The 42,023-nt window shown below is 57.1% G+C and carries 38 protein-coding genes and 2 pseudogenes (1 of these 40 cut by a window edge); 30 read left to right on the top strand and 10 right to left on the bottom strand.

Annotated elements, in window-relative coordinates:
* Positions 1 to 144: 144 nt before the first annotated feature.
* A pseudogene (locus tag EDF70_RS27535) lies at positions 145 to 294 on the bottom strand (transposase); the annotation flags it as partial.
* Between EDF70_RS27535 and EDF70_RS30770 the strand changes: the two are divergent.
* A pseudogene (locus tag EDF70_RS30770) lies at positions 294 to 392 on the top strand (hypothetical protein); the annotation flags it as partial. The pseudogenes EDF70_RS27535 and EDF70_RS30770 sit on opposite strands and share 1 nt — an antisense overlap.
* 84 nt (positions 393 to 476) lie before the next feature.
* Positions 477 to 923 carry a GNAT family N-acetyltransferase gene (locus EDF70_RS27525; protein WP_132280739.1) on the top strand — a complete coding sequence of 149 codons (447 nt, stop codon included), beginning with the start codon at positions 477 to 479 and terminating at the stop codon, positions 921 to 923.
* Positions 924 to 1,103: 180 nt separating this feature from the next.
* Here EDF70_RS27525 and fghA read toward each other — a convergent pair whose 3' ends face one another.
* The 4 genes from fghA to EDF70_RS27505 all read right to left on the bottom strand — a co-directional run bounded on the left by fghA (position 1,104) and on the right by EDF70_RS27505 (position 4,084).
* Positions 1,104 to 1,943, bottom strand: a complete 840-nt coding sequence (gene fghA, locus EDF70_RS27520; protein WP_132280736.1) for an S-formylglutathione hydrolase — start codon at positions 1,941 to 1,943, stop codon at positions 1,104 to 1,106.
* A gap of 59 nt (positions 1,944 to 2,002) precedes the next feature.
* Entirely contained in the window at positions 2,003 to 2,572 is a 570-nt protein-coding gene (gene gfa / locus EDF70_RS27515; protein ID WP_132280733.1) for an S-(hydroxymethyl)glutathione synthase, read from the bottom strand.
* 92 nt (positions 2,573 to 2,664) lie between these two features.
* The gene (locus tag EDF70_RS27510; protein ID WP_132280730.1) at positions 2,665 to 3,777 is read right to left on the bottom strand and encodes an S-(hydroxymethyl)glutathione dehydrogenase/class III alcohol dehydrogenase; all 1,113 of its coding nucleotides are present in this window, start codon (positions 3,775 to 3,777) and stop codon (positions 2,665 to 2,667) included.
* Between the two features lie 25 nt (positions 3,778 to 3,802).
* Positions 3,803 to 4,084 (bottom strand): metal/formaldehyde-sensitive transcriptional repressor, encoded by a 282-nt coding sequence (locus EDF70_RS27505; protein ID WP_132280727.1) that lies wholly within the window; start codon positions 4,082 to 4,084, stop codon positions 3,803 to 3,805.
* A gap of 419 nt (positions 4,085 to 4,503) precedes the next feature.
* Here EDF70_RS27505 and EDF70_RS27500 point away from each other — a divergent pair, with 419 nt between their 5' ends.
* A complete protein-coding gene (locus tag EDF70_RS27500) occupies positions 4,504 to 6,903 on the top strand; it encodes a membrane-bound PQQ-dependent dehydrogenase, glucose/quinate/shikimate family (protein WP_245519399.1) in 2,400 nt (799 codons plus the stop codon).
* Between the two features lie 89 nt (positions 6,904 to 6,992).
* Here EDF70_RS27500 and EDF70_RS27495 read toward each other — a convergent pair whose 3' ends face one another.
* Positions 6,993 to 7,874 (bottom strand): LysR family transcriptional regulator, encoded by an 882-nt coding sequence (locus tag EDF70_RS27495; protein ID WP_132280724.1) that lies wholly within the window; start codon positions 7,872 to 7,874, stop codon positions 6,993 to 6,995.
* 98 nt (positions 7,875 to 7,972) lie between these two features.
* Here EDF70_RS27495 and EDF70_RS27490 point away from each other — a divergent pair, with 98 nt between their 5' ends.
* The 6 genes from EDF70_RS27490 (at position 7,973) to EDF70_RS27465 (ending at position 13,769) form a co-directional block, all read left to right on the top strand.
* The gene (locus EDF70_RS27490) at positions 7,973 to 8,602 is read left to right on the top strand and encodes an NADPH-dependent F420 reductase (protein WP_132280721.1); all 630 of its coding nucleotides are present in this window, start codon (positions 7,973 to 7,975) and stop codon (positions 8,600 to 8,602) included.
* 50 nt (positions 8,603 to 8,652) lie between these two features.
* Positions 8,653 to 9,648 (top strand): alpha/beta hydrolase, encoded by a 996-nt coding sequence (locus tag EDF70_RS27485; protein WP_132280718.1) that lies wholly within the window; start codon positions 8,653 to 8,655, stop codon positions 9,646 to 9,648.
* Positions 9,649 to 9,748: 100 nt separating this feature from the next.
* Positions 9,749 to 10,447, top strand: coding sequence for a hypothetical protein (locus tag EDF70_RS27480; protein WP_207908343.1), 699 nt, complete (start codon positions 9,749 to 9,751; stop codon positions 10,445 to 10,447).
* Between the two features lie 331 nt (positions 10,448 to 10,778).
* A complete protein-coding gene (locus EDF70_RS27475) occupies positions 10,779 to 11,450 on the top strand; it encodes a response regulator transcription factor (protein ID WP_132280715.1) in 672 nt (223 codons plus the stop codon).
* Positions 11,450 to 12,787, top strand: a complete 1,338-nt coding sequence (locus EDF70_RS27470) for a HAMP domain-containing sensor histidine kinase (RefSeq protein ID WP_132280712.1) — start codon at positions 11,450 to 11,452, stop codon at positions 12,785 to 12,787. Before EDF70_RS27475 ends, EDF70_RS27470 begins: the two co-directional genes overlap by 1 nt.
* Before the next feature lie 178 nt (positions 12,788 to 12,965).
* On the top strand, positions 12,966 to 13,769 hold the full coding sequence (locus EDF70_RS27465; RefSeq protein ID WP_132280777.1) for a DUF3313 domain-containing protein: 804 nt from the start codon (positions 12,966 to 12,968) through the stop codon (positions 13,767 to 13,769).
* A gap of 262 nt (positions 13,770 to 14,031) precedes the next feature.
* Here the strand turns inward: EDF70_RS27465 and EDF70_RS27460 are convergent, their stop codons facing one another.
* Positions 14,032 to 14,952 (bottom strand): LysR family transcriptional regulator, encoded by a 921-nt coding sequence (locus tag EDF70_RS27460; RefSeq protein ID WP_132280709.1) that lies wholly within the window; start codon positions 14,950 to 14,952, stop codon positions 14,032 to 14,034.
* A 124-nt stretch (positions 14,953 to 15,076) separates the two neighbouring features.
* On the opposite strand from EDF70_RS27460, the gene EDF70_RS27455 reads away from it, so the two are divergent.
* The 4 genes from EDF70_RS27455 (at position 15,077) to EDF70_RS27440 (ending at position 20,710) form a co-directional block, all read left to right on the top strand.
* On the top strand, positions 15,077 to 16,042 hold the full coding sequence (locus EDF70_RS27455) for a glutathione S-transferase family protein (protein WP_132280706.1): 966 nt from the start codon (positions 15,077 to 15,079) through the stop codon (positions 16,040 to 16,042).
* Positions 16,043 to 16,127: 85 nt separating this feature from the next.
* Positions 16,128 to 16,994, top strand: a complete 867-nt coding sequence (locus tag EDF70_RS27450) for a hypothetical protein (protein WP_132280703.1) — start codon at positions 16,128 to 16,130, stop codon at positions 16,992 to 16,994.
* A gap of 62 nt (positions 16,995 to 17,056) precedes the next feature.
* Positions 17,057 to 17,638: a YceI family protein gene (locus EDF70_RS27445; RefSeq protein ID WP_132280700.1), complete on the top strand. Its 582-nt coding sequence runs from the start codon at positions 17,057 to 17,059 to the stop codon at positions 17,636 to 17,638.
* 807 nt (positions 17,639 to 18,445) lie between these two features.
* Positions 18,446 to 20,710, top strand: a complete 2,265-nt coding sequence (locus EDF70_RS27440) for a methyl-accepting chemotaxis protein (protein WP_245519398.1) — start codon at positions 18,446 to 18,448, stop codon at positions 20,708 to 20,710.
* Between the two features lie 64 nt (positions 20,711 to 20,774).
* Here the strand turns inward: EDF70_RS27440 and EDF70_RS27435 are convergent, their stop codons facing one another.
* The gene (locus tag EDF70_RS27435) at positions 20,775 to 21,689 is read right to left on the bottom strand and encodes a LysR substrate-binding domain-containing protein (protein WP_132280697.1); all 915 of its coding nucleotides are present in this window, start codon (positions 21,687 to 21,689) and stop codon (positions 20,775 to 20,777) included.
* Between the two features lie 146 nt (positions 21,690 to 21,835).
* Here EDF70_RS27435 and EDF70_RS27430 point away from each other — a divergent pair, with 146 nt between their 5' ends.
* The 11 genes from EDF70_RS27430 (at position 21,836) to EDF70_RS27380 (ending at position 32,974) form a co-directional block, all read left to right on the top strand.
* Positions 21,836 to 22,033, top strand: a complete 198-nt coding sequence (locus EDF70_RS27430; RefSeq protein ID WP_132280694.1) for a tautomerase family protein — start codon at positions 21,836 to 21,838, stop codon at positions 22,031 to 22,033.
* Between the two features lie 157 nt (positions 22,034 to 22,190).
* Positions 22,191 to 22,556, top strand: a complete 366-nt coding sequence (locus EDF70_RS27425; protein WP_132280691.1) for an antibiotic biosynthesis monooxygenase — start codon at positions 22,191 to 22,193, stop codon at positions 22,554 to 22,556.
* 130 nt (positions 22,557 to 22,686) lie between these two features.
* The gene (locus tag EDF70_RS27420) at positions 22,687 to 23,643 is read left to right on the top strand and encodes a zinc-binding alcohol dehydrogenase family protein (protein ID WP_132280688.1); all 957 of its coding nucleotides are present in this window, start codon (positions 22,687 to 22,689) and stop codon (positions 23,641 to 23,643) included.
* A gap of 2 nt (positions 23,644 to 23,645) precedes the next feature.
* Positions 23,646 to 24,266 (top strand): alpha-ketoglutarate-dependent dioxygenase AlkB, encoded by a 621-nt coding sequence (locus tag EDF70_RS27415; RefSeq protein WP_132280685.1) that lies wholly within the window; start codon positions 23,646 to 23,648, stop codon positions 24,264 to 24,266.
* 236 nt (positions 24,267 to 24,502) lie between these two features.
* A protein-coding gene (locus EDF70_RS27410) for an IS3 family transposase (protein ID WP_132280682.1) occupies positions 24,503 to 25,692 on the top strand; the annotation gives its coding sequence in 2 pieces (ribosomal slippage) (positions 24,503 to 24,755 and positions 24,755 to 25,692; 1,191 coding nt in all).
* Between the two features lie 215 nt (positions 25,693 to 25,907).
* Positions 25,908 to 26,516, top strand: coding sequence for a TetR/AcrR family transcriptional regulator (locus tag EDF70_RS27405; protein ID WP_132280679.1), 609 nt, complete (start codon positions 25,908 to 25,910; stop codon positions 26,514 to 26,516).
* Positions 26,517 to 26,639: 123 nt separating this feature from the next.
* A complete protein-coding gene (locus EDF70_RS27400; protein WP_132280676.1) occupies positions 26,640 to 27,941 on the top strand; it encodes an MFS transporter in 1,302 nt (433 codons plus the stop codon).
* Positions 27,938 to 30,202, top strand: a complete 2,265-nt coding sequence (locus tag EDF70_RS27395) for a glycoside hydrolase family 3 C-terminal domain-containing protein (protein ID WP_132280673.1) — start codon at positions 27,938 to 27,940, stop codon at positions 30,200 to 30,202. Before EDF70_RS27400 ends, EDF70_RS27395 begins: the two co-directional genes overlap by 4 nt.
* Position 30,203: 1 nt before the next feature.
* Positions 30,204 to 30,737, top strand: a complete 534-nt coding sequence (locus tag EDF70_RS27390) for a heme-binding protein (protein WP_245519397.1) — start codon at positions 30,204 to 30,206, stop codon at positions 30,735 to 30,737.
* A 65-nt stretch (positions 30,738 to 30,802) separates the two neighbouring features.
* Positions 30,803 to 31,948 (top strand): Gfo/Idh/MocA family oxidoreductase, encoded by a 1,146-nt coding sequence (locus EDF70_RS27385; protein ID WP_132280669.1) that lies wholly within the window; start codon positions 30,803 to 30,805, stop codon positions 31,946 to 31,948.
* Between the two features lie 102 nt (positions 31,949 to 32,050).
* On the top strand, positions 32,051 to 32,974 hold the full coding sequence (locus tag EDF70_RS27380) for a PD40 domain-containing protein (RefSeq protein WP_132280666.1): 924 nt from the start codon (positions 32,051 to 32,053) through the stop codon (positions 32,972 to 32,974).
* A 51-nt stretch (positions 32,975 to 33,025) separates the two neighbouring features.
* Here the strand turns inward: EDF70_RS27380 and pcaF are convergent, their stop codons facing one another.
* Together pcaF and EDF70_RS27370 are read right to left on the bottom strand one after the other, a co-directional pair.
* A complete protein-coding gene (gene pcaF / locus EDF70_RS27375) occupies positions 33,026 to 34,231 on the bottom strand; it encodes a 3-oxoadipyl-CoA thiolase (protein ID WP_132280663.1) in 1,206 nt (401 codons plus the stop codon).
* A 33-nt stretch (positions 34,232 to 34,264) separates the two neighbouring features.
* The gene (locus EDF70_RS27370; RefSeq protein ID WP_132280660.1) at positions 34,265 to 35,467 is read right to left on the bottom strand and encodes a CoA transferase; all 1,203 of its coding nucleotides are present in this window, start codon (positions 35,465 to 35,467) and stop codon (positions 34,265 to 34,267) included.
* Between the two features lie 45 nt (positions 35,468 to 35,512).
* Here EDF70_RS27370 and EDF70_RS27365 point away from each other — a divergent pair, with 45 nt between their 5' ends.
* The 6 genes from EDF70_RS27365 to EDF70_RS27340 form a co-directional block, all read left to right on the top strand.
* Positions 35,513 to 36,484 carry an SDR family oxidoreductase gene (locus EDF70_RS27365; protein ID WP_207908342.1) on the top strand — a complete coding sequence of 324 codons (972 nt, stop codon included), beginning with the start codon at positions 35,513 to 35,515 and terminating at the stop codon, positions 36,482 to 36,484.
* A gap of 70 nt (positions 36,485 to 36,554) precedes the next feature.
* Positions 36,555 to 36,995: a VOC family protein gene (locus EDF70_RS27360; protein WP_132280657.1), complete on the top strand. Its 441-nt coding sequence runs from the start codon at positions 36,555 to 36,557 to the stop codon at positions 36,993 to 36,995.
* 158 nt (positions 36,996 to 37,153) lie between these two features.
* The gene (locus EDF70_RS27355) at positions 37,154 to 39,247 is read left to right on the top strand and encodes an FAD-dependent oxidoreductase (RefSeq protein WP_132280654.1); all 2,094 of its coding nucleotides are present in this window, start codon (positions 37,154 to 37,156) and stop codon (positions 39,245 to 39,247) included.
* A gap of 66 nt (positions 39,248 to 39,313) precedes the next feature.
* Positions 39,314 to 40,666, top strand: a complete 1,353-nt coding sequence (locus EDF70_RS27350; protein ID WP_207908341.1) for an MFS transporter — start codon at positions 39,314 to 39,316, stop codon at positions 40,664 to 40,666.
* 131 nt (positions 40,667 to 40,797) lie between these two features.
* The gene (locus tag EDF70_RS27345) at positions 40,798 to 41,634 is read left to right on the top strand and encodes a MaoC family dehydratase N-terminal domain-containing protein (protein WP_132280651.1); all 837 of its coding nucleotides are present in this window, start codon (positions 40,798 to 40,800) and stop codon (positions 41,632 to 41,634) included.
* Between the two features lie 49 nt (positions 41,635 to 41,683).
* On the top strand, positions 41,684 to 42,023 hold the start of the coding sequence (locus EDF70_RS27340; protein ID WP_132280648.1) for an IclR family transcriptional regulator. 485 nt of this gene lie beyond the right edge of the window; the window shows 340 of its 825 coding nt (coding positions 1-340); its start codon is at positions 41,684 to 41,686; its stop codon lies off the right edge, out of view.

Here is a 42,023-nt window from a genome sequence, read left to right as displayed (position 1 = left end):
TGGCCGCCTTCAAATCGGAACGGCGGCCGGAATGAGATCGGAATGACTGGCCGGCTTGATTTCGGAATCAGTGGCCGGCTTCATTGGAATACGCAACACTTGGTCCTACGGGGGAGCTAGCCAATCGCGTTGGTGGCTTCAGGGGTAGCCGTCTCCGCGCTTGCTAATTCCGCCAAGGTTCTCTTTATCTCCCGTGGAATGCTGCCTCGGGACCAGCCCAAGCCAAGCCGCAAAATGCCGACCCCATTTGAAGTCGGACGGCTCTCTCATGGATGACACCAAGGCCGTTGCCGTACCTGTCCGCAACGCTCACCGCCATCGTCAATGGCCATAGGCAGAACCGTATCGAGGAACTGATGCCGTGGAATTATTCGCGGCGGCCAAACGGCTAAAGTCTGCTATCGGGCCCAAACCGGACGTTGCGAATCAGGGTTAGGAATAGCAAGCTTTTCCCGCATTGATTTTAGGAGCACAGCATGATCCGGCTAGCCACCAAAACCGACGAACCTTCTATCAAAGAATGCGCGGAACAGGCTTATGCTCGATACGTCCCGCTAATCGGGCGAAAGCCTACCCCGATGGTGGCCGATTTTGCGGCTCAGATCGATGCAGGGGAGGTCTTCGTAGCCACGGACGATCAGGATCAGCTTCAGGGGTTCATCGTCTTCATCGTTGAAGAAGAACATGTTCTTCTTGAAAACGTAGCAGTCGTCCCTAGCGCAGCAGGGCAAGGTATAGGGAAGGCACTCATCAGTTTCTGCGAGGCTTTCGCTCGGACGAAAAACCTTGGGTCGGTCCAACTCTACACGAACGAGAAGATGATCGAGAACCTGTCGATCTACGCGAAGCTGGGTTACACAGAGCTGGATCGGCGTTCAGAAGATGGCTTCAACCGTGTCTACTTCGAGAAGGCGCTGAACTAGCAACGGCTGCAGAGTCCCAGCTGACCATTGAGGTCGCGGCATTTTCTCATGACCGCTTTTGGCGCTTTGTTGCCGTCAATTCGGCAGCGGTCGTTCGGAGCGGCCACCGCGCCTGGTCAATGTGCGAGTGGAAAACCGCTTACTGTGCGGTGACAACGTGCACTGGTTCAATATACGAATCTAGTCATGCAAGCGATCGGCATGCCATCGAATATGATCGGCCATAAAGGTGGAAATGAAGAGATACGAATGATCGTAGCCCTCCCGCATATTGAGGGTGAGTGGGATGCTCGCCTTTTGGCAGGCCGCCTGCAGAAGGTGCGGCCGGAGACCCGTTTGAAGAAACGGATCAGCGGTTCCTTGGTCGACAAGAATTTCCCTCACGCGAAAGCCGTCCTCGATCAGCAGCGTGCTATCATAAGCGCGCCACGCGGCCTGATCCGTTCCGAGATATTTTTCCAGCGCCGGGCGAGACCAGTCGGCTGTTGACGGCTGGGCGATCGGGGCAAAGGCCGACACCGAGGCAAAACCCTCCGGGTTTTTCAGTGCCAAAGTGATTGCGCCATGGCCGCCCATCGAATGGCCGAAAATGCTCTGCCGGCCGAAATCGAGTGCGAGGTCGCTATCGTCGAGAAGTCGCGGAAGTTCCTCTAGCAGATAGGTCTGCATGTTGTAGTGCGCCGAGAAGGGATCCTGCGTGGCATCGAGATAGAAGCCCGCGCCCTTGCCGAACTGCCAGTTGTCTGGCTCGTCTGGAACGTCTTCTCCGCGCGGGCTGGTGTCCGGGCAGATGAATGCGATGCCCAGTTCTGAGGCGATCTGGCGGTATTCCCCCTTGTCCATCACGTTCTGATGCGTACACGTGAGGCCCGAGAGATACCACAGCACCGGCACCTTGGCGGTTTTGGCCTGGGGCGGCATGAAGACGGCAAAGGTCATGTCGCCTCGACATGCTTCAGACACATGCGAGAAAACGTATTGCGTGCCGCCGAACGATTTGCTGGCAGAGATTTGTTTCATCACGGGCCTCGGGATTGGCATGAGTGGGGGCGGGCCACAGAGGCGGCCCGCCCTATCGATCAGGCGGCGAGAACGCCGGCCTTCTTTGCGGTCCAGGTGGCCAGGAAGTCCATTAGCGCTGGCGACAGGCAATCGTAGGGCTCAAGTCCGACGTCCTTAAGCTTGGCGCGGATGCCATGCATTTCGGAAGGATCGACGCCGCCTTCGATGACCGACGAGACGAAAGCGGCAAAGCCGGGAGCCGGCCAGCCATTGGTCTCGAACAGTTCCGGATGGATGAAGGACAGGCCCTTGAAGGCGTGATCGCGTTCTACCGGACCATGCATGTGGGTGCCGCATTCGGTGCAGGCATGTCGCTGGATCAGTGCCGAGGCGTCGACCACGGCCAGCTTGTCGCCGTTTTCGAGGACTGTCACGTTTTCGCTCGGAGCAACGGCCACGACCGAGAAGGCCGCGTCTTCCGGCTTCCAGCACTTTGTGCAGCCGCAGGCGTGGTTGTGGGCGATACCACCGGAAACCTGCACCTTGACTGGACGATCACGGCATTTGCAGGTCAGAACGCCGCCGGCAAAGGCATCGCTGCCCTGCGGCAGGCCGCTCTGTATGGATGGATGAAGAAGTCTTGTCATGGATCTTCCTTTCTTGAGACGAGTTCAGGCGCCCGCAGCCGCTTTCGCAACTACAGCTGCGGGCGTCCTTGTTTTGCGCTCTGTCCGGGAGATCAGAACTCGATGACGGAGCGGATCGATTTGCCTTCGTGCATCAGGTCGAAAGCCGTGTTGATTTCTTCAAGCGGCATCTTGTGCGTGATCAGGTCGTCGATGTTGATCTTGCCGTCCATGTACCAGTCGACGATCTTCGGCACGTCGGTACGGCCGCGTGCGCCACCGAATGCCGAACCCTTCCAGACGCGGCCGGTGACCAGCTGAAACGGACGCGTGGAGATTTCCTTGCCGGCTTCGGCGACACCGATGATGATCGATTCACCCCAACCGCGATGGGCGGCTTCCAGCGCTTGGCGCATGACGTTGACGTTGCCGGTGGCATCGAATGTGTAGTCTGCACCGCCGTCAGTGAGGTCCTGGATCGCCTGCACGACCTTGTCGTTGCCAACTTCGGTCGGGTTGATGAAGTCGGTCATGCCGAACTTCTTGGCCATCGGAACCTTGGCCGAATTGAGGTCGACACCGATGATCTTGTCGGCGCCGACCATGCGGGCACCCTGGATGACGTTAAGCCCAATGCCGCCGAGACCAAAGACAACGACCGTCGAGCCGGGGCGAACCTTGGCGGTGTAGATCACCGCGCCGATGCCGGTGGTGACACCGCAACCGATATAGCAGATCTTGTCGAATGGCGCATCTTTACGAATTTTCGCAAGCGCGATTTCTGGCAGGACGGTGAAGTTCGAAAAGGTCGAGCAGCCCATATAGTGGAAGATTTCGCCGGCATCGCAGGAAAAGCGCGAGGTATTATCCGGCATCAGGCCCTGGCCCTGGGTCGAGCGGATCGATGTGCAGAGGTTGGATCGCTGCGACAGGCAGGTTTTGCACTGGCGGCATTCCGGCGTGTAAAGAGGGATGACGTGATCCCCAACCTTCAGCGAGGTGACACCCGCGCCGACTTCCCGCACGATGCCGGCACCCTCATGGCCAAGGATAGCCGGGAACTTGCCTTCGGAATCGAGACCGGAAAGCGTATAGGCGTCGGTGTGGCAGACACCCGTGGCCATCACCTCGACCAGCACTTCTCCGGCCCTTGGACCGCCGATCTCGATGGTCTCGATCGTAAGGGGCTTGTTGGCCTCCCAGGCGACTGCGGCTCTGCTCTTCATTTCGCATATCCTCGTTGGCTGCTGCCTATTTGAGGTAGGCTCGCAGGATTTTCACTATGTCGTCCATCTGGTCGTCGGAGACCGATGTTCGGTGCGCTTGTTCGGGAGAGCCCATCGTCTCGCGCAGGTGGATCTCCAGGACCTCAGCCATCAGTCCGCCGGCAGCACCCCGCATCGCGGCGATCTGCTGGAGGAGAAGCCGGCACTCCGTCCCTGCATCGACGGCGCGTTCCAGTGCTTCGACTTGGCCTTTGATCCGCCGAAGGCGCATCGTCGCCTTCTTTTTGTCTTCCAATGAGTACGGCATGCGCTCTCCTTAAACAAAAATCACATACTGGGGTGAGTATGTCAACATACTGCCGGCAGTATGCCTTTGGTGGTGACCTTACATCGGGTCATTCATGAATGCAGGCAATAATAGGAAAAAACATCGAAAGAACAGGCACCTAAGCTTGGTAATTTTAACAAAACTACGTCAATTGTAGATTTATAGGAAACACTGCGTAGCCACAGGGCCGATTTATCCTGCGACATTTTGGCTTTAGCTCAACCTCGGCCGCGGGCACTGTGCACGTACGTGCACGGCACGCGTCTGCGCGAATGGGCAGCCTGCCTAACCTTTCACGCCCACACCTATGGCAATGCACGAAAGCATCGACTGGCGCCCCCCGCTTGATCGGATGCTCCCTCGTGCTTGTTTTTCGTAGCTGCTCAAAGGAGGGTAACTTGTCGCCCGCATCAAGCATCACCAGCACGCAAGTGTCTCTAGGGGCGAGGTTATTCGCTCTTCTCATCGGTCTCGTCCTGCTCGCGCTAGGAGCGTATTTCCTTTACGGCGGCTATCAACTCATGGTTTTGGGTGGGTCGTTATATTATCTCGTGGCCGGCATTGTGCTGATCGCGACCGCATATCTCCTGGCGCGTGCGGATGTCCGCGCGGGCTACCTATACGCAGCTTTCTTCGTCGCGACATTGGTCTGGGCGCTTTGGGAAAGCGGCCTGCAATTCTGGCCACTTGCGGCACGGCTCGGCATGTTTGCGGTCATTGGACTCCTGATCGGTCTTTGCCTCCCCAGTCTGCGCGGTGCTTCTGGGATCAATCGCATCCGGCCGATATCTTATGGAATTTCGGCTGTGCTGGCTGTCGGCGTCATTGCTGCCTTCATCAGTGCTTTCAGCCCGATCTGGCTGGTCAAGCCATCGTCGACGCCTGCTCTTGCAGCGGACTACAAGCCTGAAAGCGAACCCGATCAGTGGGTGGGTTTCGGTCGCACGCCGTCCGGCGAGCAGTTTGCGCCTTACAGCCAGATCAATCGGAACAACGTGAAGGACCTTGAAGTCGCCTGGACGTTTCATACCGGTGACATCACAGGAAACGGAAGCGAGAACCAGAACACGCCACTGCAGATCGGCAATATTCTCTACCCGTGCACACCGACCAACCAGGTGTTCGCCGTGCGCGGCGATACCGGTGAACAGCTCTGGCATTTCGATCCGGGTGTGAAGCCGGATGCTACCGCACACTGGATGCGCTGCCGTTCTCTCGCCTATTACGACGTTCCAGGCCTTGCCGAGGATGCTCCGGGCAAGAAGCGTCTTTATGTAACGACGGGTGACATGCGCCTGATCGCCCTTGATGCTGCCACCGGCAAGCCGGTCGAATCCTTCGGGGACAAGGGCACCGTATTCCTCGCCACCGGCATGGGCGCCGTCATCCCGGGCTTCTATAATCCAACATCCGGTCCGCTTCTCGCTGGCGAAAACCTGATAATCGGCGGCTGGGTGATGGACAACCAGTCTGCCGATGAGCCCTCCGGCGTGGTGCGCGCCTTCAATGCAACGACTGGAGCGTTCGTCTGGGCGTGGGATGTCGGCCGTCCTGGCCAGCCCAATCCCCCACCTGAGGGCCAGAGCTATACGCGCAGCACCCCGAACATGTGGGCCACGCCGAGCTATGATCCGAAGCTGAACATGGTGTATCTTCCAACCGGGAATGGTACTCCAGACCTGTTCGGCGGGCAGCGCTCGCCGGAGACCGATCGTGTCGGCTCTTCCGTCGTCGCCGTCGATGCGACGACGGGCGAAGAACGCTGGACATTCCAGCTTGTTCACCACGACGTCTGGGACCTCGACCTCCCATCCAAACCGGTGCTTTACGAAATGCCCGATGGGAAGGGCGGACGGACCCCGGCGCTTATTCAGGCAGGCAAGAACGGCGAGATCTACGTACTCGATCGTCGCAACGGAAAGCCGCTTACGGCAGTCGAGGAACGCCCAGTTCCGACAAACGGTGTACCTGGCGAGCGATTGTCTCCTACGCAACCCTATTCGGTCGGTATGCCCTCCTTCCGCGACGACGTCCTAACCGAACAGACGATGTGGGGCATCACGCCGATCGACCAGTTGAACTGCCGTATCCAGTTCAAGGGGCTATACTATGTTGGCGACTATACGCCGCCACAGATGCAGTGGTATCTTCAGAACCCATCTTGGTACGGCACGACCAACTGGGGTGGCCAGGCGATCGACAAGAGCCGCGACATCATGATCGTCAATGACATGCGCGTCGCGATGAAGGGTCGTCTCCTTAGCCGCGAAGAGGAAATCGCTCGCACAAAGGCCTCTGGCAAAGCGTCTCACAGCACAGGCGGTGTGGTTCCGATGAAAGAAACCCCCTACGGTGCCGAGCGCGGAATGGTCCAATCATTCCTCGGCGTTCCCTGCACTACGCCGCCGTTCGGCACTATGGCGGCGGTCGACATGAAGACCCAAAAGGTCCTGTGGCATCGCTCGATGGGTACGCCTGAACAGTTCGGCCCGCTCGGAATGAAGACACATCTGCCGATTGAGCTAGGCATGCCGACCCTGGGCGGGGCAACGCCTACAGCGTCAGGTCTTGTATTCTTTTCCGCGACCTCGGATTATTACCTGCGTGCTGTCGATGTTGCGACCGGCGAGGTCGTCTGGAAAAGCCCGCTCCCCGTTGGCGCCGGATCGACTCCCCTTGTCTTCATGTCACCTGAAGACGGCCGGCAGTACATTGTTGTTACCGCCAACGGTGCGCGTGCAGCACCAGACTTTGGCGATTACATCATCGCCTTCGCCCTCCCCAAGACAGGCAGATGAAACGACCTTCACGTAACGACTGAAGGACGCAATCAAGACGGCCGGCAGCTCTAAGCTGCCGGCCGTTTGCGTGACGCGGCTGAGTGCCATTATGCAAAGCGTGCAACGGCGAAGTCCAGGAAACTGCGAAGCTTCGGGGTCAGGCGGCGATCAGGTGCGTATAGGATATGGAGCGGGCGCGTCGGAGCGGGGTAATCTGGCAGCAGCGCCAGAAGGCGCCCATCGTCTATGTGATCACGAACCAATTCCATCGGCTGCAGCATGATGCCCAGGCCCTGCAGTGCCGCATGAAGCAGTGGTTCGCCGTGATCGACCATCAACCGGCCTGAAACTGGGACAACGACCCGTCCGTCGGGGCCGTCGAAGGTCCAGTGGGTTCGCAGTGCCGTGTGGGAAAATCCAAGGCACTCGTGTTTTTGCAGGTCCCACGGATTGGCAAGTTTATCATGGGCTTCAAGATAAGCCGGCGATGCGCACAGGATCAGCCGGTAGGGCGCAAGCCGGCGTGCAATCAAGCCGGTATCGGACAGCTCACCGACCCGGAATACGGCGTCATATCCTTCATCGATCAGATCCACGGCTCGGTTGCCGAGTGTTAACTCGACCGATACGTCCGTGTAGATTTTCATATAATCCGGGAGGCAGGGAGACAAGCTCCGCATCCCGAAGCTGACAGGGGCATTGATGCGCAGGCGACCGCTCGGCACGGCGCGTGTCTCCGCCGCCATGCTTTCAGCGGTTTCCACTTCCGACAGAATGATCTTCGCTCTCTCGTAAAAGCTGCGGCCGAAATCTGTCAGGCTCTGGCGACGGGTCGAGCGGTGAAGCAATTGAACGCCGAGATGATGCTCGAGTTTCTGGACATGCTTTCCCACCAATTGCGACGACATCTGAAGGGTCTCACCGGCAGCACTGAACGAGCCGCTTTCAACAGCGCGTACAAAGACCTCCATAGCTGTCAGACGATCCATTTGAAACTCTCCGTTTCAGGTGATGCGATATTATCGCGATTTATCTTGTTTCATTTCAACGTCAATATCACCTCACCTGAACAAAAAAGGACAAGACAATGAAAATCGCCGTTATCGGAACAGGCAATATGGGCTCTGGATTCGCACGCGCATTTGCTGCTTGCGAAGGTACCGAGGTTGTCGTCGGTCATCGCGATCCGGCCAAAGCAGCAGCGCTTGCCGCCGAGATCGGAAATGGCATCGAAGGTGGGGGGATCGCTGCCGCGGTAAAGCATGCCGATGTCGCATTGCTTGCCCTTCCTTATGAAGCCATCGCCGCGGCTCTGGATTCAGCCGGAGATCTTTCCGGCAAGATCCTGATCGACATCAGCAACCCGATCACCGCCGACTTCAAGGAACTGCTTCTGGGCCACACGACCTCGGCCGCCGAGGAAATCCAGAAGGCGTTTCCCGCCGCAACCGTGGTCAAGGCTTTCAACACGATTTTTGCGGGCCTGATCGGTCCAGAAGCGCGTGCCGACACGACCCTGCAGGTCTTTGTCGCCGGTGATGATGAGACCGCAACCGCCAAGGTGCGGGCGCTGGCTGAAAAGCTGTCCTTCGAGGCCGTCAATGCCGGCCCGCTCAGCAACAGCCGTTTCCTCGAGCCGATCGGGGAGATGAACATTCATTTCGGCTTCTTCCTCGGAATGGGTCCGACGGTCGCCCCGTCCTGGGTCCGCGTATAAGCCAGAAAAGGGGGTGGCCTGGTGCCGCCCCTTACGACGGAGAAAGATGCATGAGAAAGAATATCGTCCTCACAACTCTCGTGGGTGTGATGATGTCGATGACCAGCCAGGCGTTTGCCGCACCGGCAATCGATGTTCTCGGTCGCGATTTCACGTTTCCGAACACGGTCGAAGGGCTTCCGGCAAAGCTTTCCGATTTCAAGGGGCTACAGATTAACAGCTTCAAGACCAATGACGGCGTAAAGCTGACCTATTGGGAGGCGGGCGAAGGCAAGCCGATCATCTTCGTTCCCGGATGGGGCGCAAACGGCGCTGAATATGTCAATGTGATGTTCCTGCTTGCCAAGAAATACCGGGTCCTCGTTCTCGATCCGCGCAATCAGGGCCTATCGCAGAACGTTCCGTACGGCACGCGTCTTGCGCGCTATGGCATGGACCTCAAGGAGTTCGTCGATCATCTGGGCGTGGAACAGGCGGACTTTTGCGGCTGGTCCATGGGGGCCTCGGTCATCTGGAGCTACATCGACCTGTTCGGCACCAAGTCGATCCGCAAGGCGGCATTCATCGACGAGCCGATCTCGATCTACACGCATGCGGACTGGACGGAAGAAGAACGGCTGAACGCCGGCGGCATGACCACGTCGGCCGAGCGGATGATCGCCGCCTTCGGTGGCGCCCCGACCAACGAGCAGGTCGTCGACATGAACGTCATGCGCCGGGCCATGGAAGAGGGAACAGCGCATTTCCAGAACTCGGAAGCGTTCGCGCGCGAATTCGTCAAGAATGATCCCAAGTTCACGAGCCTTGTTCTGTTCGATCATGCAACCAATGACTGGCGCGACGTCATCAGCCACAAGATCGACGTTCCAACCGCCATTTTCACCGGCGATCACAGCAACAACGTGCCGAGCCAAAGGTGGATGCAGTCGCAGATCAAGGGATCGAAACTATTCGTCTATTCGGCAGAGGAAAATGGCGATCATTTTCTCGCCTTCAAGAATCCGGTCAAGTTCACGACGGACCTCAGCTCCTTCCTAGAGCGATAGTTCGCGGCGCAATGCAAACGATCCGGCCGGCACCATACAGACATCACCACACAGGCGATCTCGGTGCCGGCTTATTCCTCAAGCCAAAGGAGACAGAATAATGAGCGTGATCAAGGCGTTTCCCCTGACGCTGGGGATATTGCTGGCAGCTGAAGGCCATTCATTCGGTGCGTCTCAAGGTACCGCAACCACCGACTTCCGCCTCTCGGGTGTCTCGCTGGAAGAGACCCGTTATCAGGGGCAAGCGGCATTAAAGATGACGATGCCTTCCGACAAGATACAGGACCCCGTCAAAGAGGCGCTTGCCGACCGTGATTTCATGGCTTGGCTGCCAGTGGATTTCACGGACGGTACGATCGAAGTGGACGTCGCAAGCGAACTCGTTGCCGGCGCTCCGGCCTATGCCCGAGGCTTCATTGGCCTAACGTTCAGGATCGACGATAAAGGCAGGTTCGAAAGCATCTATCTGCGGCCGACCAACAGCACCGCGGATGATCAGGTCAGGCGCAATCACAGCGTCCAGTACGTTGCCTACCCGGACTTCAAGTTCGACAGGCTCCGCCGAGAATATCCCGAAGCCTATGAAACGTACGCAGATCTCGACCTCGCACGCTGGACGCACATGAAGATCGTGGTCGCCGGTAACAAGGCAAGACTTTATCTTGACGGCAAGCCGCAACCCGCCCTCATCGTCAACGACCTCAAACTCGGTGCAAGCCAACGCGGTGGCGTGGGCATCTGGCTGGAATCCGGCACAATCGCCTATTTCAGGAACCTTGTTGTCATACCGGCGCGATGAGCGAGCTCTCCTGGGGCACGGCCCGACCGTTTCCGTCAGCAGCATCGCTGTTTGGACGGGCACCATCAACCGTGGTCGAGCGCGGTAATGCTACCGCAATTCTGGACGCTCATTGTTATCCAGTTCCTATATTGGGTGACATTCCAATGCGCCGTCGTCATGAAATTCTCCGCCTCCTGCTCTCTTGCCTTCACCCCGTACTTGTTCTCGCTTTTCTGCTCGCTGGGCCGCTCTTTATCTTACTGCTGCGTTGATACTGCTGCGGTCTTGTAGATCGCAATGCTGCCGCAACCTTGGGAGTAGAGAAGGAGAGCGAAAAGGGGCGCGATTCATGAGACTTCTGCTGATCGAGGATGAAAAGGAGCTGGCGGATGCCTTGACGGCGGCGCTGAGCAAGCAGGGCATTGTTATCGACCACACGATGCGGCTCGCAGACGCCCATGAGCTGACACGCCAGAATATCTATGACGTCATTCTCCTCGACCGGCGGCTGCCGGATGGAGAAGGATTGACCTTCATCCCCAAGCTCCGGCGCGCAGGGGTCGCCACCCCGATCATCGTGCTGACAGCGCTCAACGAGCCGATGGAGCGTATCGAGGGACTTGACGGCGGAGCCGATGACTATCTTGGAAAGCCGTTCCTGATTGCAGAGCTTTTGGCGCGGCTGCGTGCCGTGCTTCGGCGGCCGGCCAATATTGTCCAACCTTGCATCGCGGTCGGGCGTATCGTCATCGATCCGCTCCACCTGAGCGTGACGATCGGCGCCACGCCATTCGATCTTCCCCGACGCGAGCTCCTGGTCCTGGTGGCGCTTGCCAAGCGCAAGGATAAGACCATTCTACGTTCAACCCTTGAAGCCGCAGTCTACAATTACGAGGAAGAGATCCAGTCGAACGCCCTTGACGCGCATATTTCCCGGCTGCGCAAGCGACTGGCTGATGCGTCGGCCGGCGTGGCGGTTCACAACATCCGAGGTGTCGGCTATCTCCTGAGGGAAGAATAATGAGTGCTCGAAACCATGCTGCCCCATCCCTGTGGTGGAAGTTAACCTGGCAGCTGAGCCTCGTTCTTCTCGCCGCCGTGGCGACGGTAACCCTGGGACTATGCATTTATGGTGCCTTTATTCTTTCTCCAAATGTAGGGCTGAAGGATCGGGTTGCACATGCCCTCGACGATTCACTCATGCGTGACCAGCACGGGCGGCTTGTCGTCGTGGAAGGCCCAAATCTGAGGCAGTTCCAGGCCGAAAACGGTGGGCTCTGGTTCATCGCCGCAGCACAGGACGGACAGGTAGTGGTCTATGGTGATATCCCCGTATACTACGCCGGCATGGGGCCCTTTGTCCGTTTGATAAGGGACGCAGACATTCGTGGAGCCAGCGGCACCGAAGATGAGGCCTCGATCGACGCCATTGAAACTCGGCTCGGCGAGATAAGAGTGATGTATGGTGGCAATACCAGCACCACAAACAATATCCTGACGATGATGACCAATCTGGCGCCCATCTACGTTCCGCTGTTGGGCATTGCAGTGCCGGCATTGTTCTTGACCATTCCTCGGATCGTCGGGCGCAGCCTGGCGGGGCTCAACGAGGCGGTAAGGATGGCGCCAGAAATCGACGCCCGGCGTGGCGGGTCAAGGCTTCCGGTAAATAACGTCCCAAAAGAGGTCGCGCCACTCATCATGGCGTTTAACAGCATCCTCGAGAGGCTCGAACTGCAATTCCAGACAAAGCAGCGTTTCCTGATCGACGCGGCGCACGAACTCAGGACGCCGATTGCCATCATGCAGACGAGAATAGAAGGCTTGTCCGAGGATAGCGAGCGGCGTCGCCTCATGGCCGATGTTGCTCGGCTGGCCGAGACGGCAGAGCAGCTTCTCGATTTCGAACGCAATGAGCAGTCGACGGATGTGCATCGACCAGTCAATCTGGTCGATATTGCGCGGTCTGTTGTGGCAGACCTTGCGCCGCTGGCCATTGCTGCAGGTTACGAAATCTCTTTCGATAGCGACACCTTGCAGGTGTTGCGAGACGGAAGCCACGCCGCCTTGGAGCGTGCCATTAGCAATCTCGTCCGTAACGCCATCGATCATGGAGGAAACGCCGGGACAATCTTGGTTACGGTTTCGCGACATGGTGAGATTGCCGTCTGCGACGATGGGCCGGGTATCCCTTTGGATCATCGCGACTTGGTTTTTGAACCGTTCTATCGTCTGGCGCCACGCAGCACTGGCGCCGGTCTCGGATTAAGCCTTGTGAAACAGATTGTTGCCGACCACCACGGCAAGGTGAGCATCGAAAGTGCGACCTCCGGCACGTTATTCAAAATTCGGCTCTGACCGTGAGACATTTTCGATTGAGCCTTATCCTGTAATGTTGCGGCAATATTTTGCCCCCAGTGAATATAGGAACGATCCTCCGAGGACAGGTTAAGTGACCAAAGACCAAAATCCGAAACGAACTGAGTGTGGTTTCAGACTTCGTCGCGCGCATATCCCGCCGCTGGCAGCAATAACAATGCCGCTAGTATTGATCATGGTTTCTGGATGCACATCGGTTGGACTGAAAGAGGGTGGGACATTGACCACGTACAGCCAGCTCGGTGCTGTCAAGGGAAAGTTCACCAAATCGCGCACCTTTATCGATGCACACGCACTCTCTAGCGTGCGTACGGTGGCGGTCCTGCCGTCGACGTTCTCGTTCAGTGCAGCTTCGCGCATCAAGGCGCCTCAGGACCGTGCTCTTGTGGTGAACGCGCTCGACCGTGCCATCTGCGTGTCGCTGAGCGACAAATATCAAATGGTTCCGGTGGGGCAGTCTGCCGATCTGACTGTCAGAACCGTCGTTACGGATATAGTTCCGACCAACAAGACGATGGCTGGCGTTTCGACCGCCGTGTCTCTGGGCAGCAGCCTTGCGCTGCCGGTCGGGATCCCACGACTTCCCGCCGGTTTAGGCGGGCTGGCTGTCGAAGCAGAGGCTATTGATGGAACTGGTGCTCAAAGAGCCGCGGTCGTGTGGTCGAAAGGCGCCAATTCCATTACCAACAACGCGCGCGTCTCCGAGGTGGGCGACGCCTACAGTCTCGCTTCCAACTTTGGTAAATATTTCGCTCGAATACTGGTTACGGGCAAGGAGCCGAAGGGTCTTGATACATCTCTGCCATCGGCCCAACGCATGAACTCCGCACTGGGAGGCAGGCCGAAATACGCGGCCTGCGACGCGTTCGGGCGCGCGCCTGGACTTGCAGGGATGGTTGCGGACAAGATTGGCGCGCCGCCGCAATGGACGGACAGAGCGTCAAAGCCCGCGGTGCAATAAAGGCTTGTCAACTTTTAGAGGTGTCGCGGCAACTTAAGGGGGCTCGAGTTAACGTCATCGCCCGGTTCTTGCCGGTCGATACGGCGGGCGGAGTGACACCAGACCCCAGGTGCCTCCGTCCGCCTAGACACCTAACCTTCCCATTCGAAACAGTGATGAAGCCGGCCCGGCTCGCGCCTCCATCGGAAATGTCCTTTGCGGTTTCGTTCAATGACCGGGCCTTTTGGAAGCAGTGAACACTGTCAGCCGAACAAATGGTGGTTCAAAACAGCTCACGGTCCCAGTGAGGATCTGGTCCTAGCTTGCTGACCATGAAGTCGATGAAGGCTCGCACTTTAGCGGGCGGGCGGCGGTTCCTTGCGTAGATTGCAAATACGCCGGGCAGTTCCATGGGTGGATGATCGAGCCAAAGCGACACTAGTCGCCCGGAGCGAATATCGTCCCCAATCAGGAAGGTTGGCTGGTAAATAATGCCCTGACCTGCAAGTGCTGCCGCAACCAGCGCGTCGCCGTTATTGGCATGAAGATCGCCCTCTATCCCAATGCTGATTGAACCATCTGAAGCGAATTGCCAGCGGCTGGGACCGACCGCCGCCGACAGGGTGTAACCAAGGCAATTATGGCGCGAAAGGTCCGCAGTCGTCGCCGGTGCTCCGCGCGCCTTCAGGTAGATTGGCGAAGCCGCGAGTATGAGGCGGCAGCGCGCGAGCTTTCGGGCGATAAGACTTTCATCCTTGATCTCTCCGATGCGGATCGCAACGTCCCAGCCTTCTTCCACAAGATCAACGACACGGTCGCTGAGGCCAAGGTCGAACATCAAGCCGGGATGATGCTGTGAAAGCTCCACCAGCCGCGGCACAATTTCACGCACACCGAAAGATACCGGCGCATTCACACGCAATGTGCCGCTGACTTCGATCCGTTCCGCAGTTGCGATGGCATCTGCTTCGGACAATTCCGAAAGGATACGCTCGACGCTTTCCAGATAACGCCTTCCTGCATCACTCAACGTCACTTTTCGTGTTGTGCGGTGAAGCAGCTTCACGCCGAGCCGATCTTCGATGGAAGCGATATGTTTCGTCGCCATGGTCTGAGACATTCCCAGTGCGCGACCTGCAGCGGAAAGACTTCCCAACGCGGCCACCTTCGCAAACACCTCCATCCCCGAAATGCGGTCCAGCATGGTTATTTCACTCCGGTAGTGTGATCTGTAACTTCCATTGGGCCTATTATCATACTCGGCGACTGAACATACAGTGTTTCCAGAACCGGCATAGGCCGAGCCAATAAGAAATCTGGAGAGCACCATGCTCGTAAATGGAAAGTGGACCGCTGACTGGCAGCCCGTACAGGCGAAGGACGTCAAAGGCGGCTTTGTCCGGCAAACGTCAAGCTTCCGCAACTGGATCACTCCAGATGGTACTCCAGGCCCAACTGGAGACGTCGGCTTCAAGGCCGAAGTCGGCCGCTACCATCTCTATGTCGCGTTAATCTGCCCGTGGGCATCCCGTACGCTGATCGGCCGGAAATTGAAGAAACTCGAGGATGTGATCTCGGTTTCGGTTGTCGAGCCGGCACTGACCACGGAAGGTTGGCGGTTTGGTACCTATCCCGGCGCAAACGAGGATTCCGTCAACGGCGCCCGTCATCTGCACGAGATCTACACCAAGGTCGATCCGCAGATTACCGGCCGTGCGACAGTGCCGGTCCTCTGGGACAAGAAGACGGGAACGATCGTCAACAACGAGTCCGCCGACATTCTGCGGATGCTCAACGACGGCTTCGGCTCCTTGGCCGACGAAAGTGTAGACCTCTATCCGGAAGCTCTTTGCACCGAGATCGATGCGCTCAACGAGCAGATTTATCCGCGCCTCAATAACGGTGTTTACCGCACCGGTTTCGCGACGACCCAAGAAGCCTACGAGGAAGCGTTTGCTGATGTGTTCGGCATGCTGGACGAACTGGAGGTTCTATTGGCGGGCAAGACGTTCCTTGTCGGTGAGCAGTTGACAGAAGCCGATGTGCGCCTGTTCGTCACGCTTGTCAGGTTCGATGCAGCCTATCACGGCCTGTTCAAGTGCAACCTGCGCCGGATCGCCGATTATCAGAACCTCACACGTCACCTGCGCACCATGCTGTCCGTTCCCGGCGTTGCCGAGACCGTCAGCATCGATCACATCAAGCGCGGCTACTACTCCATCGAAAGTCTGAACCCGACACGGATCGTACCGGTTGGGCCGGCACTCGAATTCGACAGCCTTCTTGCTCGGTAACGCCTGAAGCCGGCGGATCATGCTGCCGGCAAACATTCTTGAGTCAATTTGGGCTGCGTGACGGCCTCATGAGGATCGAAAGACCATGCTGACCCAAATACTGCTCACGACCGTCATCGTGCCCTTGTTGATCGGGGCCGCGATTGCGCTGATTGGCAGGGGCAACAAAGCCGGGAACATCGCTTTGGCCGCTCTTTTGGTTCCAGTCGCCGCTGCAATTGCAAGTGTGTCGATAGAGGGCATGCCGGCACTGCCGCCTATTGCCGCAAAACATAAGCTGCCGGTGCTTCTCGTCATTGGCGGTATCACCTTTGGAGGCGTGTCACTGGTCCTAAAGCGGTCGCTTCACCAGCGCTGGATTGCCGGGCTGATTGGGGTCATTTCTCTTGCTCTGCCGGCCTGGTGGCTGGGACGCAACGTGCTTGCCGCCAATTCCATGAAGGCCACGACCCTGGCTATTGTCTTGTTAATCGTTGGCATACAGCTGTTCTTCATTTCCGATGGACGCAGCAGAAAGGCATCCTCGGCAGCACTTCCAGCGGCGCCTCTCGCGACAGCTATCGCCACGGCCCTAACTGCTATCCTTGGCGGCTATATCGGTATGGCGCAGTTGAACGGCGCGCTTGCAGCCCTGTTCGGTGGATGGATGTTGGTCCGCTATATCAGCTATCTGCGCGGCAACGAGGATGCTTTTATGCTTGATGGTCTTGCTGCTATTTCGTTCATCTGGACCGCGGCCATGGGTGTGACCATGACGACGCTGTTTTCGCCGAGCGCAGCGCCTGTCGCCCTCGTGCTTGCCGTTGCACCAATCGTGGTTTTTGCGGTCCTGTCAAAATGCGACTTCAGTTTTGCGCACCAGCCGCGTTTCCTGAGGCCACTGATCTTCGGTCTGCTGACGGCCCTTCCCGCCATCGCCGCCATACTCGTTGCCGTTTCTGCCGCAGGCTGAGACCCAATCATCCGGACATCCGGGGAACCTCGCCCTCATGGGGCATCAAAAAAGGAAAAATCATGAAACGCCTGATTTTCGCTACCGCCGCCGCCGCCAGCCTGTTCCTGAACGGTGCAGCCTTCGCCGCCGACAACTACGCAATAGATCCGACGCATGCATGGGTCGGCTTCAAGACCAATCATGCCGGCTGGGCAAAGGCTCACGGCGCGTTCAAGGCTGTGTCCGGGACGATTTCGTTCGACAAGCAGGATGTCACAAAGAGCTCCGTAGAAATCGTTCTTGAGGCGGCCAGCATCGACACCAACGATGAAAAGCGCAACACGCACATGAAGAGCCCGGATTTCCTCAATGCCGAGGAATTCCCACAGATCACCTTCAAGAGCACCGCGATCGAAAAGACCGGCGACAAGACCGCCAAGGTAACCGGCGACTTGACGCTTCTCGGTACCGCAAAGCCGGTCGTTCTCGACGTAACCTGGAATGCCGAATCGCCGCTTCCGTGGGATGCCAACACGATCAAGACCGGCTTCTCCGCCACCGGCTCCTTCAACGGCGTTGATTTCGGTATTTCGAAGATGGCCGACTTCGGATTGGGCCCCGACATCGCACTCGACATCGACGTAGAAGCTGTCAAGAAGTAAGCTTGGAATATGACTGCGTGACAAAAGCTCTGCTCGTCTCGCAGTCACTTAACGCCTCGAGCTTGCGCCTTGTCGCGAGACAAAGTGGTCAATGCTACTGGCGGATAGATCGATGTATTATCGCGGCGAGTTCTGCTTGGTGGACGCCTTGCTAGGCGCCCACCCATTGCGTCGTGTTCGCTAACACGGCTGCGATCAACAAGGAGCCAGAGGATCCTTTTGCATCCTGCTGTACTCTTCCCCAACCATTCAGCCCACCCAGAATAAATCACTGTTCTCGCATTGGAATCACATGCTCGCCTATGCCGAGGAAGTGCCTGGGCGGGCTTGCTACCGCATCAATTCCGAACTTCCGACCATCTTTGCCTCTAAATATAGTTTTATTGTCGACTTCAAGGAAACACAGTGTAGATCGAGAAGGCCCGATCGGGCTTTCCGTTGCGATCGTAAGCAGCTTGCGTTTTGAGATGCCGATGAGCGGCCGCGAGACGCGATTCGCCATCTAGACAATCCATGATTGCGCAGCAGACTTGCAAGGTCGTCACCTTTGGCGCGACGGGCACGGTTTAAAATAGTGCGTACGGAGGAATGCACCGGGATCACGGGGCTCCCGTGTGAGAGCGAGGGTTTCTAATTCATGAAGCGAAATGCCCGCAATGAGGGTATTTCAGAGGTCAGGGGCAAGCAATTCCGTCTATTGTTTCCGACCAGTCTCAGGGGCAGCCAAACTTGGGAATAGGAAGTTTGATTGTTATAATTTTTACCATTGAAAACGATCTTTCACCTATCAATCTTGGGGGCTAGATCATGACGTTAAATTTGCGAACAATTCTCATTTTCCTCTTTCTTATTGTAAGCCTTCCCTTAGCGGTGGTTATGGCCATGCTGGCTGTGTCGTCGGTGAAAAACTACCATTCATATTCCGAGGTTGCTTCACTTGTATCGCTAGACCGAAACATGTTCGAAGCACTGATCAATTTCCGCGCTGAGCGCGGTAATAGTGCTGCTGCACTAATCCAGTCTTCCGCTGCAGGGACCGTATCACGCCAGAGTGCCAATGCGGCGCGAACACAAATTGATGCCGCCATGCAGCGATTCACCACCGAAGCCGCGACCGTGAGCAACGCCAGCATCACACCTCACGTGCAAAGGGCAATCGATGCCTACGACGCGTTGAAGGCCTTACGGAGCCGCGTCGATGCCAATCTGTCTCGTGACCTTGCTCAGCGGGAGCCCGCTCTTCGCGATGAGGTCCTGAATTTCGGAAATGAAGTCCTTGCGGTTTTCGATGAAACGTCGACGGCTCTCGAGAGCCGAGTGCGGACCCTCGATCAATCTTTGACTGGCTTGATTGAGATGCGCGCCTACGCATGGGCCGCACGCAACAACGGCGGTACCTCTGCGGTGACAATCACCTCCCTCATCGGCGCGAGCCGTGCATTGACGTCGGACGAGCGTGCGACACTTCTCAAGACCGATTCCGCGACAGGTTTTGCCTGGAAAGCGGTTGGCGGACTGGTTGCTCACGAGAGCACGCCTGCTGACATCAAGGCCAAGTATGCCGCCGGCAGTTCCGCTTATTTCGATGGAGCATTCAACGACAAGCGTGAAGCTCTGCTAAGGGATCTCGCAGCCGGGCCATCGACAGTTTTCACCGTTGATGACTGGCAGATGACATCCAATGCTGCGCTCGGTGTTGTTGCGCAGGTAGCGCTAGCGGCAATGGCGGAGTTGGATGAAACGGCCGCGCAGATGCGCAGCACGGCAACCATGAACGCCGTTCTGATGTCGCTCGGAGCCATCCTTGCACTAGCGACCGGTCTTGGCGGTACCGCAATCATCGTCATCCGGGTTATTCGACCCATTCGCGCACTGACGGACTGCATGGTTGCGCTGTCCCACGGTAACTCCGGCATCAACGTGCCAGGCTTTGGGCGCGCAGATGAAATCGGTGAAATGGCTGGTTCGGTTGAAGTGTTCCGACAGGCATCGATCAGAAACGGGCAGCTTGAGCAGGAGGCGGAAGCCAATCGCATCAGGGCTGAAAATGATCGGATCGAGATGCAGCGAGTTTCCGAGGAAGACGCTGATCGTCGCCTAAACCAAGCGACCGCCGCCCTTGCCGAAGGACTGAAGTTACTCGCTACCGGCAACATGTTATGCGAAATCGAACTACCATTCGATCCTCAGTTCGAGGCGTTGCGACACGACTTCAACGCCTCGGTCAAGCAGTTGCGAACGACCTTGTCTGAATTCGAACGCTCAGTCACGACTGTCAGTTCAGGTGCAAGCGAGATTTCCGCCGCATCCAATGATCTTGCACGCCGCACCGAACAGCAGGCAGCCTCACTTGAAGAGACCGCTGCGGCCCTGGAGCAGATCACTGCGAACGTAAAATCGACATCGCATCGCGCTTCAGACGCCAGGGAAGTCGTTCGCAATGTCAAGGTAAAGGCCGATCAATCGGGCACGGTTGTGCAGAACGCCACTGCCGCGATGGCGCGTATCGAACAATCTTCGCAGCAAATAGGTCAAATCATCGGCGTGATCGACGAGATCGCGTTCCAGACCAACCTGCTTGCGTTGAACGCCGGCGTTGAAGCAGCACGCGCGGGAGAAGCCGGCAAAGGCTTCGCCGTTGTAGCCCAGGAGGTGCGCGAACTCGCGCAGCGTTCGGCAGCTGCCGCCAAGGAGATCAAGCAACTTATCGCAACCTCCGAAATCGCCGTCGGCGAGGGCGTGAGCCTGGTGGACAGCACCGGCGCGTGCCTTACGGATATAGAGACGCTCGTGCGCGCCGCGAATGAACACATGGAAGCCATTGCAATCGCGGCACAAGAGCAGTCTTCCGGCCTGACGCAGGTGAACGCTGCGATCAATCATCTGGACCAGACGACTCAGCAGAATGCCGCAATGGTCGAAGAAATGAGTGCAGCGGGATCCGGGCTGGCGTCAGAATGCGTTGCTCTCGACGGTTATCTATCAAAATTCACGTTGGCGGCACGGACAGAGCAGCAGCCGTACGCGCCGTTGAGCATGTCGGCATCGCAAGGCCGCAGGCTCGTCGCGTAATCACTCAACAATAGAAAGGAGCATAAGCAACGTGGTTGTGCTCCTTTTACCAAATCTGGAAGCTCTAATTGCCCAGACTGCCGCGGCGGCCTTCGTTAGCCAGCGCCTCGACAACATACCGAACTCGGGGGAGAAGGTGCCGAGTAGAGGGCCATATCGCAGAAATGTCAATTTTCGCACCGCTAAACTCCTCAAGAACCGCGGACAGCCGACCACTCTTGATGTGATCCTCTACGAGTGAACTCGGCATCTGTGCGAGGCCAAGTCCCGCAACTGCAGAATCCACAATTGCAGCCCCATCACCGATTTCATGAGTGGCAGGTGGCGTGATGCGGCTTGTCGAGCCATCGAGATTTCGTACGCGCCATGTGTTGGGGATGTCCCGCCGGAAGCCTACTATGCAATCATGGTCCTGTATTTCGTCGACGGTAATTGGTGTGCCTCGAAGCCTAAGATAATCTGGCGAGGCTACGATCATGGCACGTTGTTCGGCCAATTTGCGGATAATCAGACCATTTGTATCTTTCGTTTCACCGAACCGGATCGCCAAGTCGACACCTTCCTCAACTGGATCGATAATTCTGTCCGTCAGCGACAATAATAGCGATAGACCAGGATGCTGCTTCACAATATTGGCCAAGACCGGCAGCAAGATTTGTCGCCCCCAGGCAGCGGGTGCGTCGACGCGTAATCGCCCACCAAATTGATGGTTCTTGGCCAACAGCACCTGCTCAGCACCGCCAATTTCCTCCAACGCGTGGCGGCAACTTGCAAGATATGCTTCACCGTCTGGGGTCAGAGTGAGCTTTCGAGTGGATCGATGAAGAAGTTTCGTCCCGAGCCTGTCTTCGAGCCTACTGACGCTTTTCCCAACCGCCGACTTGGTAACGCCCAAGTTTTCCGCTGCGGCGGTAAAGCTAAGAGCGGTTGCGGCCTCAACAAAGCTGACAATGCCATTCAATCGTTCCAAATGAGCCATTGTAGCGATTTCCTCTACTGATAGTAGCTTTTCGCGAGTTTATCGCGCTTTGGGATTACAGTATTGGATGTCTCTAGGCAACCAGCCAAGCAAGCTGGTCGCGCAAACTGAGTGCAAGCCTCGCCAACATTCATCAGGAGAAATTCATGCCGGTCGTACGAGTAAGCTGGTTCAGCGGTAAGGACGCAAAAGCCAAGAAGGCAGTTGCTGCGGAAATCACCGAGAGCATCGTCAAAAATACCGGAACTGATCCGAACTATATCTATGTCATCTTTGAAGATGTTGCGCCTTCCGATTGGGCTGGTGCCGGAAAGATCTTCGGCGATGAGCCCGAAGCTTCCTGATTGAGTACCGCTGCGCCCTCCAACTCAGGGCGCAGCGATAATCTTTGAAACCAGATTCCCCCATCCTTCATCTTGTCGAATATTTGAGGGAATGGTCCTTCAGAAGACCGAATTATCGGCAAAATCCAGAACACACATAGAAACGGAAGAACCTGTAGTGACCTACATCACCAACGTTTTCCATATGACGGTTGAACCCGATGTTCTTGAGGAGTTCAAAAGCCTGATCGCTGAGATCGTCGACTTGTCCAGCAAAGAACCCGGCACGTTGATCTACGAATATTCGCTCGGAGAAGACGGTCGCTCAGTTCACATCGTTGAGCGCTACCTGACCGAAGGCGTTTTGCCACACGTGGAGAAAACCTTCGGGCCGTATGCCGAAAAGTTCTTAAAGCTCGCCAAGATCCAAGCGCTTTACGTCTACGGTCTCCCGCCTGCGGACCTCAAGACAAAGCTTGAATCATTTGGTGCTATATTCTTAACGCCCCTCGCAGGGTTCGCACGCCCGGTCGTGTCTGCCTAAAACGACACAGCTGTCGTTGCATTGATTATACACCCGTTGGCTCCTGTCGCCGGGTGTATGTCCGCGTTTCGTGTCTAAAAGAGACTATCAATCAGAGTGGCGGCTTGAGGATAGGCAGAGGGCTTACGTGATGAGGGCTGTTGTTGTTCATCGTGCTGGAGGGCCTGACGTTCTCAATTTTGAAACTCGGCCGAAGCCTCGTCCGCAAAAGCACGAGGTCCGCATCGCGGTGAAGGCGTTTGGCCTAAATCGATCTGAACTGTTTACACGACAAGGACATTCTCCGAGTGTACTTTTCCCACGAATTCTCGGAATTGAGGCGGTTGGCATCATCGATGCGGCGCCAGGTGGACATTTTTCAGAAGGCGACATTGTGGCCACCATTATGGGAGGAATGGGCAGAGACTATGATGGCAGCTACGCAGAATACGTCTGCGTCCCCGCCCAACAGGTCGGACGAATTATAACTGCGCTGCCGTGGGATACGTTGGGTGCACTTCCTGAGATGCTGCAAACAGCGTGGGGCTCACTATTTTCTTCACTGACGCTAAAATCAGGAGAGCGCCTTCTCGTCCGCGGCGGGACAACCTCAGTCGGAATGGCAGCGATTGGTCTGGCGAGGCGAGCTGGGGCCCATGTTACTGCGACAACGCGAAACAGGGATCGCACCCGTCTCCTTTATGAACAAGGCGCCGAATGTGTGATCGTTGATGACGGACAAACCCATGCCGGCCCGCTCAAGTTCGACAAGGTGCTCGAACTCGTGGGCACGACAACGCTGGAAGACTCACTAAAGTCTGCTGATAGCGGCGGTGTCGTATGCATGGCAGGTATGGTTGGAAATCAGTGGTCTCTCCAGAATTTCGCGCCCATGGATCTTATTCCAAACAAGGTCTCGTTGACCACCTACAGCGGCGATTCTGACGATTTCTTGAAAATGCCCTTCCAAAAGCTGGTGGACGAAGTGGAAGCTGGCGAAATTGCGATCAAGATTGGCAAGGTCTTCAAACTTGACGAGATCGTAGATGCCCATGCTTGCATGGAAGCTAACGCTGCTGAGGGCAAGATCGTAATTGTGACGGAGTGATAATGGACCTGTTCAACGAAACGCGTCGTTTGCTACTGGAGGGTGCAGAGGTCGTCTATCATCCGAGCCCCGACCTTGGCGTGTCGCCTGACAATTTGTTTGAAAGGCTGCGGGAAGAAATCATTTGGGAACAACACTCTGTTCGGATCGAGGATCGCGTCATTCCGCAGCCACGACTTAGTAGCTGGTATGGTGACGTCGTCCATACCTATTCGACGCTCGCACAAATTCTTAAACCCCACCCTTTCACGCCACTTCTGGAGATGCTCCGGCAGCGCCTCGAAGAGATATGCTCTTCGAGCTTCAACTCGATGCTGGCAAATCTATATCGCAGTGGCGACGATGCGATCGGTTGGCATTCGGACGACGAAAAAGAACTCGGCTCAAACCCTGTTATAGCATCAATTAGTCTGGGAGCTGAACGCCGTTTTGATTTAAGGCGACGAGATGACCACTCGAAAACTGTACGCTTGGTTCTGGAACACGGAAGTCTACTGATCATGTCGGGCGCAACGCAGCGAAATTGGCAACATGGTGTTGCCCGCACCAAACAGGTTTCTGGAGAGCGAATTAACCTTACTTTCCGCCTGACGGGGGCGGGTGGTCGCAAAACCAGTTTATAACGCGGGACACCCCAACAAGGTAACTCCCAACAAATGCTGGCGGATCTTTGGAACCGAGCCGGCGATACCAGTCAACCAGAACCGCTCTGCGTCCCCTTTTCAACGCGCCGTACAAAGCCACGCTATAAGTGATGTGACGGTGGCCGTTCGGTAGGCGTAGCGTGTGAGTGAGATTGACCTGCCACTGAGAATTTCCTCCAGAATGGATTAGAGTTCGGCCCATTGAGGACGGACTTATGAAGAAGCAGCGATTTACGGAAGAGCAGATCATTGCCGTGTTGAAGGAGCAGGAGGCCGGAGCGAAAGCGGCTGATCTTTGCCGTAGGCACGGGATTTCCGAGGCAACCTTTTACAACTGGAAGGCCAAATATGGCGGCATGGAAGTATCTGAGGCCAAGCGTCTGAAGGCGCTGGAGGATGAGAATGCCAAGCTGAAGAAGCTGCTTGCTGAACAGATGCTGGATACAGCCGCACTCCGCGAGCTTCTTTCAAAAAAATGGTAGGGCCTGCCGCCAAGCGTGACGCTGTCGCGCACCTGAAGGCCATCATGGGCCTTTCGGAACGGCGGGCCTGCCAGATCATATCCGCAGATCGAAAGACGATCCGTTATCGATCCTCTCGGCCGCCTGAGGTCGAGTTGCGAGCGAAGCTGCGCGATCTGGCCAACGAGCGACGACGGTTCGGCTACCGACGGCTGTTCATTCTGCTTCGGCGAGACGGAGAGCCTTCCGGGGTCAATCGCATCTATCGGCTCTATCGCGAGGAAGGTCTTTCCGTGCGCAAACGGAAAGCCAGGCGGCGTGCCGTCGGAACGCGTGCGCCGATCCTCGTCGAAGCAAAGGCCAATGCCCGCTGGTCTCTGGATTTCGTCCATGATCAATTCGCCTGCGGCAGGCGCTTCCGCATCCTCAATGTAGTCGACGATGTCACGCGCGAATGCCTGGCGGCGATCCCGGACACATCGATATCAGGTCGCCGTGTCGCGCGAGAACTGACGACGCTTATCGAGCGACGAGGCAAGCCTGGCATGATTGTCTCAGACAACGGGACCGAACTGACCTCGAATGCCATCCTTGCTTGGTCGAAGGATCACAAGGTCGAGTGGCACTACATCGCGCCGGGAAGACCAATGCAAAATGGCTATGTCGAGAGCTTCAACGGCCGCATGCGCGACGAGCTGCTCAACGAGAGCCTGTTCTTCGGCCTCGATCACGCCCGCAGCGCCATTGCGGAATGGGCCAACGACTACAACAATTTCCGGCCGCACTCATCGCTCGAATACCAAACCCCGGCGGACTATGCCGGGATCATCGCCGCAACCGGCTCCAACGCTGCGCGATGTGGAAGCTTCGCGTTTCCCCCGGTTGCTCCCACCACGCCATTTGGCTTATCAAAAACTGCCGAGGCTCTAATCGCAGCCGGATGAAACTTCAGTGGCAGGTCAAGATCGCTATCGGCGCTACGGCTTCCAAAGATCGGGTGTGCGAAAATTTGCAATGACGGCGTCGAACTGACGCGTGGGGATGCTAATTTGGCGCCCACTATTCCGATCCTTCAATTGCGTGTATTTCCCCTTCTGACTAATAGGGAGATGACGGCGTCTGGAGACCGGATGACGTGGCTTTCCCGGAAAGGTTTCTCATGCCTCGCGCCAAACGAAACGCAGAAAAAGGTGCGCTTACGCGATCCGCGATCCTCAAAGGTGCGGTCGAACTCTTCGGTGAGAATGGCTATCGCGCGACGACGATGAACCAGATCGCCAGTCGGGCGGGTGTCGTTCAATCGGCACTGCACCATCATTTCGGCGGCAAGGACCAACTTCTTGAAGCGGTTTTGAACCTCCATTACCCGCCGGCAGCAAGCCGTCCGGATATCGAAGCGGTCGCACAAGGCAGATCGGATTTTGTCGACGAAGTTTTGCAAGCAGCATATCGCAACGCTCGAGATCGGGAGCTTGTACGTTTTTTTTCCGTCATGACAGGAGAGTCTTTGACGGGAGACCATCCGGCTCATGCCTTTTTCGTCGCTCGCTACGATTTGGTACGGCAAGGATTTGCCGACGCCATTGCTCAAGCAAAAAGAGTGGAGAGCGAGGAGTCAAAAAGGCTGATATTGTCGCTGGTTTCCATACTGTTTGCTGCTTCCGACGGGCTCCAGATGCAGTGGCTACGCAATCCATCCTTTGACTTCACAGGTGCCATAGAACTTGCGGCGGCGCTTACGCGTGAACGGCTCGACGCGATCAGGTAAGCGACAGTTCTTGCCCTCGAACCGAATGTCGGTTAAAAAACAGGTCGGTCGGCCGACCTGTATCTTGAATTAGCGATAGCGTGGGCTAGATCATCAACTGTCATCACCTTGGAGGAGGGAAAGATGCTTCAGTCCATAGACCCCAACACAATTCGGGCCGAGACCACACCGGAACGTCACATGCGGCTCACCGGCCAGTCGATCGACAGCCTCTTCGTCGTTCGCTATATCGCCGCCATCATCGGAATTTACGTCGCTCTTATCACACCGGCATCAGTAACGATCGCCCTGAGGGTCGGTCAGATCGATCCTGATGGGAAGGCAAGCTCATTTGCTCTGGTATCCAGCGTCGGCGCAGCCGCCGCGCTTATATCGAACCCTATTTTTGGAATGCTGAGCGACCGGCTCACGTCACGATGGGGACAGAGGAAGCCGTTCCTTTTGGGCGGCTTTGTTGCTGGTGCTCTGGCCATATATTTGATCGCGATCGCGTCAACGATACCTATGGTCGCGCTCGGCTGGGCCCTTGCGCAAGCAAGTTTCAATGCTGCGGTTGCCGCAACCATAGCCATTTTACCTGAGCGGGTGCCGCTAGCATTGCGCGGCCGCGTGTCGGGCCTCATGGGGATGACCGGGCAAGTAGCCGTCGTGAGTGGTGTTTTCCTGATTCAGCTGGTCGGAACCGATGGAATAGGAATGTTCATGTGGCCAGTTCTGCTCGGTGCACTGCTGGCCGCCCCTTTCCTGTTTACGTTGCGCGAGGCACCGCTTCAATCGGCTCCGAAGAAACGCCTGACGCTAGGTAGCCTTTTGGGAGCCCTGTGGATCAACCCGTTCGTCAATCGTGATTTCGGGCTTGTTTGGATGGGCAGGTTTCTGGCCTGGACATCTCTCTACCTGCTGACAACATACAAGACTTACTTCCTGATCGACCGGCTCGGCTATACCACGCAGACGATTGCGCCAATCCTGACAATTGCTATGTTCGTTCTGGCAGTCGCAGTTGCGGTCGCCAGCATCGGCGGCGGCTGGCTGTCGGACTATTTCGGTCAGCGCAAGCCCTTCATCCTGCTTGCATCACTGTTCTTCGTTATAGCGATGGGGATCATCGCGTTCACTCACAGCGTTGAGATGTTTCTTCTCGGCATTGCGATCGCTGGTCTTGGCAACGGTCTTTATCTCGGCGTCGACTACGCACTCGTTTCCGAGGTTTTGCCGGACAAGGACAGCTCTGCCGGCAAGGGAATGGGTGTCTTCAACCTCTCAAGCACAATTCCGCAGACCGTCGCGCCCATTCTTGCCCCCGCATTGCTGCTCATCGGTGCGGATGGTCAAGGCGGCAACTACACCAGCCTTTACCTGTTTGCCGCTGCCCTCGCGATCGTGAGCGCAATCTTCATTCAATTCATAAGAGGTGCCAAATGAACGAACATGTCAGTTCGCAGAAAGGAACGATCCGTTCAATTGAAGAGGCCTTGGCGCTGACAACCGGTGTCGACTACTGGACCACGCTTGATGCGCCCGCTCACGGAATTCGCTCACTGCGCTTCGCCGATGGTCCGCACGGATTACGTGTTCAGGATGACGAAAATCCTGATCACCTCGGGTTGGAACGAAGTGCACCCGCGAGCTGCTTTCCGCCTGCAGTGACACTGGCTTCGTCGTGGGACATGGAGCTTACGGCAGCCGTCGGCGAAGCCCTTGGACGTGAAGCACGAAAGGCCGGTGTCGACGTTGTTCTCGGCCCAGGCCTCAACATAAAGCGTAGTCCGTTGTGCGGACGAAATTTCGAATATTATTCGGAAGATCCGTTTCTGGCTGGCATGCTTGCTGGAGCCTCGGCGCGCGGAATACAGGCACAGGGCGTGGCAGCCTGCCTCAAGCACTTTGCCGCCAATAATCAGGAGACTGACCGACTGCGTGTCAGTGCCAACGTCGATGAGCGGACCCTGCGCGAAGTCTATCTGCGCGCCTTTCAGATCGCCCTACGAGAATCAGGCGCGTGGTCCGTCATGTCATCATACAATCGCATCAACGGCCTGCATGCCTCAGAAAATCCCTGGTTGCTGACCGAGATCCTCCGTGACGAATGGGGTTTTGACGGCGTCGTAGTCTCGGACTGGGGTGCCGTTCGGGACCCTGTCGAGGCGCTTACGGCCGGGCTCGACGTCCGCATGCCCGGACGACAGGATGATTTGCGTGTTCGCGATGCTTTCGTAAAAGGCGATCTTGACGAAAAAATAGTCGCTCGAACAACTGAAAGATTGCGGCTTTTGGCGGATCGGACCGCCAATCATGGCGATACAGACGCTATCGATTATGATGCACATCACCAGCTCGTCAGGAAGGCGGCGTCGGAATCTGCAGTGTTGCTGACAAATGACGGCAGCCTGCCGCTTTTGCTGTCTTCCGGTCTTCGCGTTGCCGTCGTTGGCGAGTTGGCGCGGACACCGCGCTACCAGGGAGCAGGAAGTTCCCGCGTCAATGCGGTCAGGGTCGTCAGCGGGCTCGATGCTCTTTCCGCACGCGCCAAGGAAGCTGGGGCATCGCTTGAGTTCGAACCCGGCTACTCCCTTTCCAAGGGCGTCGATACGGCGGTCATGATCGAAAACGCAGTAAATCTCGCGAAACGATCGGATGTTGTGGTCATCTTTCTTGGCCTACCGGGTGAATATGAAGCGGAAGGGCGGGATCGGACGAACATAGATCTGCCTGCAGATCAGCTGGCGCTTGTGGAAGCACTTCGTGCCGCGGGCAAGACTATGGTCGTGGCAATGAGCAATGGTTCTGCCGTAACGACAGCAGCTTGGCGGGGATCCGTCAACGCGATCGTGGAGTTCTGGCTGACAGGGCAAGCACACGGAGATTCGATCGCTGATGTGTTGCTTGGCGATACCAACCCCGGCGGCAAGCTCGCGGAAACTATCCCGTTGGTTCTGGAGGACACTCCTTCGTATCTTAATTTCCCTGGCGCATACGAAAACGTAACTTATGGCGAGGGCATTCACGTCGGCTATCGATATTACGATGCCCGAAAGATGGCAGTCGACTATCCGTTCGGTCACGGCCTTTCCTATACGACATTTGACTACTCCGATTTGGAGCTGAAGGTACGCCCGTTGGCCGATCAGATCGCCTTCGATGCGAAGCTTACCGTTCGCAACACAGGCCCAAGACATGGTAGCGAAGTCGTACAGCTCTACGTCCACGATCACAGCGACGTTGTCATAACGCCTCCGGTGGAACTGAGGGGATGGAAGAAGGTCAGGTTGGCGCCGGGCGAGGCCGTCACCATCGAGATCGCAGTCCCGCGCGAAGAGCTGAGACACTGGCATGAAGGTACCAAATCCTGGATCTTTCCGGGGGCCGCGGTCACCGTGCATGTCGGCGCATCGTCTCGCGACTTTCGCCTCGAAGGGACCGTTGAGATCCCAGGAGAAGCTTTGATCATTTCGCTCAACGCATGGTCGACGCTCGGCGAATGGCTGGACCATCCACGTCTCGGTCCCCGCCTTCTTGGTCTCTTCGACGCGCGGGGTGGTGTGAAAGGACGCGTTGGCGACCTTCTCGCCGATGAAGCCGGTCAGGATTCGGTCCGCGGCATTCCACTGGGAACGATTGCCGACTTCCCCGGCGTACCGCTGGAAATGTCGGATATCGAGGATCTCTGCGATCAGGCTGCCTGACATGCAAATGGTTGAGAGCGGCGACCTCAGGGGACGGCGCTCCATTGCTTTTAAAAGAGACGGACTAATGCAGGATATACCTTCGCTTGAAGAACTGATGGAAGAACAGAGAAGCCTCGTGATCCCCGAGTTTAACTACGATTTCGTATGGGAACTCGCCAGTCGCCTCTATCGGCGCGCACGAGAAAATGAGTTTCCAGTCGCAATCGAGATACGTCATGGCTCCGATCCCATCTTTTCTATGCTGGCGCCGGGTGCAACGATCGACAATTTTGGCTGGACGCGCCGAAAGTGTGCAGTTGTTCACCGCTTTCATCGCAGCTCACTCTTCATGAAGCTGGAAGCGCAGAGCAAAAATTACGATTTCAATACCCGCTTCCGGTTGCCGCCCGAGGATTTCGCTGCAGGCGGCGGCGGCGTTCCGCTCATTTTGAAAGGCGGTGCCTTTATCGGCTCGGTTGGCATTAGCGGCCTGCCGGACGTTCACGATCACAAGCTCATAACCGGTTGCCTGGCGGAATTGCTGGCGGCTTAATAAGTGGCGCACGATGCCTGCCATCGCGTCAGGCGCAGCGCCTCACATATTGATGGAGAATAAGCATGAAACCGGTCGTCATCGGCATTATCGGGTGCGGCGTCATCAGCGAGGCCTATCTCAAGGGAGCTGCGGGCTCAAGTCTCATTACAGTCAAGGCGGTTTCCGATATTCGGCAGGATATCGCCGAAGAAAAGGCAAAGGCCTACGGCTGTGAAGCGATGTCGGTCGATCGGCTTCTGAGCGACTCTGATATCGAAATCGTCCTGAACCTGACGATCCCCGCCGTTCACGCGAAAGTTGCTCTCGATATTCTCGATGCCGGCAAGCATCCTTATTCGGAAAAGCCGCTGGCAGTCTCGACGAAGGAAGCTGACACGGTGATCGAGAGGGCAAACGACCTGGGCTTGCGCGTTGGCTGTGCGCCGGATACGTTTTTTGGCGCTTCGCATCAGACGGAACGCAAAATCATCGACGATGGCAAGATTGGGCGGGTCATCGGAGGTAGCGTCACGATCGCCTCTCATGGCATGGAACACTGGCATCCGGATCCGCGCTTCTTTTATCAACCAGGAGGTGGTCCGCACGCGGATGTTGGACCCTATTATATTACGCATTTGGTAAACTTGCTTGGCCCGGTTCAATCGGTGTCTGCCTTCGCAACCAAAGCCTTCGACCAGCGGACGATCACAAGCGAAAAGCTGAATGGAACGACATTCGACGTGGCCGTTCCCACCACCATCAACGGCACGCTTCATTTCGCTTCTGGCGCCAATGTATCATTGACGATGTCCTGGGACATATGGGCGTCAAAGCGGCCGAAGTTCGAGATATACGGGACCGAAGGCAGCCTTCAGGCCGCCGATCCAAATCATTTCGGCGGAGTGCCTGAAGTCTTCATTCGGGGTGGCGACTGGCAGCCGGTTTCTATCGCTGATTTCGCCTTCGGTGCGGTCAATCGCACGACGATATTCGGCCAGGAAATTGCGGATTACCGCGTTGTCGGCTTGATCGATATGGCCGTTGCCCTGAGGACCGGGCGCCCGCATCGAGCAAATGGTGAATTGGCATATCACGTACTGGAGATCATCGAGTCGCTTGAATTGTCCAGCACGGCAGGAAGCCATATCCGATTGAAAAGCACCTGCGTTCGCCCGGCTCCCCTCATGCCGGGTAAGGACGAGGCTGTTCTGCTCGAACCCGCTCCCTAACTTCGGTTACGACGAGGAGCTGGAAGCTCCTTCCCAATGAAGAGGGCGTCAGGTGCCCGCCACCCTTCATAACTCCCGCCATCTCCATCATTGGAGGACTAAATGACAGATAACGTAAAATCTGACAGCGTCACCGAGCTGTCGGTACAAAACTATGGCAGACAGCTTGCTCCTGGGCAGCGCTCGTTGCTGGCCATACACGATCTCGCAACGGGCGAGCGGCAGGTCATTCTGGAGACCGATCATCTGATCGAGGCTCCAAACTGGACACCTGACGGCGATCACCTGATTTTCAATGGCGGTGGTCAACTCTGGCGTATTGGCGTCGATGGCCTGGGCCTCCAGCTGATCAATACGGGAATGCTGGCGGACCTCAACAATGATCACGTGCTTTCGCCGGACGGCCGTGCAATTTATGTCAGTTCCAATGATGGCCATCTTTACAAGATCGGCTTTGATGCAGGACCGCCGGTCAGGGTGTCAAATCGACACGACGAACCTTTCCGCTATTATCTGCACGGGGTATCTCCGGATGAGCAGGAGCTCGCCTATGTCGGGATCGAAGGGACGGGACCGGAAGCGCGCAGAAACCTCTATGTCATACCGGCTGCTGGCGGGACCGATCGGCGTCTTCTCGATTCAGCTAAGCCGAGCGACGGACCTGAATATTCGCCCGACGGACAATGGATCTATTTCAGTTCCGAACTTCGCTCGTCCGAACCAGGGCATGCACAGGTTTTCCGCATGGACCGGGATGGCGATGAGATCAGCCAGTTCACCTTCGACAACCGGGTGAACTGGTTCCCGCATATCTCGCCGGACGGCCAGACAATCCTTTTCCTCAGCTATCCCGCCGGCACTATCGGCCACCCGCCCGACAAGGACGTCATCATCCGGTCAATGACGGTAGCGGGTGAAGATATCAAGGATGTGGTGGCTTTTCATGGCGGGCAGGGGACGATCAATGTCAACAGCTGGGCGCCGGACAGCCGACGCTTCGCCTATGTCGAGTACCCGCTAGGGTAGGGGCCAAAAAAACCCCTATTGGCGCGGTAAAGGTATCTAGATCGCCTTCGATTACACGCGTTCCAATGCGATCGCGACACCTTGGCCAACGCCAATGCACATGGTGGCAAGTGCCAGCCTGCCGCCTCGAAGCGACAGTTCGAGCGCCGCCGTCCCGGCAATGCGAGCGCCCGACATGCCGAGCGGATGTCCGAGCGCAATCGCTCCGCCATTCGGGTTGACGTACTCTGCGTCCTCGGGAATGCCGAGTTCGCGGAGCACGGCTATGCCTTGGGATGCGAAGGCTTCATTCAGTTCCACAATGTCGAAAGCCTGTGGTGTCAGACCGAGCCGCGCGCAGAGTTTCTGCGTCGCCGGCGCGGGCCCCATGCCCATTATGCGCGGCGGCACACCGGCTGCGGCACCGCCCAGGATGCGCGCGATCGGCGTCAGGCCATATCTCCTCGCAGCCTCTTCGGAAGCTATGATCAAGGCGGCTGCCCCGTCATTTACGCCGGATGCATTCCCGGCGGTCACGGTGCCACCCTCGATGTTGTTTACCGGCTTGAGCTTCGCGAGCGTCTCCAGACTGGTTGCGCGTGGATGTTCGTCACTGACGACGACGATCGGATCTCCCTTGCGCTGCGGGACACTGACGGAAGTGATTTCCTTGCTCAGACGCCCGTTGCCCTGGGCGACCGCAGCCTTTGCCTGGCTTCGTACGGCAAAGGCGTCCTGGTTCTCGCGCGACACCTTGTGGCCTATCGCGACGTTATCGCCGGTTTCCGGCATGGAATCGACGCCGTATTGCTTCTTCATCAATCGATTGACAAACCGCCAGCCGATAGTGGTGTCGTAGACTTCGGCATTTCGCGAAAACGCTGTCTCCGCCTTCGGCACGACGAACGGCGCGCGGCTCATGCTTTCTACGCCGCCGGCAATCATGATCTCGGCCTCACCGGCCTTGATGGCGCGGGCAGCCGTGATGACCGCGTCCATGCCGGAACCGCAAAGACGGTTGACCGTCGTGCCAGACACGGAGACCGGCAGACCAGCCAAAAGAAGCGACATGCGGGCGACGTTGCGATTGTCCTCGCCCGCCTGGTTCGCACAACCGAACACGACATCGCCAAGCGCTTCCCAGTCGACGGAAGGGTTTCTGGCAAGCAGCGCTTTCAGGGGGACTGCGCCGAGGTCGTCGGCACGTACCGACGACAGCGAACCACCGAAACGTCCGATTGGCGTGCGGATGTAATCACAAATATATGCTTCCGTCATCATTCCCTCTTTGGACTTATCTCCACGCGATCGCTATGCGGCAACGATTGCCGCGCCGGACGCGAGCAGTTCCTCGATCCCCTGGTCGTCGAGCCCGATCTCCTCGAGAACCTGCTTAGTTTCCCAGCCCTTGGGCTGCGCGTAAGACCCGGGCGCGGGATAGCTCTGCTGGTTCCTGATCGTTGATCGAATGACAGAAATTCGGCCCTCCGTCGGATGGTTTTCGCTTGAGATTAACCCGACTTCAGCGAGATGCGGATCATCGCGCAGGGTTGCAAGCGTGTGGCATGGCATTGCGGCGATGTCGGCGGCACGGAAAATCGACAGCCATTCGCCAGTCGTCCTGTCCGAAAGCGCTGCGCCGCGCACCTTGAACCAGTCCTTGACGTTCTTTGCTCGGGCCGCGACGGTCGCAAAACGCTCGTCTTCGAGCAGGTTGTCCCGGCCAATGGCCTTGAGAAAGGCGCGAACTTGCGGATCGGTATTGATCGTTACCGAAATCCAGCCATCGGCGGTCTGTAGCGGCCTGTTGTGTGGGTTTAGGAGGCGCTTGTCGCCGATCGTGCCGACCGGAGGGTCGAACGATTCCTGGGCAAGATGTTCCTGCAGCACAAACGCTGCCATGGTTTCGAACATGGGGATCTCAAGATCGCTCCCGCCACCACCGGCATCCCGCTTGATGACGGCTGCAAGGATCGCCCCGGCAGCGATCTCGCCAACGACATGATCGCACACCACCAAGGGCACGTATGCGGGGCTGCCGTCACGTTCAAGAAACAGGCCGCCGATTCCCGACACGCCCTGTACGACGCTATCGTAGGTCGGCAGACCGGAATAGGGTCCATCCGTGCCATAGCCTGTAATCAGACAATGAATCTTCTGCGGATGGCGGGCGAGAATCGATGCGGCATCCAGGCCAAGCCGCTCGAGCGCTTTGGGTCGCATATTGGCGACAACGACATCACACCAATCGATAAGTTTCTCGATAACCTGTTTCGCACCCGGCTTTTTCAGGTCGAGGCAGACGTTTCGCTTGCCGCGGTTAAGGTGCAGATAGGTGCCGGAATGCTGCCCGGTTGGCGATGTGCCTCCGAGGCCACGCATCAGGTCCCCTTCCGGCGCTTCGATCTTGATGACCTCCGCGCCGTATTGTGCCAGCCGCCATGTGCAGGTCGGTCCCACGACGACGCTCGTCAGGTCAAGCACCCGCAAGTTTTTCAGGTGTTGGTTCGCCATTTAGGATCCTCCCATCCTCATGTCGCCCAGAGAAAGATCGTCGTGTTGAGCGATGCTGCTGCAATCTTCAGCCTCCCAAGCACGCCTCTCTCCCAAGGTGCTACCGGCGCGATTACGCCAGTTTTAGTCTGCATATATGAAATACGTAATTCGCAGGCAAAATTTGGTCAAATCAAAAATTTCGCTAGTGAACGGTTGACTGCATATATGAAATTGATATTTGTCAGAGCTGAGGATGACTGGAGGAGTTTTCCAATGCTTATGAACGAGAAAGTTTGCGTCATAACTGGCGCTGCGTCTTCTCATGGTATCGGCCGTGCAACAGCTGAGATGCTTGCTCAGAACGGTGCTCGTGTAGCGGTCCTGGATGTGGATTCCGGTCTTGAAGACGCTGCTGCGTCACTTGGAGAGCAGTTTCCGGCAGCCGACTGCATCGCCTTGAAATGTGACATTACTTCGCGGGACGAATGCGAAGAAGCGCTGGCAAAGGTGATAGCTAAGTTTGGTCGCGTTGATGCTCTGATACACTCGGCTGGAATCATGAAGCCGGCGAAATATGACGAAATAACCGAGCGCGAATACGGACAAATCATGTCGGTAAACCTAGCCGGGACGTTCAACATCGTGACGCCGTTTGCCAAAGTCATGGCGGATCAGAGGTCCGGCTCGATCGTCAATGTCGCTTCGGTGGCGGCCCAACGTGGTGGCGGACTGTTCGGCGGTGCCCATTACGCCGCGTCCAAAGGGGGCGTACTCTCTATGACCCGGACCCTGGCTCGGGAACTCGGGGCCTTGAACGTGCGTGTCAATGCCGTTTGCCCATCGCTAATCGAGACGAATTTCGTAGCCGATGCAATTTCCCCCGAGCGCCTGAAAGAGCTTTCGACCGCCATTCCGCTCGGTCGTCCAGGCCGGCCGGAAGAGGTTGCCGGGGCCTGCATGTTCCTGGCGTCCGACCTGTCGAGCTACATGACTGGTGTCACGCTCGACGTAAACGGCGGCATTCACATCCACTAACTGGCGCACGCGGGTGCGGGTCTTCGTGCCCGTGCTCGACAGCGTGGCATCTCAAAACGGAGAAGAAGCTATGGCTACTCGTTTTCACCATGTGAATTTTACGGCTAAGGACGTTTCTGACCTGAGTGCTTTCTACCAGGACGTTCTGGAACTCGAACAGACCTTTTATGGTGGTCACGGTGAGGACAGCAGCGATCAGATCAAGGATCGTGGATATGGCGGGGACGTCACCTTCCTTACCGACGGCTCGACTGAAATGCACCTTGCGACTCTGGATCTGAACGTTGCCTTCAAGACAGGCAAAGGCGTCAACCCGCTGGGTCTGCGAGGACATATCGCCTTCCGCACGGACGATATCAGCAGCGTCAAGAAGCGTCTGACCGAGCGTGACATTCCTTATGCGGATTATGGCCAGTGGGCCATCAAGGGATGGGACCAGATTTTCTTCCAAGACCCAGAAGGCAACATCGTTGAAGTCCATCAGGTGGATGCAGAGACGGCCAGGGGCTGAACCGGGCAGGCCCGTTTCACAGCGGGTCTGATGTCAGATTTGATCTAGGTCCGCCTGCTTTCGGGCGAGGGCATTCAATCTGCTGGGTGTCTTGGTGATCGCGCCGGTCGGCGCGATCGGTGGCCGCTTTGATCGATATTTTCAAGACGGATGAATCCATGAGTAAGCTAAATGCGCATGAGGGGGGTCCGGTTACCTGGTCGGTTGACGGCGATGCGGGGATCATAAGGATCGATGCCGCCAACGGCGGTGCCTTATCGCCGGACGTTGCCTGCCTCCTTGCCAAGGGATTGCGGGAACTCGATGGTGAAAGCACCATCGGATCGATCATTGTTGCCGGTGTCCCGGGACGCTTCCTGACCGGCAACGATATTGATGCAAGCGACGGCGATGTCGATGCAGCAGCGATCGTTGCTCAGATCGAGACGATCACAAAGCCGGTTATTGCAGCGATTACCGGACCGGCGATCGATGTCGGGCTTGAGATCGCGCTCGCCTGTGACCTACGTATCGCCACTCCGTCCGCAACTGCTGGGCTGCCCGGATTGACGCTGGGCGTTCCGCCTCGTCATGGCGCAACGCAAAGATTGCCGCGGCTTGTCGGTATCGCCAAGGCAATCGACCTGATTGCGGCACCAAAACCATTGAGCGCCGAAGCTGCTTTGGCTGTCGGGATTTTCGACCGTATCGAGCCTGATGCTGTGCAGGTGGCTGTCAGCCTTGGTGGAACGGTTTTGAAGGACCGCTTGTCCAATCGCTCGGTTCCAGCGGGAGACGCCTCCGGGGAAAAGCACAGCGTGGACGCAGCCGTGAAACGGGCGAAGGGCATTGGCGCTATTGAGCGGAGCGTGAGCTTGATCGCCGATACCGCGTCCATGACCTTCGAAGAAGGTCTGTCACGCGAGCAGGCCAATTACAAAGATCTGCGCTACGCGCCGGAGGCAAAGGCTCTCCGCTATCTCAAACATGCCGAGGCCTGGGCAAGGACTGAGCCGGGAATGCAGCGCGTCGACCCTCGCAAAGTCGAGAGAACGGCAGTCGTTGGTGCGGGAACGATGGGATCGGGCATCGCCTATTCTCTGTTGGCCGCGGGGCTTCCTGTGGTCGTGCTTGAGCAGAGCGCTGATGCGGCGATTGCCGGGAGAAACCGCATCACCGAAATCCTGCTGGCGCAACAGAAGAGTGGCAGGCTTTCGGACACAAAGTCAGCGGAGATGGTGCAGCACCTAACGGTGACGGAGAACTGGGACGCAGTTCGAGATGCAGATCTTGTCATCGAGGCGGCCTTCGAAGACATCGGGGTGAAGGCCGCAATCTTCGACAAGCTGGACAAGCTGGTCAAACAAGGTGCGGTCCTGGCGACAAACACCTCCTATCTCGACGTAGACGAGATCGCGCAGATGTCCGGGCGCCCCGCCGATATGGTTGGCCTCCACTTTTTCTCGCCGGCGCATGTCATGCGTCTCCTTGAAGTCGTGCAGGGCGACAAGACTGCGCCTGACGTACTCGCAACGGCCTTGTCCTTGGGATGCCGGATTGGAAAACTGCCGATCGTGGCGCGCGTTTGCGACGGCTTTATCGGCAACCGGATATTTGCGATCTATCGCCGCCATGCCGAATATCTCTTGGAAGACGGAGCTTCGCCAGCCGAGATCGATAGCGCACTTCGGGCCTACGGGTTCGCCATGGGGCCATTTGCCGTATCTGACATGTCCGGCCTCGATATCGCCTTCGCCATGCGCAAACGTCGCGCCGCGGCGCGAGATCCAAACGAACGCTACGTCGGCATTCCCGACATTTTGTGCAAGGACGGGCGGCTAGGGCGCAAGACTGGTGCCGGCTGGTACGATTATGTCGATGGCAAACCCGTGGCCTCTGAAATGGTGGAGCGGGTCATTTCTGCCGAGAGGCAAAGGCTAAATGTGACACCGCAAGCCTTCTCGCCTGAGCAGATCCAGCGGCGCATTCTCGCTGTGATGGCCAATGAAGGCGCTAAGGTTCTCGAAGAAGGCATCAGCGCTCGCGCCTCCGATATCGATCTGGTTTTTGTCCACGGTTACGGATTTCCGCGCCTGAAGGGCGGACCGATGTTCGCCGCCGATCATATCGGACTGCCTCGCATTCTTGCCGAGGTCAAGGAGGCCGCGCGGGTCGGAGGTGTCGGTTCGGAGCCGTCGGCATTGCTGGTTCAACTCGCCCGACAGGGCAGCACATTCGCCGCGTGGCAGCGGGAGAGCAACCACGAACGGTGATTTTTGGAAGTATCGAGCCCGCACGCAAATGCTGGCTCGGTCGTGGCTATCAGGAGGAGAGAAGCCGTGGCAGGAGCAGATAAATTTACCCACTTAGGTCCGCAGTCAGAGCGAACCGAAATCACACCTATGGCCAGAAAAGCGGCCGTCAGCAGCGCCCTCGGATCGGCGCTGGAATGGCTTGACTTCACGGCCTACGGTGCGATTTCAGCCACAGTGTTGCCGGGGCTGTTCTTCCCGACAATGGACGAAAACAGCGCCCTTCTTGCGTCCTTTGCGACGTTCGGCGTCGGCTTTTTTGCCCGTCCGGCGGGTGGCATTGTGATGGGCCTGCTGGGCGATCGGCTCGGTCGAAAGAACGTTCTTCTCTTCACGTTCATCCTTATGGGGCTCGCGTCGTTTCTTATTGGGATTATGCCAACCTATGCCAGCATCGGCGTCTGGGCTCCAATCCTGATCGTGCTCTTGCGCTTCATCCAGGGATTTGCTCTCGGCGGAGAATCCACCGGTGCGCAGCTGTTTGCCATGGAACATGCCCCGGCCGACAGACGCGGATTGTTCGGAGCCTTTACCAATATGGCTGCACCGGCAAGCCAGGTTCTCGCCAACGGCTTGTTGTTCTTCATCACGACCTTTGTAACCGCCGAGCAGTTTACCAGTTTCGGCTGGCGTATTCCGTTCCTTATGAGTGTCCTTCTGGTCGTCCTTGGCGTCTACATCCGCTTTCGGGTCGACGAGACGCCGGCATTCGAGAAATTGAAGGAGAAGGAAGCTTTGGCTGCCGAAGCGCGGGGTCTAGCCCCGGTCCAGCGGCACGTCCTCAAGACCCACGGCCGCTCGGTTTTGCGCCTGCTGTTGTTCTGGGCGGCGCCGGCGTCTTGTTACTACGTCGTAACCGTTTTCTCCATTAGCTATCTGACAAAGACGGTAGGCGTTCCAAACCAGACGGCATTTATGTGCCTTATGGCAGCCAACGTCGTGGCGATCTTCACCACCTGCATTGGCGGTGCCGTAAGCGATCGGTTTGGCCGCAAGCCACCGCTAATCGTCACATCTCTGGCGATGCTGGCAATCTCCATTGTCTATTTTCCGATGCTCCATACCGGCAACCCCTTCTTAATCTTCCTCGGCATGGCCGTCTTCGCCGGTAGCATTCAGGCTCAGAGCGGCATTCTGCCGTCATTCTTCGCAGAGCATTTTCCCACCGCGGTGCGTTATTCCGGTTCGGCTCTGGCCTACACCGGTGCCAACCTGCTTTTTGCCGGCCCCACACCATTCGTTGCGGCATGGCTGATGCAAAGCTTTGGAGGCCAAGTCTGGATCATTACGGGCATGTGCGTCACCGTCATATTATTATCTTTCGTCGCGCTGCTAATGAGCCCCGAAACAAGAAACTTCGATCTCAACCGTTCGGAATGATGAATGCCAATTGGAAAAAAGCGGAACACCGCCTCATCCAAGCCGTCGCGGCTGTAGTCTGCGCAATCCCGAGCAGTGCCGTTCCTGAACGTTCAAGACTGGCACTGCCCTAGCTGACCTGGGAGAAAATCATGTCTCGGCAAGAACCCGACGAAGTGCTCACCACCAAAGTTCTAAAGCAAGAGTGTTGCGCTCTTTCGACCATTCGGCGGGTGGCGGCGATGCTTGATCTCAGTCAGGATCTTTATCGGGAAGGCGATGCTCTTCCCCGTGGCTGGCAATTCGTCCTGCTGGGCGCAGATACCCCACGGGGATTGCTTCGCAGAGATGGTTTTCCGGGGTTAGGCGTGCCATTGCCAGACCTCGGATTGCCGCGCTTACTTCTTGGCGGACGAACAGTCGAGTATCTTGGCGACATTATGATCGGCGAGACCCTCGAAAGGGAAAGTTGGGTCGACAAGGTTTCCCGGAAAGAAACCACAAATGGGCCAATGGCAGTGGTGACGATTGCCCACAACCTGACCTCAGGAAAATCCGGTCGCGTTTTGTCGGAAACCCAGACCTATCTGATGATGGGCGCGCAAGCCGGTGCCAGAAAAATATCTAAGGGCGCCCCGCTTCCCGCAGATGCTGATCTGACAGAAGTGGCTCCTGACGACATGTTGCTCTTTCAGTACTCCGCGCTTGGTTTTAACTCCCACCGAATTCATTGGGATCGGGGCTTTGCCCGCGAGACGGAAGGGTTCCCGGATCTTGTCGTGAATGGAGGGCTGGCGACGCTTCTGCTGACAGAACATCTGAGGATGAAGCATAATACTTCATTTTCGAAGTATTCGGCCAAACACATGTCGCCGCTGTTCGCATCCCGTCCCATGTATCTCCTGGCCACAGCCAAGGACACCGGATGGACCTTGCGGGCACTTGACGACGAAGGGCGCCTCGCGCTCGAAATTGAGGCTGAAACATAGCTGACACGACTGCAATCACTCGTCAATTGGAACGAAGCGATGAACCATCATGAGTGATACCTTGGATCTGCATAGCAAATCACAGCGGCCCGTTCCGTTCGAAGGACGACGTTTACCCTACGCCGCTCCCGCCTTGGAGAAGGGCCTCGATATCATCGAGTTGCTCTCGACGGAAGAATACGGACTGACCCGAAAGGATATCGCCGAGCGGCTCGGCAGGACGGTGGGTGAAATTTTCCGAATGATCGACTCGCTGCTGCGAAGAGGCTTCATTCTTCAGGCGGCCGACACGTTTTTTCTCAGCAATCGCCTCTTTCAACTGGCTCACAATTTTCCCCCGACGAAACGCCTGCTGAATGAAGCCGCTCCGCGCATGCGGGAATTGGCCC

The organism is Neorhizobium sp. JUb45 (assembly GCF_004343585.1).
In the GTDB taxonomy this organism is placed as follows: domain Bacteria; phylum Pseudomonadota; class Alphaproteobacteria; order Rhizobiales; family Rhizobiaceae; genus Neorhizobium.
This window is presented reverse-complemented; position numbering and strand designations above follow the sequence as displayed.

Excerpts from the sequence above, each read along its gene's own strand:
- EDF70_RS27525 (WP_132280739.1), top strand. The coding sequence starts at position 477 with ATGATCCGGCTAGCCACCAAAACCGACGAACCTTCTATCAAAGAATGC.
- fghA (WP_132280736.1), bottom strand. The coding sequence starts at position 1,943 with ATGAAACAAATCTCTGCCAGCAAATCGTTCGGCGGCACGCAATACGTT.
- gfa (WP_132280733.1), bottom strand. The coding sequence starts at position 2,572 with ATGACAAGACTTCTTCATCCATCCATACAGAGCGGCCTGCCGCAGGGC.
- EDF70_RS27510 (WP_132280730.1), bottom strand. The coding sequence starts at position 3,777 with ATGAAGAGCAGAGCCGCAGTCGCCTGGGAGGCCAACAAGCCCCTTACG.
- EDF70_RS27505 (WP_132280727.1), bottom strand. The coding sequence starts at position 4,084 with ATGCCGTACTCATTGGAAGACAAAAAGAAGGCGACGATGCGCCTTCGG.
- EDF70_RS27495 (WP_132280724.1), bottom strand. The coding sequence starts at position 7,874 with ATGGATCGTCTGACAGCTATGGAGGTCTTTGTACGCGCTGTTGAAAGC.
- EDF70_RS27490 (WP_132280721.1), top strand. The coding sequence starts at position 7,973 with ATGAAAATCGCCGTTATCGGAACAGGCAATATGGGCTCTGGATTCGCA.
- EDF70_RS27485 (WP_132280718.1), top strand. The coding sequence starts at position 8,653 with ATGAGAAAGAATATCGTCCTCACAACTCTCGTGGGTGTGATGATGTCG.
- EDF70_RS27480 (WP_207908343.1), top strand. The coding sequence starts at position 9,749 with ATGAGCGTGATCAAGGCGTTTCCCCTGACGCTGGGGATATTGCTGGCA.
- EDF70_RS27475 (WP_132280715.1), top strand. The coding sequence starts at position 10,779 with ATGAGACTTCTGCTGATCGAGGATGAAAAGGAGCTGGCGGATGCCTTG.
- EDF70_RS27470 (WP_132280712.1), top strand. The coding sequence starts at position 11,450 with ATGAGTGCTCGAAACCATGCTGCCCCATCCCTGTGGTGGAAGTTAACC.
- EDF70_RS27465 (WP_132280777.1), top strand. The coding sequence starts at position 12,966 with ATGCCGCTAGTATTGATCATGGTTTCTGGATGCACATCGGTTGGACTG.
- EDF70_RS27460 (WP_132280709.1), bottom strand. The coding sequence starts at position 14,952 with ATGCTGGACCGCATTTCGGGGATGGAGGTGTTTGCGAAGGTGGCCGCG.
- EDF70_RS27455 (WP_132280706.1), top strand. The coding sequence starts at position 15,077 with ATGCTCGTAAATGGAAAGTGGACCGCTGACTGGCAGCCCGTACAGGCG.
- EDF70_RS27450 (WP_132280703.1), top strand. The coding sequence starts at position 16,128 with ATGCTGACCCAAATACTGCTCACGACCGTCATCGTGCCCTTGTTGATC.
- EDF70_RS27445 (WP_132280700.1), top strand. The coding sequence starts at position 17,057 with ATGAAACGCCTGATTTTCGCTACCGCCGCCGCCGCCAGCCTGTTCCTG.
- EDF70_RS27440 (WP_245519398.1), top strand. The coding sequence starts at position 18,446 with ATGACGTTAAATTTGCGAACAATTCTCATTTTCCTCTTTCTTATTGTA.
- EDF70_RS27435 (WP_132280697.1), bottom strand. The coding sequence starts at position 21,689 with ATGGCTCATTTGGAACGATTGAATGGCATTGTCAGCTTTGTTGAGGCC.
- EDF70_RS27430 (WP_132280694.1), top strand. The coding sequence starts at position 21,836 with ATGCCGGTCGTACGAGTAAGCTGGTTCAGCGGTAAGGACGCAAAAGCC.
- EDF70_RS27420 (WP_132280688.1), top strand. The coding sequence starts at position 22,687 with ATGAGGGCTGTTGTTGTTCATCGTGCTGGAGGGCCTGACGTTCTCAAT.
- EDF70_RS27415 (WP_132280685.1), top strand. The coding sequence starts at position 23,646 with ATGGACCTGTTCAACGAAACGCGTCGTTTGCTACTGGAGGGTGCAGAG.
- EDF70_RS27405 (WP_132280679.1), top strand. The coding sequence starts at position 25,908 with ATGCCTCGCGCCAAACGAAACGCAGAAAAAGGTGCGCTTACGCGATCC.
- EDF70_RS27400 (WP_132280676.1), top strand. The coding sequence starts at position 26,640 with ATGCTTCAGTCCATAGACCCCAACACAATTCGGGCCGAGACCACACCG.
- EDF70_RS27395 (WP_132280673.1), top strand. The coding sequence starts at position 27,938 with ATGAACGAACATGTCAGTTCGCAGAAAGGAACGATCCGTTCAATTGAA.
- EDF70_RS27390 (WP_245519397.1), top strand. The coding sequence starts at position 30,204 with ATGCAAATGGTTGAGAGCGGCGACCTCAGGGGACGGCGCTCCATTGCT.
- EDF70_RS27385 (WP_132280669.1), top strand. The coding sequence starts at position 30,803 with ATGAAACCGGTCGTCATCGGCATTATCGGGTGCGGCGTCATCAGCGAG.
- EDF70_RS27380 (WP_132280666.1), top strand. The coding sequence starts at position 32,051 with ATGACAGATAACGTAAAATCTGACAGCGTCACCGAGCTGTCGGTACAA.
- pcaF (WP_132280663.1), bottom strand. The coding sequence starts at position 34,231 with ATGACGGAAGCATATATTTGTGATTACATCCGCACGCCAATCGGACGT.
- EDF70_RS27370 (WP_132280660.1), bottom strand. The coding sequence starts at position 35,467 with ATGGCGAACCAACACCTGAAAAACTTGCGGGTGCTTGACCTGACGAGC.
- EDF70_RS27360 (WP_132280657.1), top strand. The coding sequence starts at position 36,555 with ATGGCTACTCGTTTTCACCATGTGAATTTTACGGCTAAGGACGTTTCT.
- EDF70_RS27355 (WP_132280654.1), top strand. The coding sequence starts at position 37,154 with ATGAGTAAGCTAAATGCGCATGAGGGGGGTCCGGTTACCTGGTCGGTT.
- EDF70_RS27345 (WP_132280651.1), top strand. The coding sequence starts at position 40,798 with ATGTCTCGGCAAGAACCCGACGAAGTGCTCACCACCAAAGTTCTAAAG.